The following is a 57,260-nucleotide window of genomic DNA, read 5'->3' as shown; positions in this document are numbered from 1 at the left end:
GCGCAGTGCCTCTCGAACAAAGTCGATAGTGATAGGACGGCCAGTAAAGTTCGCGTTGGCGATAACACGGTTAAGTGCCCCTTCCAACTCTCGAACATTAGAACGTAAACGCTTAGCAATAAAGAACGCCACCTCATCAGCAAGGTGAATTTGATGATCTTCTGCTTTCTTCATCAAAATTGCTACGCGGGTTTCAAGCTCTGGTGGCTCGATCGCAACCGTCAACCCCCAACCAAAACGGGATTTTAGACGATCCTCTACCCCATTTATCTCTTTAGGGTAGCGATCAGAGGTAAGGATGATCTGTTGGTTACCTTCTAATAGAGCATTAAAGGTATGGAAGAATTCTTCTTGAGAACGTTCTTTATTTGCAAAGAACTGAATATCATCGATAAGCAATGCATCAACGCTACGATAGTAACGTTTAAATTCTTCAATCGCATTGTTTTGTAGTGCTTTTACCATGTCTTGAACAAAACGTTCAGAGTGCATGTAAACCACTTTCGCGTTTGGCTTGTTATCAACAATCGCATTGCCTACCGCATGCAACAAGTGGGTTTTACCCAGACCAGTACCGCCGTACAAAAACAGCGGGTTGTATGCCGCACCAGGGTTATCCGCAACTTGACGCGCAGCGGCTAAGCCAAGTTGGTTCGACTTACCTTCAACGAAATTATTGAATTTATGTTTGATATTAACGTTCGAACGATGATTGATATCTGAGACTTCAGCCTCATCGTCCCACGTTTTATGCACAGGCTGACGTGCCTGCAGCTGTGCTGGTGCTGAAGATTCTGCCGCTACATCAGCGGCCGTCTTAACAGGCTTAGGCGCTGGTGGCGCAGAAACTGGTTTACTACCCACTTCAAAACGTAAGTTAGGTACGTCATTACCGCAATACTCTTTGAGTAAACGGTTGATGCTGTTTAAGTATCTGTCACGTACCCAATCTAATACAAAGCGATTAGGCGCAAATAGAGTTAGGGTGTTGTCATTAAGTTCAGCTTGTAATGGTCTGACCCACATGCTGAATTCGGTAGCGGGTAGCTCTTCTTGTAGTCGTTGCGAACATTGCAACCAAAGCGAAGATGACACGGTGCTCTCACTCTATTTATTTGAATTGGAAAAGATTGGTAATTTTACCTGTTGATAACCAAGATCGCCAGTAAATGATCAGTGATCCAGTGAATAAGATCTAAGTTATTCACAATTTTTTCGGTTGAATTCGCTTGATCCACACAATTTGCCCTAATTTTACTCACAAATGAATGCACAAAACACAGATCTACCCACAAAAGCAGTATGTTGATCTAACTTGTGCATAGATCAACGCTCAAGCTGTCATTATCTTTTTGTTTGATATTGATAGAGTGATGAAAAAGCCAGCATTCAACCCCGAGTTTGTTATGGTTAATAACAACTAGTTATTTAACTTATCGACATGTTTACCAGTAACATCCTCTCCATAAATATAAGGAGTAGTAAAATGAAAAACTGGATTAAAGGCCTTCTAACCGCTTTAGCGCTTTCTGCAACCGTATCTCAAGCAGCATATGCTGCGACACAACAAGAAGTGAAAGTCGGCATGTCTGGTCGCTACTTCCCATTTACGTTTGTTAAACAAGACAAGTTACAAGGGTTTGAAGTCGACCTTTGGGACGAAATTGGTCGTCGCAATGACTACAAAGTAGAGTACGTGACGGCAAACTTCTCAGGTTTGTTTGGTTTGCTTGAGACCGGTCGTATCGACACGATTTCTAACCAAATCACTATGACAGATGCTCGTAAAGCGAAGTATCTGTTCGCAGACCCATATGTTGTTGATGGTGCTCAAATTACCGTTCGAAAAGGTAATGACAGCATTCAAGGTATTGATGATTTAGCAGGTAAAACAGTCGCAGTGAACCTTGGTTCAAACTTCGAACAACTGCTACGTAGCTACGATAAAGACGGCAAAATCACCATCAAAACTTACGATACAGGTATTGAACATGACGTCGCACTAGGCCGTGCTGATGCTTTTGTTATGGATCGCCTTTCTGCACTTGAACTAATCAAGAAAACAGGCCTGCCACTGCAACTTGCAGGTCAACCTTTTGAAACCATCGAGAATGCTTGGCCATTCGTAAACAACGAAAAAGGTCAAAAGCTGCAACAAGAAGTAAATAGCGCACTGGCAGACATGCGAGCTGATGGTACGCTAGCAAAAATCTCTGAGAAGTGGTTTGGTGCTGATATCACTAAAAAGTAAGTGATTACTATTGATACGCCCACTACTCTTGGTAGTGGGCGTTTGTTTTTCTAAGAGTTTGGTACTGTTATGGGATTTGATTTTCAATACATGCTTGAGTTAATGCCGATACTGTTGAAGTATCTTGGTACAACCATGGAAATGGCGGTATGGGGACTGCTGTTCTCATTGATTCTATCGGTTATTTTAGCCAACATTCGCGTGTTTAAGATCCCGGTATTGGATCAGCTCAGTCAGCTCTATATAAGCTTTTTCCGTGGTACTCCATTATTGGTTCAGCTGTTTCTGCTTTATTATGGCTTACCACAAATTTTTCCTTGGATGGTTGGGCTCAACGCCTTCAGTGCCGCAGTAATAGGCCTGACTCTGCACTTTGCCGCTTATATGGCAGAGAGTATTCGTGCCGCCATTATCGGCATTGACCGCAGTCAGATGGAAGCAAGTCTTTCTGTAGGTATGACAACTAGCCAAGCCATGCGTCGTATCATTTTGCCGCAAGCAACTCGCGTAGCCCTACCATCATTGATGAACTACTTCATTGATATGATTAAGTCGACGTCGTTAGCGTTCACACTTGGTGTGGCAGAGATTATGGCGAAAGCCCAAATGGAAGCATCATCCAGCTTCCGATTTTTTGAAGCATTTCTTGCCGTCGCGCTCATATACTGGGGTGTTGTGTTAGTACTTACTCGCGTACAAATTGTCGCAGAGCAAAAACTGAATAAGGCTTATCAACGATGATTACATTAAAAAATATCCACAAGCGATTCGGTGACACCGAAGTGCTCAAAGGCATCGATATTGATATCAAACAAGGCGAAATTATCGTCATTATTGGTTCTAGTGGTACCGGTAAGTCTACCTTATTACGTTGCGTCAATTTCCTGGAACAAGCAGATGAAGGCCAAATCTCTATTGACGATGTCTCGGTAAACTGCCAAAGCCATACTAAAGCAGAAGTATTGGCACTAAGACGCAAGACTGGCTTTGTGTTTCAGAACTACGCTCTATTCGCGCACATGACTGCGCGTCAGAATATTGCGGAAGGTTTGATCACAGTAAAGGGCTGGAAAAAAGAGCAAGCTCTTGAGAAAGCACAACAAATTCTCGATGACATCGGTCTAGGAGACAAAGGGGATCAATACCCAGCTTCCCTTTCCGGTGGTCAACAGCAGCGTGTCGGTATTGGCCGAGCGATGGCATTACAACCTGAGCTACTGTTATTCGATGAACCAACTTCAGCACTCGATCCTGAGTGGGTAGGTGAAGTACTTAACCTTATGAAAAAGCTCGCAACACAGCATCAAACCATGCTTGTTGTGACCCACGAAATGCAGTTTGCCAAAGAAGTCGCCGACAGAGTGATCTTCATGGCTGATGGTCACATAGTGGAACAAGGTACACCAGAGCAAATTTTTAACGATCCACAAGATATCCAACTGAAGAAATTTCTAAATCAAGTTGGGATCGAATAGGATCCTTGCGCTCTGGCTCACAAAAAGTATAATTCGCCAACCGGAATTGAAGTTGAACTGATTATTGACTCTTGACGAGTCAGTGATTACAATTCCGCCTCTTTGTTGAGAGGCGTCGGATTTCCTCTCTATATATAGAGTAGGGAAATATGTCCCACGCCGGGTTCAACGAGAACCTAAAACTACTGATCAGTAAAGGTAATAACCATGTCTAAACGCACTTTTCAACCTTCAGTTCTAAAGCGCAAGCGTACTCACGGTTTCCGTGCTCGCATGGCGACTAAGAACGGTCGTAAAGTAATCAATGCACGTCGTGCTAAAGGCCGTGCACGCCTATCAAAATAATTTTCTATTTTGAATAAGCACGCCTTTATTCGGGAGTTACGTTTGTTAACTCCCGAGCATTATCAAAACGTATTTAAGCAAGCTCATCGAGCTGGCTCCCCTCATTTCACCATCATTGCTCGTAAAAACTCTCTCTCACACCCTCGTCTTGGTCTTGCGGTTCCTAAAAAACAGATAAAAACAGCTGTTGCTAGAAATCACTTCAAGCGTCTGGTACGTGAAAGTTTTCGTAACAAACAACATGAACTTCCAAGCAAAGATTTTGTTGTAATTGCAAAGAAGAGTGCGCAAACTCTAAGCAATGAAGAAATGTTCAAACTTCTAGATAAGTTATGGCATCGCCTGTCTCGCCCTTCGCGTGGTTAGCTATCGGACTCGTCTACCTATATAGGTGGATTATCAGTCCTCTTATCGGACCTCGTTGTCGGTTCACCCCAACCTGTTCTCTTTACGCTATAGAAGCCTTGAAAGCTCACGGTTTTGTAAAAGGATGTTGGTTATCAGGCAAACGTCTATTAAAATGCCATCCTTTGAATGAAGGGGGATTTGACCCCGTTCCACCAGTCCAAAAACAAGACAGAGATAAATAACGATGGATTCTCAACGTAATATTCTGTTAATCGGTTTGGCTTTAGTTTCTTTTTTGCTGTTCCAACAATGGCAATCGTATAAGAATCCAGCGCCAGTTCCGACCCAACAGACGCAAAGCAGTACTCTACCTGCGCCATCTTTCGCTGATGAGCATGATCCTGCACCTGGTCAAAGCCAAACTGCTGCAGAAAAAATCATCACAGTGAAAACTGACGTACTAACGCTAGGTATTAATACCGTTGGCGGTGATGTAGTAACAGCAAAATTAAACGAGTACGCAACTGAGTTAGAATCTAGCGAACCGTTTGAACTTCTAAAAGACGATCAAGGTCACCAGTTTATCGCTCAAAGTGGTCTGGTAGGTCCTCAGGGTATTGACCTAAGCAGCACAAGCCGTCCAGCTTATACCGTGTCAGCAGACAGCTTTACCATTGCTGACGGTCAAGATGAACTGCGTGTTCCAATGACATTCGAAGCGAATGGCATCTCTTACACCAAAACCTTCATTCTAAAACGTGGCAACTACGCAATTGATGTTGAATACGATGTAGACAACAACTCTGGCCAAAATGCAACGTTCGGCATGTACGCTCACCTTCGTCAAAATCTACAAGACAAAGGCGGCAGCATCACAATGCCAACATACAATGGCGGCGCATACTCAACTCAAGACGTTCGCTATAAAAAATACAGCTTCGAAGATATGCAAGATCGCAACCTGTCTCTTAACCTGACAGACGGTCAAGGTTGGGCAGCGATGATCCAACACTACTTCGCAGCAGCATGGATTCCTCGTGAAGCACCAGGTACTAACCTTTACACTCGTGTAATCGGTAACCTAGGTGATATCGGTGTTCGTATGCCAAACGCAACAATTGCAGATGGCCAATCAGCAACACTGAAAGCTACACTTTGGGCTGGTCCTAAACTTCAGAAGCAAATGGCTGAAACTGCGCCAAACCTAGATCTAGTAGTAGACTACGGCTGGTTATGGTTCATTGCAAAACCACTTCACACGCTACTATCGTTCATTCAAGGTATCGTTGTTAACTGGGGTCTAGCTATCATCTGTTTGACCTTCATTGTTCGTGGTGCCATGTACCCACTAACAAAAGCGCAATACACCTCGATGGCGAAAATGCGTATGCTTCAGCCTAAGCTGCAAGCAATGCGTGAGCGTATCGGCGATGACCGCCAACGCATGAGCCAAGAAATGATGGAACTGTACAAGAAAGAGAAAGTAAATCCTCTAGGTGGCTGTCTACCAATCTTGCTACAGATGCCAATCTTCATTGCACTTTACTGGGCACTAATGGAGTCGGTTGAGCTGCGTCATTCACCGTTCTTTGGTTGGATTCATGACCTTTCAGCTCAAGACCCATACTACATTCTGCCTCTACTAATGGGTGCAAGTATGTTCTTGATCCAGAAAATGAGCCCGACAACAGTAACCGATCCAATGCAGCAGAAGATCATGACCTTTATGCCGGTTATGTTTACCTTCTTCTTCCTATGGTTCCCATCAGGTCTAGTTCTTTACTGGTTGGTATCGAACATCGTTACTCTGATTCAGCAAACCTTGATTTATCGAGCGCTGGAGAAGAAAGGATTACACTCTAAGTAGTCCTGCTGATTGGTTAACAATACGCGAATAGAATAAAAGGCGGCCTAAATGGTCGCCTTTTTCATTTACCATGATTACAATTTGGCTAAAGTACTGCGATTAGGCAACACAATGACAACAGACACTATTGTGGCACAAGCCACAGCCCCAGGCCGCGGTGGCGTGGGCATTATACGAGTATCAGGCCCTCTCGCTGCTGAGGTTGCCTTACAAGTGACAGGGAAAACGCTTAAACCGCGCTACGCCGACTATCTGCCATTTAAAGCACAAGATGGCAGCGAGCTTGATCAAGGGATCGCTCTATACTTCCCTAACCCACATTCGTTTACTGGTGAGGACGTTCTTGAACTACAAGGACACGGCGGCCCTGTTGTTATGGACATGCTGATTAAGCGCATCCTGCTCATTCCGGGCGTTCGTCCAGCAAGACCTGGCGAATTTAGTGAGCGCGCATTCCTCAACGATAAAATGGACTTAACCCAAGCAGAAGCCATTGCCGATTTAATTGATGCCAGTTCAGAAGAGGCTGCTAAATCGGCACTGCAATCTCTTCAAGGGCAATTCTCTAAACGCATTCAGGTGCTGGTGGAATCGCTAATCCATTTACGTATTTATGTAGAAGCGGCTATCGACTTCCCAGAAGAAGAAATCGATTTTCTAGCGGATGGCAAAGTCGCTGGTGACCTGCAACATATCATTGATAACTTAGAGTCCGTTCGTAAGGAAGCCAACCAAGGTGCCATTATGCGCGAAGGGATGAAAGTGGTTATTGCTGGTCGCCCAAATGCAGGTAAATCTAGCCTGCTCAACGCTCTATCAGGGAAAGAGTCGGCTATCGTTACCGATATCGCAGGCACGACTCGAGATGTCCTGAGAGAGCACATCCATATAGACGGAATGCCACTGCATATCATTGATACTGCAGGTCTACGTGACGCTTCCGATGAGGTAGAGCGTATTGGTATTGAGCGAGCTTGGGAAGAGATTGAGCAGGCTGATCGCGTTCTCTTCATGGTAGATGGCACCACAACAGATGCTACGGATCCAAAAGAAATCTGGCCCGACTTTATCGATCGCCTACCAAGTTCGATCGGCATTACCGTGATCCGCAATAAGGTTGACGAAACAGGCGAAACGCTAGGGATCTGCCATGTTAATGATCCAACCCTAATTCGACTTTCTGCACGCACTGGTGAGGGTGTGCCAGCTTTACGAGAACACCTAAAAGCCATTATGGGCTTCTCTGGTGCCAATGAAGGTGGCTTTATGGCAAGACGTCGACACCTTGATGCGTTAGAGCGAACTGCTGAGCATCTCGATATCGGACAGCAGCAACTAGAAGGTTATATGGCGGGCGAAATTCTGGCTGAAGAACTTCGTATTGCTCAGCAACATCTGAATGAGATTACTGGAGAGTTTAGCTCCGACGATCTGCTTGGTCGTATCTTCTCTTCATTCTGTATTGGTAAATAAGGAACATTAATGATTCATATCATCACAGGTAGCACACTTGGCGGTGCGGAATATGTCGGTGACCACTTGAGTGACCTACTTATAGAACAAGGGCTAGAAACCACAATCCACAATCAGCCTGAGTTGAGTGACATTGAGGCCGAAGGGATTTGGCTTTTAATCACCTCAACGCATGGAGCTGGAGATTACCCAGATAATATCCAGCCTTTCATCTCAGCTCTGCAAGATACACCACCTCGCATGTCGAACGTGAAATACGCTGTCGTTGGCATAGGTGACTCTAGCTATGATACGTTTTGTGCAGCCGGTAAACACGCTTACGAGTTACTTGAAGACATCGGCGCGACACCACTGACAGACTGCCTGCAAATCGATGTTCTCAATGATCCCGTGCCAGAAGACGCTGCGGAAGTTTGGCTCAATGAACACATAAGCAAGTTTCGCTAGAAGCAAACACTTAATAATAAGCGGCTTCGGCCGCTTTTTTTATACCTGTGAGTAACTCTTCAACTTCAATTCACTCATAACGAGTAATTTCTGACCAATCAATCTGTGGATAAAATATGATCTTTTCGGTGAAAAACCTATATTTATCCAAAGAACAACTTTCAAGCTCTCCTTTCCCTGTGTATAACTAGCCTTTTTGATCCCAGCTAATACAGTGCCAGATCAAAACTAGATCACAACAAGCGATCACAAAAAGATCCATGGATTTGTTGATCATTTTCGACTTATCCACAGAGAACGAGGATCCTAATAATAGATCTAATAAAAGATCATATATATAGATCTTATCTTTATATTACTTATTTCTTGGATCCAAAAAATGTGAAAACCGTTTTTCTCACTTCAAGAAAAGCGGTAGAATACTGCTCCTTTTGGTTTGTCTAAATTTCTCGATTGAATACTGAGGTCGGTTCATGCTTTATCACGAAACATTTGATGTCATCGTAGTTGGTGGCGGACATGCAGGAACGGAAGCCGCACTCGCATCTGCTCGTACAGGGCAAAAGACACTACTGCTAACTCATAATATTGATACGTTAGGTCAAATGTCATGTAATCCTGCCATTGGTGGTATTGGTAAAGGACATTTGGTTAAAGAAGTGGATGCTATGGGTGGTTTGATGGCAGAGGCCATTGATCATGCAGGTATTCAATTTCGTACGCTGAATGCGTCAAAGGGTCCAGCCGTTCGTGCTACACGCGCTCAAGCAGATCGTGCGTTATACAAGGCTTATGTGCGTAACGCCCTAGAAAACACACCAAACTTAACACTATTCCAACAGTCGGTGGATGACTTGATCGTGGAACAAGATCAAGTACGCGGTGTAGTAACTGAGATGGGATTAAAATTCCATTCGAGATCCGTTGTATTAACGGTTGGTACTTTCTTAGGTGGTAAGATCCATATCGGTATGGAGAGCTCTTCTGGCGGTCGTATGGGCGATCAACCATCCATTGCACTCGCGGCTCGTTTGCGAGAGTTACCATTTCGCGTAGATCGTTTAAAAACAGGTACACCTCCACGTATTGATGCTCGAAGCGTCGACTTTTCTGCACTAGAAGTGCAGCATGGTGATAACCCTACGCCTGTTTTTTCTTTCATGGGTAACCGCAACCAACATCCAACGCAGATTCCGTGTTTCATTACGCACACGAATGAGTCCACGCATGAGGTGATTCGCAATAACCTCGATCGAAGCCCAATGTATGCCGGCGTGATCGAAGGTATTGGACCGCGCTATTGCCCTTCTATTGAAGATAAGGTCATGCGTTTTGCGGACAAAAATAGCCATCAGATCTTTATCGAACCTGAAGGTTTAACCACGCATGAGCTGTATCCAAACGGTATCTCAACCAGTTTACCGTTTGATGTACAGGTACAAATCGTTCGTTCAATGAAAGGTTTTGAGAACGCGCATATTGTTCGCCCTGGTTATGCTATCGAATACGATTTCTTTGACCCTCGTGATCTAAAACAGACTTACGAAACCAAGTTTATTTCTGGTTTGTTCTTTGCTGGCCAGATTAATGGCACCACCGGTTACGAAGAAGCGGCGGCACAAGGTCTAATGGCAGGTCTAAACGCTAGCCTCTACTCGCAAGGCAAAGAAGGCTGGAGCCCACGTCGTGATCAGGCTTATATGGGCGTACTGATTGACGATTTATCAACCATGGGTACCAAAGAGCCTTATCGCATGTTTACATCTCGTGCGGAATATCGTCTATTGCTGCGTGAAGACAATGCGGATATTCGTTTGACTGAACATGCGCATAATCTCGGTTTAATTGACGAGAAACGCTGGTCGCGATTCAACGAAAAACTGAATAACATGGCGACTGAGCGTCAGCGCCTAAAAGAAACATGGGTTAATCCAAAATCCGAGGGTATCGAAGCACTTAATGTGCTACTGAAGACCCCTATTTCTCGCGAAGCAAGCGGTGAAGATCTACTACGTCGTCCGGAATTGAACTATTCACAATTGACGTCATTAGACGCATTCGCACCCGCGATGGAAGATCAACAAGCCAGTGAGCAAGTTGAGATCCAGGTGAAATATGAAGGTTATATTCAGCGCCAACAAGATGAGATAGCTAAGTCGCTTCGTCATGAAAACACCAAGATCCCAGCCGATCTTGATTACAGCGATGTGAAAGGGCTGTCTAACGAGGTCGTTGCCAAGCTGACAGAAGCAAAACCTGAAACGGTTGGAATTGCTTCCCGTATTTCTGGTATTACACCTGCAGCGATTTCCATCCTGTTGGTTTACTTGAAGAAACAAGGAATGCTTAAAAAAGGTGAAGCCGCGTGAGCAACAACTTAACCGTAAAACTTGAACAATTATTATCAGAGACCTCATTAGAGGTCTCTGAACTTCAAAAGCAGCAACTTGTAGGCTATGTCCAATTACTTGATAAATGGAATAAGGCTTACAACTTGACTTCGGTGCGTCGACCTGAAGATATGTTAGTGAAACATATCCTTGATAGCATCATTGTTGGTGAGCACCTCGAAGGTGAGCGTTTTATTGATGTTGGAACGGGACCGGGACTGCCAGGGATTCCTTTGGCGATCATGCATCCAAACCGTTCATTCACTTTGCTTGATAGCTTAGGTAAGCGTATTCGTTTTATCAAACAGGTGGTTCACGAGCTTAAACTGTCTAATGTGACTGCGGTTCAATCTCGAGTCGAAGAGTTTGATCCTGAAGGTGGCTTTGATGGTGTTCTGAGTCGAGCCTTTGCCTCTATGACCGATATGGTGAATTGGTGTGAACATTTACCAAAATCACAGAGTGGTCGCTTCTATGCATTAAAAGGTCAACTTCATGAACAGGAAGTCTCAGAGCTACCGGAGTGGTGTTCTGTGATCGATATCAAACCTTTGCAAGTTCCTGAGTTGGAAGGTGACCGTCATCTTGTAATCTTATCCAAGAAGGGATAATGGAGAAGTTGTCGTGGGAAAAATTGTCGCTATTGCGAACCAAAAAGGTGGCGTTGGTAAAACTACCACGTGTGTAAATTTAGCGGCATCAATGGCTGCCACTAAACGTAAGGTATTAGTGATAGATCTTGATCCGCAGGGAAATGCGACGATGGCCAGTGGCGTCGATAAGTATCAAGTTGAAACAACTGCTTACGATTTGCTGGTTGATGAGCTTCCTTTTGAACAGGTAGTTTGTCAGGACACTTCTGGTCAGTTTGACCTCATCGCTGCTAATGGAGATGTTACGGCAGCTGAAATTAAACTCATGGAAGTGTTTGCTAGAGAAGTGCGTTTAAAACATGCACTTGCGCCAATCCGCGATAACTATGATTTCATCTTTATCGATTGTCCTCCCTCTTTGAACCTACTTACAATAAACGCAATGGCTGCTGCTGACTCTGTGTTAGTGCCAATGCAATGTGAATACTTTGCCTTAGAGGGACTGACGGCATTGATGGATACCATCAGTAAGTTGGCAGCGGTAGTCAATGAAAACCTGAAGATCGAAGGGCTACTACGTACCATGTACGACCCTCGAAATCGTCTTGCTAACGAAGTGTCTGAACAATTGAAAAAACACTTCGGAGACAAGGTTTATCGAACCGTTATCCCTAGGAATGTACGCCTCGCAGAAGCGCCAAGTCATGGTAAACCAGCGATGTACTACGACAAGTATTCCGCCGGTGCCAAAGCTTATCTTGCCCTTGCTGGTGAGATGCTACGACGCGAAGAAGTATTGGCTTAACGCTCTTAAGGAAAATAGATTCAATGTCTAAACGTGGTTTAGGCAAAGGGCTCGACGCGCTTTTGTCGACGAGTTCTATTGCCAGAGAAAAACAACAAGTCGCAACGCAAAGCCAAAGCCTATCTACCGATGGTGATCTGGCTGAACTTTCAATCAATAGTCTGCGCCCTGGTATTTACCAGCCGCGTAAAGATATGGCTCCTGAAGCACTCGAAGAGCTCGCAGCTTCCATTCAATCGCAAGGTATTATTCAACCTATTGTGGTCAGAAGTGTTGGCCATGAGCAATTTGAAATTATTGCTGGTGAAAGACGCTGGCGAGCGGCAAGACAAGCTGGCCTGAAAATGGTGCCTTGTCTGGTGAAGAACGTTCAGGATCGTGCTGCAGTTGCGATGGCGCTAATTGAGAACATTCAACGTGAAGACCTAAACGCCATTGAAGAAGCTCAGGCTCTGGAAAGGCTACAAGACGAATTTGAATTGACCCACCAGCAAGTGGCCGATGTGATTGGTAAATCACGTACTGCGGTTAGTAACTTGCTGCGTTTGAATCAACTAGAGCCATCTGTGAAGAAGCTAGTTGAAGCGAAACAGATAGATATGGGTCACGCTCGCGCACTATTAGCATTGGAAGGTGAAGTTCAATGTGAGGTTGCGGACACTGTTGCTAAGAAACAGCTGACGGTTCGTCAAACCGAAGATTTAGTGAAAAAGTGCTTAAAACCGAACTCTTCAGAGAAAAAACAGTCAGAAGACCGTGATGCTAAAGAAATTTCACATCGTTTAAGTGAAATTCTGGGTGCAAAAGTGTCTCTTGTACGAAATGCAAGCGGAAAAGCAAAAGTAACGATAAGTCTTGATGAACCTCACAAATTGGAGCAACTTATTGCCAAGCTTGAGAGCTAAATGAGATAATTGATGTAGGTCAATTATTTATAAATTGAAATTTTGTGCGAAAGTTATGGTTTTGTGAACGAAATAGCACCTTTTTGGTGCTGTTTGATTGCAATAACTTTGTCGGAAAGTATAATTTTCGCGAATCTCCCAGCACAGTAGTAATTTAGGTGCATTGTGGAAAAAACTATAGGTAAGAATACATGGTAGCTGTGCTAGCTAGACCAGGACGAGAGCTTGCAAAGCGATTGTTACTGATTCAAGCCAGCGCGGTTACATTGGTAGCTGTTGGAATGGCAGTAGCTGTAAATGCTGAGTGGGGAATTTCAGCGCTCATTGGTGGTGGCAGTTTTGTTATCGCTAATGCGGTTTTTGCATTGTGTGCATTTTTGTTTAGTGGGGCTCGAGCAGCGAAAAAGGTTGCCGCGTCTTTCTACGCAGGAGTGACTCTGAAAATCCTCATTACGGTTGCTCTATTCTCGATTGCTTACATGTATATTCAGGTGGAAGTGATTCCCTTGAATCTCACTTTTTTACTGGCCGTCTTAATTAACCTTATGGCACCAGTAATATTCGTCAACAACAAAAAATAGGATGAGTTATGGCTGCGCCAGGTGAAGCGCTAACATCGGCCGGATATATCACTCACCACTTGACCAACCTTTCTTTAGGAAGTCTCGGTCTAGTGGAGGAGACGAGTTTCTGGAACGTACATATCGATAGCCTGTTTTTTTCTGTGTTTACTGGTCTGATATTCCTAGGAGTGTTTCGTTCAGTAGCTAAGAAAGCAACAGCTGGTGTGCCGGGCAAGCTGCAGTGTTTTGTTGAAATGATCGTGGAATTCGTTGACGACAACGTCAAAGAAACGTTTCATGGACGCAACGCGCTAATCGCGCCTTTAGCACTAACTATCTTCTGTTGGGTATTTTTAATGAACGTCATGGACCTTGTTCCAATTGACTTCTTACCTTACCCTGCAGAGCAGATGGGCATCCCTTATCTCAAAGTGGTTCCTTCTGCTGATGTCAATATCACCATGGCTATGGCGCTAGGTGTTTTTGCTCTGATGATTTACTACAGCATCAAAGTAAAAGGTCTAGTTGGCTTTACAAAAGAATTGACGCTACACCCATTTAACAATCCAATCATGATTCCTTTCAACATGCTGATCGAAGTCGTGTCTTTGCTTTCAAAGCCACTGTCTCTCGGTATGCGTCTGTTCGGTAACATGTTTGCGGGTGAGGTGGTCTTCATTCTTTGTGCTGCAATGCTACCATGGTATTTACAATGGATGGGCTCACTACCATGGGCGATATTCCATATTCTGGTTATTACGATTCAAGCCTTCGTGTTTATGATGCTAACGATTGTTTATCTATCAATGGCACACGAAGACAGCGATCACTAACTTTATTAACGCTTTTTATTTGGGCAAATTTAAGCCAACAACTATAAATTGGAGATAGTAATGGAAACTTTACTGAGCTTTTCTGCAATCGCCGTAGGTATCATTATCGGTATGGCAGCATTTGGTACGGCGATCGGTTTTGGTCTTCTAGGTGGTAAATTCCTTGAAGGCGCGGCTCGTCAACCTGAAATGGCTCCGATGCTTCAAGTTAAGATGTTCATCATCGCAGGTCTACTTGATGCGGTTCCTATGATCGGTGTTGTTATCGCACTGCTATTCACATTCGCGAACCCATTCGTTGGTCAGCTAGGTTAATCAGCTTTTTCTCAGACAAGTTTCGGACTTGTCACCTGATTAAACTTTAGCTCGTCAATGAACCATTAGAGGGGTAGCTGTTGTGAATATGAACGCAACTCTGCTAGGTCAAGCAATCTCATTCGCACTATTTGTGTGGTTCTGCATGAAGTATGTATGGCCACCAATCATGAATGCGATTGAAGAACGTCAGAAAAAAATTGCTGACGGTCTAGTAGCCGCTGAGCGCGCTGCTAAAGACTTGGATCTAGCACAAGCCAACGCTTCTGACCAAATGAAGGAAGCGAAGCGCACTGCAACAGAGGTCATTGAACAGGCAAACAAGCGTAAAGCACAAATTGTTGATGAAGCTCGTGAAGAAGCTTTGGCAGAACGCCAGAAGATTCTTGCTCAAGCTGAAGCAGAAATTGAAGCTGAACGTAACCGTGCCCGTGATGAGCTGCGCAAACAAGTTGCAACTCTGGCTGTAGCTGGTGCTGAGAAGATTCTTGAGCGTAGTATCGATAAGGATGCGCAAAAAGATATTCTCGACAATATTACTGCGAAACTTTAAGGCGAGGGGCGCATATGTCTGAATTGACTACAATCGCACGCCCCTATGCTAAAGCAGCATTTGACTTTGCGGTAGAAAAGCAAGCATTAGACCAATGGGTTGAAATGTTAACTTTTGCCGCTGAAATTACCAAGAATGAAGACATTGCAGACCTGTTATCAGGTTCTGTAACGGCGAAAAAAGTCGCTGATATCTTCATTGCCGTTGGTGGTGAACAGTTTGATGAATTCGGTCAAAACTTGATTAAAGTTATGGCTGAAAATGGTCGACTAGCAGCCTTGCCGTATGTGTTAGAAGAGTTTGTAGCTTTCAAAAAAGAGCTAGAAAAACAAATTGATGTTGAAGTGATTTCAGCGTCAGCTCTAAACGACGAGCAACTTGCAGCGATCAGCGACAAACTTGAGAAGCGTCTAGAACGCAAAGTTAAGCTGAATTGCAGTGTAGATGAGACCCTACTTGGTGGGGTTATTATTCGAGCCGGAGATCTTGTAATTGACAACTCAGCACGTGGTCGTTTGAACCGCCTGAGTGAAGCAATGCAGTCTTGATGGGGATTGGAGCATGCAACTTAATTCCACAGAAATTAGCGACCTAATCAAGCAGCGTATCGAATCTTTCGATGTTGTGAGTGAAGCTCGTAATGAAGGTACTATCGTATCGGTAAGCGATGGTATCATTCGCATTCACGGCCTAGCGGACGTGATGCAAGGTGAAATGATTGAATTACCGGGTGGCCGTTATGCACTAGCACTTAACCTTGAGCGTGACTCGGTTGGTGCGGTAGTAATGGGCCCATATGCTGACCTTAAGGAAGGCATGAAAGTAACAGGTACTGGTCGTATTCTTGAAGTACCAGTTGGTCCAGAATTGCTTGGTCGTGTTGTAAACACGCTAGGTGAGCCAATTGATGGTAAAGGTCCAATTGAAGCTAAACTTACGTCACCAGTTGAAGTGATTGCACCGGGTGTAATCGACCGTAAATCGGTTGATCAGCCAGTACAAACTGGTTATAAGTCAGTTGACTCAATGATCCCAATCGGTCGTGGTCAGCGTGAGCTTATCATCGGTGACCGTCAGATCGGTAAAACCGCTATGGCGATCGATGCAATCATCAACCAGAAAGACTCTGGTATCTTCTCTATCTACGTAGCGATTGGCCAGAAGGCATCTACAATCGCAAACGTTGTGCGTAAACTGGAAGAGCACGGTGCACTACAAAACACTATCGTTGTTGTAGCATCTGCATCTGAATCTGCTGCACTGCAATATCTTGCGCCATACTCTGGTTGTGCAATGGGTGAGTACTTCCGTGACCGCGGTGAAGACGCTCTGATTGTTTATGATGATCTATCTAAGCAAGCGGTAGCTTACCGTCAGATCTCTCTACTACTTAAACGTCCACCAGGCCGTGAGGCATTCCCAGGTGACGTATTCTACCTCCACTCACGTCTACTAGAGCGTGCAGCTCGTGTAAACGAAGAGTACGTAGAGCGTTTCACTAACGGTGAAGTGAAAGGTAAGACTGGTTCTTTGACTGCTCTTCCTATCATTGAAACTCAAGCAGGTGACGTTTCTGCATTCGTACCGACAAACGTAATCTCGATTACCGATGGTCAGATCTTCCTACAAACTGAAGCCTTCAACGCGGGTGTTCGCCCAGCGGTTGACCCAGGTATCTCAGTATCTCGTGTAGGTGGTTCAGCACAGACTAAGATCATTAAGAAGCTATCTGGCGGTATCCGTACTGCACTAGCTGCTTATCGTGAACTAGCGGCATTCGCACAGTTCTCATCTGATCTAGATGAAGCAACTAAGCGTCAGCTAAGCCACGGTCAAAAAGTTACAGAACTAATGAAGCAGAAGCAATATGCTCCAATGTCTGTATTTGACCAAGCACTAGTTATCTTTGCTGTTGAGCGCGGCTACCTAGATGATGTTGAAATCAACAAGATTCTAGACTTCGAAGCAGCGCTTCTATCGTATGCTCACAGTCAATATGCTGATCTTGCAAAAGAGATCAACACTACGGGTGCTTACAACGATGATATCGAAGCTCAGCTTAAGAAACTGACTGACGATTTCAAAGCAACTCAGACTTGGTAATTGGTGGGTGACCTTTTGGTCACCACTTATGGAGAGTAACGATGGCCGGCGCAAAAGAGATACGTAATAAAATCGGTAGTGTTAAAAGCACTCAGAAAATTACGAAAGCGATGGAAATGGTAGCAGCTTCAAAAATGCGTCGTTCGCAAGATGCGCGTGAAGCTTCTCGTCCATACGCTGAAACTATGCGTAAAGTGATCGGTCATTTGGCAAACGCAAACCTAGAGTACCAACATCCGTACCTAGAAGAGCGTGAAGCCAAGCGTGTTGGTTATGTCATTATTTCTACTGACCGTGGTCTTTGTGGTGGCTTGAACATTAACTTGTTTAAAAAAGCCATTGTAGAGATGCAAGGTTGGAAAGATAAAGGTGCTGAAATCGAGTTAGCTATTATTGGCTCAAAGGCGACAGCATTCTTTAACAACAGCGGCGCAAAAGTAGCGGCACAGGTATCTGGTCTGGGTGATGAGCCAAGTCTAGAAGACCTAATCGGTACGGTAGGCGTTATGCTGAAGAAGTATGACGAAGGCGAATTGGATCGCCTGTACGTAGTGTATAACCACTTTGTGAACACTATGATTCAGGAACCAACGATCGATCAATTGCTACCTCTGCCTAAATCTGACAGTGAAGAGATGCAGCGCGAACATTCATGGGGCTACATTTATGAGCCTGAGCCAAAACCACTACTAGACGCACTATTGCTTCGTTATATCGAATCTCAAGTGTATCAAGGTGTGGTAGAGAACCTTGCTTGTGAGCAAGCGGCTCGAATGATTGCAATGAAAGCTGCAACGGACAATGCGACCAACTTGATTGATGATCTAGAGCTTGTGTACAACAAGGCGCGTCAAGCGGCTATCACACAAGAACTATCAGAAATCGTTGGCGGCGCAGCTGCGGTTTAAGCTTAGGTAAAACGAAATAGATTAGAGGATTAACGATGGCTACAGGTAAGATCGTACAGATCATCGGTGCGGTAGTCGACGTAGAGTTCCCACAGAGTGACGTACCAAGTGTATACGACGCTCTAAACGTAACGGACTCTAAAGAGCGTCTTGTTCTTGAAGTTCAACAACAGCTAGGCGGTGGCGTAGTTCGTTGTATCGTAATGGGTAGCTCTGATGGTTTACGTCGTGGCGTAACAGTAGAGAACACAGGCGCGCCAATCTCAGTACCAGTAGGTACTAAGACTCTTGGTCGTATCATGAACGTACTTGGTGATGCGATTGACGAGTGTGGTGAGATCGGTGCAGAAGAAAGCTATGCGATTCACCGTGAAGCGCCAAGCTACGAAGAGCAATCTAACGAAGTCGCTCTTCTAGAAACGGGTGTTAAAGTAATCGACTTGGTTTGTCCATTCGCTAAGGGTGGTAAAATCGGTCTATTCGGTGGTGCAGGTGTAGGTAAGACCGTTAACATGATGGAGCTTATCAACAACATCGCATTACAACACTCAGGCCTATCCGTATTTGCGGGTGTAGGTGAGCGTACTCGTGAAGGTAACGACTTCTACTTTGAGATGCAGGAAGCGGGCGTTGTAAACGTTGAGAAGCCTGAAGAATCAAAAGTAGCAATGGTTTACGGTCAGATGAACGAGCCTCCAGGTAACCGTCTACGTGTTGCTCTGACTGGTCTAACAATGGCAGAGAAGTTCCGTGACGAAGGTCGTGACGTACTGCTGTTCGTTGATAACATCTACCGTTACACACTTGCAGGTACAGAGGTATCGGCACTTCTAGGTCGTATGCCATCTGCGGTAGGTTACCAGCCAACTCTTGCAGAAGAGATGGGTGTACTACAGGAGCGTATCACGTCAACAAAAACTGGTTCTATCACGTCTGTACAGGCGGTATACGTACCAGCGGATGACTTGACTGACCCGTCTCCAGCAACAACGTTCGCGCACTTGGATGCAACGGTTGTACTTAACCGTAACATCGCTGCTATGGGTCTATACCCAGCGATTGACCCACTAGATTCAACATCTCGTATGCTTGATCCACTAGTCGTTGGTCAAGAGCACTACGAGGTAGCTCGTGGTGTGCAGCAAACACTGCAGCGTTATAAAGAGCTGAAAGACATCATCGCGATCCTAGGTATGGACGAGCTATCTGAAGAAGATAAGCAAGTTGTATCTCGTGCTCGTAAGATTGAGCGTTTCCTAACTCAGCCTTACCACGTAGCGGAAGTATTTACTGGCGACCCAGGCATCTACGTACCTCTTAAAGAGACTCTACGTGGCTTCAAAGGTCTACTAGCTGGTGACTACGATGACATTCCAGAGCAAGCGTTCATGTACTGCGGTACTATCGACGATGCTATCGAGAATGCTAAGAAGCTATAAGGCTAAATAGGAGGCGATATGGCAGCAATAACCTTTCACCTAGACGTAGTAAGCGCTGAGAAAAAGCTTTTCTCTGGTCGCGTAGAAACGTTCCAGGTGTCCGGTAGCGAAGGTGAACTTGGTATTTTCCATGGTCACACACCGCTGCTGACCGCTATCAAGCCTGGTATGGTGCGTATCGTTAAACAGCACGGCCATGAAGAGTTCATTTATGTCTCTGGTGGTATTGTTGAAGTTCAGCCAGGCACAGCGACTGTGTTGGCTGATACAGCAATTCGTGGTGAAGAACTAGACGCAGCGAAGGCGGAAGAAGCCAAGCGCAAAGCTGAGGAACATATCCAGAATCAGCATGGCGACATGGACTTCGCGCAAGCGGCCAGTGAACTGGCTAAAGCCATTGCTCAGCTTCGAGTAATCGAGCTGACAAAAAAACGTCGTTAATTCAGTTAAACTGAACTAACCGCGATGAAAAAGGCGACCTATGGGTCGCCTTTTTGCTTAATTTTTATTAGAAATTTACCCAATCCATTTAACACTATTGTCATTCATAGCTAGAATGACGTTAGCTTAATTAACGTCAATGGTTTGATAATAATGAAATTCAGTGCAGTTGTTCTTGCTGCGGGGAAAGGAACCCGCATGTATTCCAATAAGCCTAAAGTGTTGCATACACTTGCTGGCAAACCAATGGTAAAACATGTCATCGATACTTGTGAAAGCTTAGGTTCTCAGAATATCCACCTTGTTTATGGTCATGGCGGTGAAATGATGCAATCGGCTTTGCAACAAGAAAAAGTAAACTGGGTTCTACAAGCCGATCAGTTAGGGACAGGTCATGCTGTTGATCAGGCATCTCCTTATTTGGCGGATGATGAAAAAGTGCTGGTCCTCTACGGTGATGTACCTCTTATCTCCGAAGAGACTATTGAAAACCTATTAGATGCTCAGCCTACAGGTGGTATCGCTTTGCTTACTGTCGTTCTTGATAACCCTATGGGTTATGGTCGTATCGTGCGTAAGAATGGTCCTGTTGTTGCGATCGTTGAGCAAAAAGACGCCACAGAAGAACAAAAGCTGATTAAAGAGATCAATACGGGTGTGATGGTGGCAACCGGTGGAGACCTTAAACGTTGGTTGTCCGGCTTAAGCAATGATAACGCGCAAGGTGAGTATTACCTGACAGACGTGATTGCAGCTGCTCATAATGAAGGTCGTGCAGTAGAAGCCGTTCACCCGGTAAACCCTATTGAAGTTGAAGGTGTGAACGACCGTGCTCAGCTTGCTCGTCTAGAGCGTGCATTCCAATCTATGCAGGCGCAGAAATTATTAGAGCAGGGAGTTATGCTACGTGACCCTGCACGTTTTGACCTTCGTGGTCAGTTACAGTGTGGCATGGACGTAGAAATCGATACCAATGTCATCATCGAGGGTAGTGTAACTCTTGGCGATAATGTAGTTATTGGTGCAGGTTGCGTACTGAAAGACTGTGAAATCGATGATAACACACTTGTACGCCCCTATAGCGTAATCGAAGGTGCGACAGTTGGCGAGGAGTGTACTGTTGGCCCATTTACACGTTTACGCCCTGGAGCTGATTTACGTAATGATTCGCACGTTGGCAATTTCGTTGAAGTGAAGAATGCGCGTCTAGGTGAAGGTTCGAAAGCTAATCACTTAACTTACCTGGGTGATGCCGAAATTGGCCAGCGCACTAACGTTGGTGCTGGTGTTATTACTTGCAACTACGACGGTGCAAATAAGTTTAAGACAGTTATCGGCAATGACGTTTTTGTCGGTTCTGACAGTCAACTGATTGCTCCAGTGATTATCGCTGATGGGGCAACGATTGGTGCGGGCACCACATTAACCAAAGATGTAGCTGAAGGTGAGTTAGTGATTACTCGCGCAAAAGAGCGCAAAATTACAGGATGGCAGCGTCCAACCAAACAGAAGTAAACTCTTCCATTAGAAAGGGCCTCATTGAGGCCCTTTTTTGTCTCTTGATACTTATGGTTAGTGGCTTGGAATAGCAATACGCTTTTCCAGCCAGCGTACAGCTTGTGAGACCAATAGTATTAATATTAAGTATTCGAGTACCAAAAACGTATAGATTTCTAAAGGTAAGTACTCATTTACAACCAGCTCATTGGCGCGTCTAGTTAGGTCACTTAGCCCGATAACGCTTACTAATGATGACATTTTGAGGATATAGACAAACTGGTTACCGAGTGGTGGCAGTATCTGACGAAAGGCTTGCGGTAAGATAACCAGTCGCATCTTCTGCCAATAATTGAGGCCGAGTGACTCAGCAGCTTCATGCTGACCACGAGTCACTGCCTGAATACCGCCACGGAACACTTCTGCCATAAAGGCACTTTCCGCGATAGTAAGTGCTATCACTCCTGCCCAAAAATGGTTGAGGGAAATGTCTAATAACGTGGGCATGCCGTAGTACACCCACAGTAACAAAACTAGAACGGGTATGGAGCGAATAACTTCGACATAGACTCGATTAATGGCGCGCAGCCAGGGCTTATCTGACAAGGCTGGAAAGGCAACAAGCAGACCTATAAGCATGGCAAACATCATACTTAGTAAGGAGACATAGATAGTGTCTTTAAAGCCCGCCAATAGAAAGCCGAGGTTAGTTTTTCCTTGTTCAGTTGAGGGATCAAGTACATACCAACCCCACTCATAGTCAGAACAGCCACTTAGAAGTGGTAGGCACAAAACAACAGTAAGTAATCGATAGCTCACAATCGTCCCTAATTATTCCTGAAAAATCCATCTGTTACTGCTATGTTATCAAGGATGTACCACTAATGTTTAATAATTTTAGGGACTATTCAATGAAGAAGTGGATTCTGGGTTTTATTATTACTTTTCTTTCTATCGGTCAGGTAGCGGCTGAAACCAGTCGTCTGCAGAAGATCTTGGATTCAGGTGTATTGCGTGTAGGCACTACGGGTGACTGGAACCCGATGACCATGAAAGATCCTGCGACCAATTCGTATCGTGGTTTCGATATTGACGTGACGACAGAACTTGCCAAAGATCTTGGTGTTAAAGTGGAGTACGTGGCAACGGATTGGAAAACGTTAGTAAACGGTATTACTGCTAACAAATACGATATGACGGGCAGTGCGTCGCTTAATATGTCTCGCGCTAAAGTGGCGGGATATAGCCAGCCCTATTTTTATCTGGCATTTGTCCCCGTGGTTCAAAAGAAAGACCTGGAGAAATTTTCTGATTGGGCCGATTTTAACAAACCTGATGTAAAAGTGGCTGCCACGCTCGGTACCGTGCAAGAGAAAATGGTGAAAGACTTTTTCCCAGATGCTGAGCACATTGTTATTGAAGCACCAGCTCGTGACTTCCAAGAATTACTCGCGCGTCGTGCCGATGTGTCAGTGACGTCAAATGTGGAAGCGGCAACGTTAGTAACCAAGTTCAAGCAACTTGCCATTGTACCTGTTAAGAAGCCTCGCAAGCCGACACCGATTTCGATGCTGTTACCACAAAGTGACCAAGTTTGGATTAACTATGTGAATCATTGGGTAGAGCTGAAAAAAACGCAGGGTTTCTTTGAAGAAACTGCGAAAAAGTGGGGGCTGAAAAGTCTTTAATATTTAGAAAAATGGGTGACTCAGTCACCCATTTTTGATTACTCGTCGCTCACGACTCGTGAGTTATCCGGTATTGTCAGTTCTTCGGTTAGTGCTGGTGTTGCGATCAGGTAACCGACCCACATTAATGCTAAACAACCAAGAATCACATAGCCTACCGCTGATTGAGCGACAACGGCAAATGCTGCAACTAGCGCACTGGCTAGACTACTAATACCAATCTGTAAGCTATTTTGCAGACCTGCCGCAGTTGCTGAACAATGTGGTGCGCTTGATAGTGCACGGTTAACAACAATTGGATACAGTGCCCCATTAGCGACTGCAAGTAAGCAGAATGGCGCTAGAATTGGCCATACGCTGGTTAGCTCCCACTGACACGCAGCAAATACTAACAGTATAGCGACCGTCTCTAGTCCTAGCAGCTGTTTCAGTACCGCGTCATCACCTAATTTAGCCACCAATTTCTTGCCCATATAGCCACCGAGCATAAATGCGATGGTTTGTGGAATGAAGCTCAAACCAATGTCTTTTGCCGAATAGCCCAGTTGGCTCATAATCTCTGGCATACCAGTTAGGTAGGCGAAGAACGCTGCAGAAGCGACTGAGAACAACATCACGTTGCCCACATACTCACGTGACCCCAATAGACTCTTAAGATCAGCACCAACAGATGATTGTTTATGCTCTGCTTTTTTATGATCTTTCATCGATAAGGTGATCATGGCTAGTAGAGCGCCAGTGATCGCCAGTACGACAAAGATACTATGCCATCCCCATAATTCAGTTAATAACACGCCAAGTTGAGGTGCTAGTGCCGGAGACAGGGCGACGAGAGGCATAATAGTGGCAAATATCTGCTGGCTTGTTTTTTTATCGAATTTGTCGATCACCATAGACTGCCAAATCACAGCTGGCGCACAGACACCAATAGCTTGTAGCATGCGCAGTGCTAGCAGTTGCCATACTTCTTGGCTCCAAGCTAAGCCTACCGAGGCAATCGTAAAGATAACGAGTCCTGCAAATAGGGTTTTACGGTGTCCAAAACGGTCACTGGCTAGTCCCCATAGGAACTGACCCAGCCCCATACCGACTAAAAAGACCGTCAATGACAGAGCAATCTGTTCTGGTCCAGTCGCAAAATCTTGCTCAATGAGTTTAAACGCAGGCAAATACATGTCGGTAGCTATGAAGCCCAACATGGATAAGGTCGCAAGATAGATGAGTTGTAGTTTAGTTATTTTCATTGTTATTCCTTGAAATATTTTCACAGGAATGAATTGGCGCCAGCCCATACTGCTGATGGTGTGTATTCTATTTTTGGATCTTAGAAAAATAAAACGCTATATTTTGTAGTTATCTATCAAAAAATTTGAAAGCTAAAGTATGTATTCTCGCTCATCATTAGAAATGCTAGATGTGGTTGCTCGATTAGGAAGCTTTAGCGCTGCCGCCGAGGTATTGCATAAAGTGCCTTCTGCGATTAGCTACAGTGTGCGACAGATTGAACAAGAACTTGGGGTAAAACTGTTTACTCGGCTACCAAGAAAGGTTGAGTTAACCTCGGCCGGTGAAGTCTTCATGGTGGAAGCTCGGCAAATGCTGCGCAAAATGGATGAACTTACTCACCAGACACGACGTACAGCTCTAGGGTGGCAAAGTAGCTTAAAGCTGACCTTAGATAATGTGGTTAGAGTAGATAAGCTGTCTGACCTGATTGAAGATTTCTATCAAGAGTTTGAGTTTGCTGAGCTGCAGATCAATATGGAGGTCTATAACGGCTCTTGGGAAGCTATTTCCCAGCAACGAGCGGACATTGTGATTGGCGCGACGAGTGCGATTCCTGTCAGTGGTGAATACGGCGTTAAGAAAATAGGCAGCCTAGACTGGGCTTTGGTTATGTCGCCCTCGCATCCATGTGCTCATCAGGCGCAATTGGATGAAGATTTTGTCAGTCAATTTACCGCCATTTGTATTGATGACACGTCGCGAGTATTACCTAAGCGTCACAATGAGCACTACCCGCAACAGCGGCGCTTATTGCTACCCAATTGGTTTACTGCCATCGAGTGTTTGAAAAAGAACGTAGGCATTGGTTACATGCCTAGACACATTGCTCAGCCACTTATCGACTACGGCATGCTGGTGGAGCGAACTCTCGAAGATGCTCAAGCACCAAGTGAGTGTTGCTTGGTGTGGAGAAAGCACGATAATCATAATCTATTGGATTGGATGGTAGAGTACTTAGGGGATGAAGCTCAGCTGTATCGCGATTGGTTAAAATAAAAATGGGAAGCAGCCACTTCCCATTTTCTGATTAAGATAAAAAGAACTTATAAGATGGATTATCGGTCTCGTCTTTGCACTGGTAGCCCAGTTCTCTCAGATGAGCCGAGAACTCATTCAAATCACTATCTTCCAATTCAAAACCACATAAAACTCGACCGTAATCTGCGCCTTGGTTACGATAATTGAATAAGCTGATATTCCAATGCGTCCCTAACGTGCTTAAGAACTTAAGTAGCGCTCCTGGATACTCTGGGAATTCAAAACTATATAGGCGTTCTTTAAGCTGTTTTGACGGTCTGCCGCCAATCATATAGCGAATGTGCAGTTTTGCCATTTCATCATCAGAGAGGTCAACCACAGGGTAGCCACTCGCTCTGAGATCACTAATGATGCCATCCAATTCTTCTTGACCACCTACGAGACGCACACCGACGAAAATGTTGGCCAATTTGTCATCGTTGTATCGGTAGTTAAACTCAGTAACCGCTCGGCCACCAATAATATTGCAGAACTCGAAGAAGGCGCCTTGGCGCTCTGGAATGGTCACCGCTAGTATACCTTCACGCTTTTCACCGAGTTCACAACGTTCAGAGACATAACGTAAGCCATGGAAATTAGTATTAGCACCCGAAAGCACTGTGCCTAGATGCTTACCTTGCAAGTGATTTTGCTCAGCAAACTTTTTCAGACCAGCAAGTGCCAGTGCACCTGATGGCTCGGCAATAGCGCGAGTATCTTCAAAGATGTCTTTCACTGCGGCACAGATTTCATCGCTAGAAACCGTAATGTGGCCATCAATATATTTCTGGCACAGTCGGAAGGTTTCATTACCAATGATTTTAACCGCAACACCGTCTGCAAACATACTGACCTGATCGAGTACTACAGGCTCCCCAGCATCCATCGCAGCTTTAAGACAGGCAGAATCTTCCGGTTCAACAGCAATGACTTTTATCTCAGGCATCAGTTGTTTGACCAAGACTGCAACACCCGCAGCTAGACCACCACCGCCAACAGGAACGAAAATATAGTCGAGGTGACCATTTTGCTGCAGCATTTCCATACCAATGGTGCCTTGCCCTGCAATCACCAATGGATGATCGAAAGGCGGCACAAAGGTGTAGCCATGTTCTTCTGACAGACGCTGTGCTTCGGCTTTAGCTTCATCAAAATTGCTACCATGCAGAACGACGTTACCACCAAAGCCACGAACCGCTTCAACCTTGATATCAGGGGTGGTTTTAGGCATCACAATGGTGGTATTGATGCCCAGTTTCGTGCCAGATAGTGCCATGCCTTGAGCATGGTTACCCGCTGAGGCGGCAATCACACCTGCACGTTTTTGCTCATCAGTCAGATTGGCCACCATGTTGTAGGCGCCGCGCAACTTGAACGAGTGCACAGGCTGGCGATCTTCACGCTTGATTTGAACCTGGTTGCCGATGCGTGCTGCCAATCTTGGCATTTCTTGAAGTGGCGTTACGGTCGCCACTTCATAAACCGGTGCTCTGAGTATCTGGCGCAGATAATCTGCGCCAGACTCAGGATGATTATCTGCTGCACTCATTGTTGTTAGCCCTCGAGTTTCGACTTATCGCGCACCGCACCTTTGTCTGCACTGGTTGCAAGGTTAGCGTAAGCTTTAAGTGCTAAAGAGACCGTACGTTCGCGATCAGCAGGTTTCCAGCCCAACTTGTCTTGCTCTGCGCGTCGAGTAGCAAGCTCAGATTCAGCGACATCCAATGTGATGCTACGTGACGGGATATCAATGCTAATAGTGTCGCCGTCTTTGACAAGGCCAATAGTACCGCCATTTGCCGCTTCTGGAGAGGCGTGACCGATAGATAGGCCAGAAGTACCGCCAGAGAATCGACCATCAGTAAGAAGTGCACACTCTTTACCAAGGCCCATCGATTTTAGGTATGTGGTTGGGTACAACATTTCTTGCATACCCGGACCGCCTTTTGGTCCTTCATAGCGAATAACCACAACATCGCCTGCTTTTACTTTACCACCCAAAATGCCATCAACCGCATCTTCTTGGCTTTCAAAAACAACAGCAGGGCCTTGGAATACCAGGCTGCCTTCATCTACACCTGCTGTTTTAACAATACAGCCATCTAGAGCAATATTACCTTTCAGCACTGCGAGACCACCATCTTGGCTATAGGCGTTGTCTTTTGTGCGAATACAGCCATTCTCACGATCATCATCTAAGGTATCCCAGCGACAATCTTGAGAGAATGCTTGAGTGGTGCGAATACCAGCAGGACCTGCGCGGTAGAACGACTTAATTTCCTCGGAATCCGTCAACATGATGTCGTATTGATTGAGTTGTTCTTCCATCGTAAGGCCAAGAACAGTCTTAGTTTGGCTATTAAGCAAGCCTGCACGATTTAGTTCACCCAGAATACCGATAACCCCACCAGCACGGTGTACATCTTCCATGTGATACTTAGGTGTGGAAGGTGCCACTTTACACAGGTTAGGGACGCGGCGAGACATTTGGTCGATATCTTCCATATCGAAATCCACTTCACCTTCTTGAGCAGCTGCTAATAGGTGAAGCACTGTATTGGTTGAGCCCCCCATAGCGATATCAAGCGCCATTGCATTCTCAAAAGCATCTTTGGTGGCGATGTTGCGTGGAAGGGCTGTCGCGTCATCTTGTTCGTAGTAGCGCTTAGTTAGGTCAACGATACGTTTACCAGCATTCTTGAATAACACCTCACGGTCTGCGTGAGTCGCAAGTAGTGAACCATTACCTGGTTGAGAAAGACCTAAAGCTTCTGTTAGACAGTTCATCGAGTTGGCAGTGAACATGCCTGAGCAAGAACCACAAGTTGGACATGCTGAACGTTCAACTTGCTCGCTTTGTTCGTCAGAAACCGTAGGATCGGCACCTTGGATCATGGCATCAACCAGATCGAGTTTGATGATCTGATCAGAAAGCTTAGTTTTACCAGCCTCCATTGGGCCACCAGAAACGAAGATCACTGGAATATTTAGGCGCATTGAAGCCATCAGCATTCCCGGAGTGATCTTATCGCAGTTGGAGATACACACCATGGCGTCGGCACAGTGAGCGTTGACCATATACTCTACAGAGTCGGCAATGAGCTCACGTGAAGGCAGTGAGTACAACATACCGCCGTGACCCATTGCGATGCCATCATCAACAGCAATGGTATTGAATTCTTTGGCAATACCGCCCGCTTCTTCAATTTCTTTGGCGACTAGTTGGCCAAGGTCTTTAAGGTGAACGTGTCCCGGTACAAATTGAGTAAACGAGTTTACAACAGCAATAATTGGCTTACCGAAATCTTCTTCTTTGACTCCAGTTGCACGCCAAAGTGCACGAGCACCAGCCATGTTGCGACCATGAGTTGTGGTGGCTGATCTGTATTTAGGCATTGTACTTCTTCCTTATTTTGCTGATGCTGGTTTCTGTTCTGGGTATACGTAATCTAGCCAGCCCCACTTATCTTCAGTGGTGCCATTGAATAGGCCAAAATACGCATCTTGCATAACTTTGGTAATTGGACCGCGTTTACCTGTACCAACATCGATTTTATCAATGCTGCGTACCGGAACGATTTCAGCAGCGGTACCGGTCATAAATACTTCGTCTGCTAGGTAAAGTGCTTCACGAGCAATGTTAGCTTCACGAACGTCGTAGCCCATATCTTTCGCAATCGTCATTATTGAGTCGCGAGTGATACCTGGTAGGATAGCGCTGGTTGCTGGTGGTGTCGTGATGACGCCATCTTTGACTACGAAAATGTTTTCACCAGCGCCTTCTGATAGATAACCATCGACACTGAGAGCAATACCTTCGTCATAACCGTGACGACGTGCTTCACCGCCAACAAGCAATGAAGAAAGATAGTTACCACCAGCTTTTGCTGCAGTTGGAATGGTATTTGGCGCGGCGCGGTTCCAACTTGATATCATTGCGTCTACACCGTTTGCTAGTGCTTCTTCACCTAGGTAAGAACCCCAAGGGAAAGCAGCAATGATGAGCTCCATTTGCGTGCCTTCTGGAGGGCAAACACCTAGACCAACGTTACCGACAAAACCTAATGGACGAATATAAGCGGATTCAAGCTTATTTTGGCGTAGTGTCTCACGGGTTGCTTCCATGATTTCTTCCTCTGTGTAAGGAATTGGGAAGCGATAAATCTTAGCGGAATCTTTAAGGCGCTTGGCGTGCTCAGGGTGACGGAAAACCACAGGGCCGTTAGGTGTGTTATAACAACGAACCCCTTCAAAAACAGAAGTACCATAATGCATTGCGTGAGTTAAGACGTGAACGTTCGCTTCAGCCCATGGAACCATCTCACCATTAAACCAAATAAAATCTGCTGTACTTTTAGCCATTTAGCATTCCTTCCTTATGCACTTTGTTCTTGTAAGTTGTGATTGGTCAGTTCGTTGTGTTTAAGCTCTGTCACCTCGATGGTACGAATATCCCAAAGCTTCTCAATCTGATTGATCAAGGTCGTGATAGGGCGATCGCTATCAACAATGATCTCAACACTGGCAATCTTACTTTCATGGTTTTGTGTTGCAGCCACTTGTTTAATGATAAAGCCACGGTGGCGAATAACGCGTAATACGCGCTCTAGCAAGACAGGTTTGTCATCGGCTTTGATGTCTAATAAGTATCTGTCCATTAGGTATTCTCCAACATGTCACTATTCGAGGCGCCTGGCGGAACCAAAGGCCATACATTTTCTTCTTCATCTATCAACACGTGAAGCATGTACGAGGTCTTGCTCTCTAGCATTTCTTTGAGAGCAGGCTCAACTTCTTCTTTACGAGTAATGGTTTTACCTGGGATATCGAATGCCTTAGCAAGCATGACAAAGTCAGGGTTATCATCCAAAATCGTTTCGCTGTGTCGACCATCAAAAAACAGTGATTGCCACTGTCTAACCATACCAAGACGTTGGTTATTTAACAGCACAATTTTGACGGGTATTTGACGGCGCTTCAGTGTGCCTAGTTCTTGAACATTCATCATGAATGAACCGTCACCAGTAATTAGAATTGATTGGTCGTCAGGGCGACCAACTGCTGCTCCCATTGCTGCTGGAAGACCAAAGCCCATAGTGCCGAGACCAGCCGAAGTAATAAAATTCTCAGGCAATCTAGGCTGGATATGTTGTGCTGCCCACATCTGGTGTTGGCCAACGTCCGTTGAGATAATCGAAGACTCAGGCATCATGTCTGATAGCTGTTTAAGGAGCAGTGGAGCAAAAATTAAATCTCCTGGATGGTCATAGCGCCATTTAAAACCACTGCGTAAGCTCTCGCTGTGATGTACCCAAGGAGCAATATCTTTTGACAGTTCAAGCTGTGGCAAGATGACGTTTATGTCACCACGTAATGCAGCATGAGCGTGTCTGAGCTTGTTAAATTCCGCAGCATCAATATCGATATGAATCACTTTTGCATGAGGAGCAAAGGTATCCAGTTTTCCGGTCACGCGGTCATCAAAACGAGCACCAACCACGATTAAAAGGTCACATTCTTGAACGACTAAGTTTGCGGCCTTGGTACCGTGCATGCCCAACATTCCCAAGTAGTGTGGGTCATGTCTCTCAATAGTACCTAAGCCTTTTAGTGTGCTGACACTTGGCATAGGGTTGAGGCGTAAAAACTCACGTACAGACTCTGTGGCATCGGCAAGTTGCACACCACCACCTACATACAAAACTGGGCGAGAGCTTTGATCAAGCAGTTGCTGTGCTAACTGGACTTGCTCTGACGAAGCAACAGGGATCGCTGGTGGCGTAAACGGGGGAAGGACATCAACCGGAGCATTAGCAAGTTGGACATCTTTAGCAATATCGACAATAACAGGGCCAGGTCTGCCTGTTTTAGCAACTTCAAATGCCTCGGCAAGAATTGGAGCTAACTCTTCAATATCCGTGACCAGATAGCTATGTTTCGTGCATGAGAGAGACATACCAATCACATCCATTTCTTGGAATGCATCAGTACCGATATGGGAGCTGGCAACTTGACCAGTGATAGCTACGAGAGGGATCGAATCGAGAAAAGCGTCGGCGAGGCCGGTTACGAGATTGGTGGCGCCGGGGCCGGAGGTGGCCATACAAACAGCAACGTCTTTGGTGGCTCTTGCCAGTCCAATGGCAGCCATTGCAGCGCCTTGCTCGTGTCGGCAGAGGATATGTTCTACACCACCATCATACAGAGCATCGTAGATTGGCATGATGGCTCCACCAGGATAGCCAAATACCGTTTCAATGCCTTGCTGTCTCAATGCGGCTACAACTAATTCAGCACCTGTCATTATAGCCTCCTTGGGTGTCACGCTTGCTGTCGTGACTGTTTGTCGTTCGATTGCACATTGTGTGCTCCATTTCTTCCTGTCATATCCACCGAGAGGGTTTCTATGAGTGATCACTATCAAATTTATATTTTGAGTTTGTAAAAAAACCCCCGGACTTTTCAGTGCGGGGGTTTTTTGAATCTCGTGGTTATTTTCCGCCCACATGCCCCCGTGCGGTACCAATCAGGACCACAATAATCAAGCTAATCAGAGTGTGAGAGTGAGCGTTAAAAGTCATTATCTTGTTTCTAAATCGTTGTGTTGTTTCTAACGAAAATGTTTGCGTCACTAGTGGTATCACAAATTTCTGTTACCTGACAAGCAAAAAATCATACTTTTTTCACATTTACTCAGCATTAAATATGGCTGTATAACATGGGGTATATATAAAACTCTGACTTTTAACCATTTAAGTGAGAGAAATTGGAAGGAAAAAGGGATTTCATGGGATTATCGATTATTTATAGTCGAGCGAGCGTTGGTGTTGAAGCACCTTTGGTTACGGTTGAAGTCCACATCAGTAATGGTATGCCCGGTTTTACACTGGTAGGACTTCCAGAGACGACAGTTAAGGAATCTAAAGACCGAGTACGTAGTGCCATCATCAATTCACGATTTGAGTTTCCGGCGAAGAGAATCACGGTGAATCTCGCTCCTGCGGATCTGCCTAAAGAGGGGGGGCGATTTGATCTTCCTATTGCGTTAGGTATTTTGGCGGCGTCTGATCAGTTACCTCACGATAAGCTACTCTCACATGAATTTGTTGGCGAGCTAGCGCTTTCTGGAGAGCTAAGAGTCGTCAAAGGTGTTTTACCTGCTGCACTCGCCGCTAACAAAAGCCGTCGATGCTTAGTGGTGCCAGAAGGCAATGGTAATCAGGCGGCGTTGGTTGGCCGAGAGCACCATAAATCAGCATCAGGTCTACTCGATGTCTGTGCGTATTTGATGGGCCAACAAGCTTTATCCCTATATACCGACACTAAACAGATAAAGATGGTGCCGAAAACACGCGACTTACAGGATATCATCGGCCAACAACAGGGAAAGCGAGCTTTAGAGATTGCCGCAGCCGGAAATCACAACCTACTCTTTCTCGGTCCTCCTGGAACCGGAAAAACCATGTTGGCCTCACGGCTTTGCGACCTATTACCTGAAATGAGCGAACAAGAAGCGATGGAAACTGCCTCGGTCGCGTCGTTGACGCAGCAAGAAATCAATGAAGACAATTGGAAAACGCGGCCTTTTCGTGCCCCTCATCATTCGAGTTCTATGGCTGCATTAGTTGGCGGAGGTTCGATACCAAGACCAGGAGAAATTTCTCTGGCACATAATGGATTACTATTCCTCGACGAAATGCCCGAATTTGAAAGAAAAGTCTTGGACTCACTTCGAGAGCCGCTTGAGTCAGGCGAAATTATTATTTCCCGAGCCCAAGGGAAAACCCGTTTTCCAGCTCGATTCCAACTCGTCGGCGCATTGAACCCGAGTCCTACTGGGTACTATGAAGGCAATCAGTCACGTACCAACCCTCAGCTAATTCTACGCTACCTCAGTCGATTATCGGGGCCTTTGCTCGACCGATTTGATATGTCGATTGAAATACCTTCATTACCCAAAGGAACATTGTCTGAAGGGGGAGAGCGAGGGGAGTCAACTCAAGTCGTGCGTCAGCGTGTTCATCGAGCGCGTGATGTGATGTTAAGTCGCAATGGTAAGGTGAATGCACTCCTTCACAGCGGTGAAATCGAGGACTATTGTCGCTTAAAGAAAACAGATGCAGAGTTTCTTGAGAATGCTCTACACCGTTTAGGGCTCTCTGTTCGCGCCTATCATCGAATTATCAAAGTAGCACGTACTATTGCTGATCTTGGCGGTGAGGATGATATTCAAAGAGAACATTTAGCTGAAGCGTTAGGATATCGCGCTATGGATAGGTTGCTAAAACAATTGACTGCGCAAGCGGTTTAGAAGGCGAAGTTCATACCGACGGAGGTTATCCAATCGGCGGACTCATAAAAGGCGATGGAAGAATCTGTCGCGTTGTATCCTGATAGGGATATTAAAGATAATGCATCAATATTCCATAAAGAGAGGTATTCATAAGCCAGAAATGCACAGTATTTTTCATCGATACGATGATTCTGATCGAAAATGACATTCTCGCCACGATATTCATGATTCATATAGCTCATGGTCGCGGCAATGCTGTGTTGCTGGTAGGTGAATAGGGCAGTAAGTTCACTGCCAACCCCTTGGTTTCTGACGGCTTGACCTTTAGCATCATCAACCACATAAATCACCGATGGAAACAACAGCCAGTGATTATTAACCGCTAACGTGTAGGAGCCTTTCGCATAGTAGAGATGGCTATTCCTATCATAATCTGAGTCAAGATTAAGGTTTTTTGCCGAAAACTCTTCATCAACAACTCGGGTACCGTATGCCAAATCTAGGGTAAACAGTGAGCCTGCGATGTTCTCCATTTGAAAACGATAAGCATCGCCTGTTGCTTCCGCTGCTTGCAGTTGTTCGGCGCCGACGTATGGATTGTTCCAAATCGGTTCTCCGAGGACGGTCGGTAAGTAAGAAATACTCCATATAGAACCATCGTTTTGTTGTTGTCTATAACCGCCTTCTAATACAAAGGTTCCGACGGCAATATCGTTACGGGAAGTTCCAATGAACCATTGTTTATAGCTTTGCGATCCAAAAGTGTAATTGACTACACCTAATGGCATCCAAAACTCATCGTATGTTTCTTGAGAGGCGCTGATTTTGGGATCGGTACTGGCGACCAAATTGGATTTTTCTCCTACCAGTGTATTACTGATTGATATTTCACCACTAAAGCCTTTACTCTGAGCTAGTGAAGCGACAGATAGAGAGCTGTAGGTCGCAGTAAATGCTATAAGCGAAAGCAAGAAGTATCGAATAGCCATGACATATCCATAAATCAGTAGGTTGTGGGTAAAGAGGTTATTTCCTTATAAACTTGGCGGGTACTGTAGCGATAAAAAATGGCTTAGCAAAATGCTTCGCTAAGCCACGTATAACGGAAGGTAATGGGTGTGCCTATGACCTATTAGAATTTCCAGTTTAGGCCAACTGCGGTGATCCAGTCTTTTTCATCGTAGAAGTCGATGTTGGAATCGCTATTAGTCGCACCGGCAAAGGCAACAAGCGATAAGTTATCGGAGTAGAAAATTCCCGGATACTCATATGCTAGGAAAGCCTTCCATTCATCATCGCCACGAGTTTTGTCATAGATTGGATTTGCTGCATCGTAATCACGTTTTAAATAGCCTAACGTCAGTGCTAATTTGTGATTTCCAAACGACATGAAAGAGGATAACTCTGCACCATAAGTATTGTGTTTCATTGCATTGCCATCCGCATCCTGCTGGGTGTAAATCAGAGCGGGATAGAGTAATACTTGTTGGCTCACAGGTAACATCATTTTGAACTTACCATAGAGGATATCAGCGTTACGACTTAGGAGTTGTGCTTCCTGTGGAGATAAGGCAGGTACTCCTGTACCAGAGCGCTCCTCATCCAGTTCACGTTTGCCATAGGCAAGGTCCAAGCTGAATAACGATCCGGCAATATTGTCTAGTTGTAGACGATACGCGTTGCCTTTTTCTTTGGTAGTATTGCGAGTATCTGTCGTATAGGGATCTTGCCAGACTTCACCCTCTAGAATGGTTGGCAAGAAAGAAACACTCACTTTGGTTTTATCGCGAAATAGGTATTTGTAACCCGCCTCAAGTGCTACCGTACCAACGGCAATATCGGCTCGTGATGTACCTAAAAACAATTGATGGTTTGATTGCGCTCCAAAGGTATATTGAAGACTACCGAGGGGAAGTACTAATGCGCCGCTGTCTTCTTGTTGACTACCAGTGTAGTTGCGAAATTCATCGTCGGTATTAGTAAGATTCGATGTTTTGCTTGCGTAAGCCGCGTTTAATGCAATTTCACCGCTAAAACCATTGCTTTCTCCCAACTTAGCCATTGCTACCTGCGAGACAAGACCAAGGGACACTGCCAAGACACTCCATGCCTGTTTCATAACTGATCCTTATCATGTTCTGATTATTTTGGTAACGATTGTAATTATATGTTTATGCTATGTTATTAGTTCAGAATAAGCTCGTTTTTTTTGAGTTACAACACAAATCAGACCAATGATAAAATCATTGCACAAGGCAGTACGCCTTGTACAATTAACCGCCATAAAATTGTCACAAACGAATCATAGATAGTTGGTTATGCTTGGATACCTACTTTTTATTATTAGTGCCTCTCTGGTCATCATTAATACGGCATTTTGTTCGATTCCTATACTTGGGTTTGGATTGATCAAATTTCTAATTCCGATCAAGTCTCTACAGCGATTGTGTACGTCTTTAGCTAATCGCTTTATGTGGTTATGGGCGACGGTGAATCACGGTATTCTTCATTTGGTCAATCCCAAGGTGGTATGGGACATTGAAGGGCTAGAATCACTGCGAAAAGATGGTTGGTATTTGATGATCAGTAACCACCTAAGCTGGACTGACATTGTTGTGCTCTGCAGCGTGTTTAAAGATCGCATTCCAATGCCTAAGTTTTTTCTGAAACAACAGCTTTTGTATGTCCCTTTTGTCGGCATGGCTTGTTGGGCGCTAGATATGCCGTTTATGAAGCGTTATTCACGTGAGTATTTGCTTCGTCACCCAGAAAAGCGAGGACAAGATCTCGCGACGACTCGCCGTTCATGTGCAAAGTTTAAAGATACCCCAACGACAGTGGTGAATTATGTAGAAGGAACGCGCTTTACTGCCGATAAGCAGAAGAAAAGTAGCGCGGGTTACAACTATCTATTACAACCTAAATCCGGTGGCATTGCTTATACATTGGCTGCGATGGGTGACCAGTTTGAAAATATTATTGATGTCACTCTGGCGTATCCGGAAAATACGGATGAGCCTTTTAAAGCGGTATTAAAGGGTGATATGAAAAAAATCGTTGTAAAGGTTCGTATTTTGCCTGTAGATGAGAAAATTCTGGGTGATTACTTCAACGATAAGCCTTACAAGCGAGAGTTCCAAAAGTGGTTAGGTGAGGTTTGGAAGGACAAGGACCAAGTACTCGATGATATCCACACCAAATAAAAAAACCGAGCTCATATGGGCTCGGTTTTTACATTTTAGAGCGGCTTATTTCTTCAATAGGAAGTTTACCAGCTCAAAGTACTCATCCAATGACTGAATGCCACCAGCTTCGACTAGGTACTTGTTATTGACGATGACAGCAGGGACACCAGAAAGTCCGCTGTCTTTAAACTGCTTATCAAAACGACGCACCATAGAGTCAACAGCAAAGCCGTTAAATGCGGCATCAAATTTCTTCGCGTCCACACCTTCATCTAAGAAGATTTGACGTAGTTCTTCGTCATTGCGAGGCGGTTTGTTCATGTTATGGATACGGTTAAACATCACAGGAACCATCTTGTCTTCAATCTTTAACGCCACCATAGTCGCGTAGGCTTTGCTCATTGAAAGGCCCATGTTGCCACCCATAAAAGAAACGTGGTTCTTCTGGAACTTAGCGTCTGCTGGAATCTTTTTCTTAAGCTGTGCAATTATAGGCTCGAAACTGTTGCAGTGTGGGCAGTAGAACGAGAAGAACTCTGTTACCACAGGCTTAGAGGATTTTTCTAAGTCTAGAACTTTATAGTGAGTACCTTCTTGAAATTGTGCTGCACTTACTCCCAGGCTGACTAGAAGCGTCGCAAATAATGCGATGATTTTTTTCATTATTTTCTCCATGTGTAAAACCAAATCCTTATCAGGAATGGGGATAGTTTGTCACCACTGCGGTTGTAATGAAAGTGGCTTTTCATTCAGCGCGGCAATCTGTTCTTTAAAACCGAGCACTTGTCCTTCCCAGTATTTGGCATCATTGAACCAAGGAAAGGCTTGTGGGAATGCAGGATCATGCCAGCGTTTTGCCAACCAGGCCATGTAGTGCACCATACGTAGACCACGTAAAGGCTCAATTAGTTTCAATTGATCGTTAGGCAGGTCACCAAATTCTTGATATCCTTCCAACAGAACATCAAGTTGCATCATTTTGTCTTGTCGATCGCCATTGAGCAACATCCATAAATCCTGAATAGCAGGCCCATTACGAGCATCGTCTAGGTCCACAAACATCGGACCGTCACGCCAAAGAATGTTGCCCGGGTGGCAGTCGCCATGCAGACGAATGGTTTCACTCGGTTGCCAATGCGCTTCAATTTGCGAGATCAGTAAATCTAAGTCGCTGAAAAATGCATTTTCTAAGTGCGCAGGGATGAATGTAGATGACTGCAGCAGCTTTCTTGGCTGATATACGTACTCTTCCAGACCAATTGTCGGACGATGGATGAAGTTCTTTTGAGCTCCTACCTGATGGATACGGCCCATAAATCGACCCACCCATTCTAGTTGCTCTAGATTATCAACCTCGAACTGGCGGCCACCTTCACTATTAAACAGAGTGAACAGATAACCTTGATACTCATGAATAGTCTCTCCGTTAATCGATAGAGGCGCTGCAATAGGTACTTCGTTTTCCACCAATTCATTGGAAAAGTCGTGCTCTTCTTGGATTTGCTCACGGCTCCAACGTTGCGGTCTATAGAACTTGACCACAAAGCGTTTTCTATCTTCATCAGTAAATTGATAGACGCGGTTTTCGTAACTGTTAAGAGCAAGCAAGCCGGATTCTGCTCGAACACCGATGCTTTCTAAGGCATACCACATGAAATCAGGAGTGAGGGCATCAAAGTTAAAGGCTTTATCTGTCATGTATAAAATAAAAGGGCTCATTGCTGAGCCCTTTTCCTATAATAGGTAGCTAACACGTCGGTTAGAGCTTCTTAATAAATCGACTTTCTACTTCTGTTGAGAAGTCATTACTGTCGCTCAGTATAAACTGAATTGTCGATACAGGTGAACTGAGTTGCTCTGGATCAGCACCTAAACTGATCGGCAAGTTATAGACTTCACCTGGTTCAACGGAAATGGTTTGTCGTCCATACCAAGTTGCATTTTCTAGTCCGGAAACACTGAGCGTATATTGTTGCTCTTGTTGTGTTTTATTGATGACCTTCAAGGTGTAGGTATTCTCCACCAGACCATCACTGTTAACTCGGAACAGTTGGTTACGATCCCTAAGAACACTCAGCCCCGCGGGGTCGACGGCCGAAATCTGCACAAAGAACAGGGCAATCATCACTAGTAATACCGAGCCATAACCTAGCAGCTTTGGTCGCATGACTTTGGTGTGTTTACCTGAGAGGCGGTGCTCCGTGGTGTAGCTGATGAGACCTTTCTCATAGCCCATTCTGTCCATAGTCTTGTCACACGCATCAATACAAGCGCCGCAGTTGATGCATTCGTACTGCAAGCCATCTCGGATATCAATGCCTGTCGGGCATACTTGTACACAAAGGTCACAGTCAATGCAGTCACCTAAGCCCAGTTTTTTCGGGTCTGCTTTACGAGAGCGAGGGCCGCGAGTTTCACCTCGTTGACTGTTGTAACCAACAATAAAGGTGTCCTTATCAAACATGGCTGACTGGAAGCGAGCGTAAGGGCACATATGGATACACATGATGGAGCGCATCCACCCTGCATTCGCGTATGTACAACCGGCAAAAAACAACACCCAGAATACGGGCCAGAAACTGGCATTAAAGGTGAAAAAATCACTAACGAGCGCGCCAATTGGCACAAAATAACCGGTAAAGGTAAAGCCAGTCGCTAACGCGATAGCTAACCAAGCGACATGTTTGAGACCTTTACGCATAATGAGGTTTGGACTGAGTTTTCCACTGTCTTGCTTGCGTCGTTTGTTGGCGCTGCCTTCTAGTTTTTCTTCAAACCAAATGTACATAAAGGTCCAGACGGTTTGTGGGCATAAGTAGCCACACCATACTCGACCTAAAAACGTGGTGATAAAAAACAGGCCAAATGCGGCCACCATAAATAGTAACGCGAGTAGGGTGAGATCTTGCGGATAAAGTGTGGTGCCAAAAAAGTTAAATTGCTGATTACCAATATCAAGCAATACCGCTTGTCTCTCGCCATAAGGTATCCAAGGTACCAGTGCGAACAATAGGAGTAAAAACCAGCCGCCGTAGCGTCTAAGCTTTTGAAAGGTTCCTTTACTTTCACGAACGTAGATGCGATTGCTTGGGTTAAATCGATCTCCGTTGCCTTTGTGGGTTTTGGGGTTGAACGTTTTGGGTGTTACATCCTTTACGTCAATTTTATCCTGACTCATGCTGAGGCTGTCCTTCTTGGGCTGACGGTGCGTTTTGACGCACTCTATCTATTCCGACATTGCTACGACTGGTAAGTCACTTACTAATCAGTACGCAGTATTAAAACCCAGCGATTATAACCTTGATAACAATTTCATTTCTTTAAGGCTATCAACCTTTAACAACAAAATTAGCGTCGGCTCATATAAAAAACGACCCTTAGAGGGTCGTTTTTATAACATTTGGTTATTTGATGATGCCGCGAGCCTTTAAGAGTGCGGTTTTGAAGTCATCCTCTTGGTCTTTCGCCAATCCTGGAATCATTTCGTCTTTCTGGCTATTACGCATTTTTAGATGGTAGATAAGAACATCATCAGTGAGATCTTCAAGCTTACCTTCGTATCCAGCTTCATTGGACAGTTTTATAATAAATTCCAGTAAGTTAAGGTCAGGTTCTTTCTGCCATTCTGGATGTATCAACTCAATGAGTTCGTTAACGCGGTGACACTTCATAACTTTCTCCACAATTTTTATAAGTATTTTTGAGTAAAAGTACCAAAAATCGAGGCTAATACCAATAAGTGAAGGAATTGGACACAAAAAAAAGCGCAGGATAACTGCGCTTTTTATTATGCCGCTTTAACAACTCTGGTTGGAGCTGGTGCCATACGAACACTTTGTTCAACGAGCGTCATTGAAGGAGCGACTTTTTTTGCGATAGGCGCAGAAACAAAACCACTGCGACGACGCGACGCACCACGATTTGAGTACGAAAACCTGACGGGTGTTGGGCGCATTGTTTTACCTAACAAGTCAGGCAATTCCATTGCCAATCTAATGGCCTGATTACTTATGAGAACACCGAAATAACACTCAATGTCACTCTTTTTTGACTTATGCCACTCCAAATAAGTAATCAGGAATAATGATATGCATGCATATCACGCATAGAATACCACCAAGTTTGTGTGGATACGATAGTTTGCAGTGAATTATTGGTTGTTTTTTCCACAATAGATTTGTGCGTTGGATATTTGTTTTCTCGATCATTTTGCGATAAAACGGTAGCACTATCTTGGGATATAAATGGATGTGCGTATGTCTTTTTTTAAGAAAACCTTAGCAAGTTTTGGTATCGGCGCCGCGCGAGTGGATTCTGTTCTTCACCAAGAATATCTCTATCCCGGCGAGACAGCGAAAGTTACGATTCACGTCTACGGTGGTAACACTGCCCAGACTGTGGATAACATCAATATGAGGCTTTGTTGTCGCTATATTGATGAGGTAGCACGTAGTAACCACGACAATAGCAATCAACCGGGCGCACCGAAAAAAAGAGTATCGAAAACCTTTGAGCTGCAAACATGGAAGCTGCCTTACGCATTTACCATTGAGCCAGGAGAAACACGAGACTTTGAGGTTGAGCTTGACGTGCCTTGGAATACTCCAGTGACAATTGGTGATTCTAAAGTATGGTTGGAAACTGGATTGGATATCGCGCTAGCAGCTGATCCAACAGATAAAGATATGCTGACAGTGAGGCCAGACCCATTAGTGGACGGCATATTCTCTGCTTTGGAAGAGCAAGGGTTACGTATTCGTCAGGTTGAGTGCGAAGCGGCAAAGGGCTTTGTTATGCCGTTTGTTCAAGAGTTTGAGTTTGTTCCAACCACAGGGCCTTACCATGGTCGCTGGCGTGAGCTTGAGATCATTGCTTACCGTAGTGAAGATGAACTCAAGTTATGGTTTGAAATCGATAGAAATAAAGAGGGAGTAAAAGGCATGCTCTCAAGTCTCATTGGTTTAGGGCAACTGAAACGAGAAATGCAGATCCCAAGTTCACTGCCTGGTGAAGAAGCGGGTCAGCAAGTTCTGGCTTACTTAGAGCAAACAACCTAATTTCAGCTAACGCATGTTAGCTGAATATGGCATACTCTTTAATCACTATCCTTTTAGAGTATGCCTTAATGTCCTCAGCAACTACTTCCAATTACAGCGCTCGTGAAGAGTGGGCGAACAGCATCTCTCATGGTATTGGAGTGCTGCTGTCCATTGTAGGCTTGATACTACTGCTGCAAAAAGCGCTTGGTGCGAATGCCGATGTTCTCACGATTACTAGTATGAGTCTTTATGGCGCTAGCATGATCACGCTATTTCTGGCCTCAACCTTGTATCACTCTATTGCTAACCCTAACAGTAAACGCTGGCTGAAAACTTTCGACCATTGCGCTATTTTTTTGTTAATAGCGGGTAGCTATACACCGTTTATGCTGGTGAGTCTGAGAACACCACTAGCAATTGGCTTAATGGTTGTTATTTGGGCGCTGGCTGTTATTGGCATCATTATGAAGTTGTTCTTCGTTTATCGCTTTAAACGTGCTTCATTGATTACCTATCTTGTCATGGGGTGGTTATCGGTGATAGTCATCTATCAATTGGCTAAGCATTTAGAGCCTTCAGGCTTAATACTATTGGCATTGGGTGGTGCGATTTACACCTTGGGTGTTGTGTTCTATGCCAATAAGCGGATACCCTATAACCATGCTATTTGGCATCTTTTTGTGCTTGCAGGAGCAGCTTGTCACTTTTTTGCCGTGTACTGGTATGTAGCGCCGGTTTAGCGGCGCCAAAATGCAGGGAAGAAGAGTACTAACAGGGTCAGGATTTCCAAACGGCCCATTAACATACCAAAGCTAAGCAGCCACTTAGCGGCGTCGGGAAGTGGCGCAAAGTTACCTGTTGGGCCAATGATATCGCCCATCCCAGGCCCTACGTTCGCGACTGCGGTGATAGAGCCGGAGATACTGGTAACGGGGTCCAACCCCATAGCACTCAATCCTGCGGCGATAATGATAATAGTCACGAAGAACATCAATACAAATGCGACAACTGAGCGCACGATATCGTCATTGACTGGACGGTTATTGTAGCGTTGAACAAAAACGCCTGACGGATGAATAAGCTTCATCATTTGCTTATTAAGCAAGGTAACAGCTATCTGAAAGCGGAATATTTTGATGCCGCCCGAGGTTGAACCTGAACACGCTCCTACCATCATCATAAACGCAAAAATAACCGAAGGTAGCGGCCCCCAAGCCGTAAAGTCTTCCAGTCCAAAGCCCGTTGTTGTTACAACAGATACGATGTTGAACATGGATACTCGGAATGCATCATTTAGTGCATAGCCATCTTCCCAAAATAGCCACAACGCCACAACGGTGCTCGATACTAAAAACAGATACCCAAAGCCTCGAACCTGAGCGTCCCTAAGCAATATTCTCGGATCGCGTTTTGTTAACGCAGCAACAAACAGTAGGAAAGGTAGCCCGCCTAAGAACATAAAGATGGTACCGACCCAGTGTGCGCCTTCCGAGAAATGGTTCATAGAGCCATCGGAAGTGGAATAGCCGCCCGTTGAAAGTGTAGTGAATGAGTGATTAATTGCATCGAACAGATCCATTCCTGTCACTATATAGCCCAGTAGACAAAGCCCAGTTAATACTAGATAAACCAGTACAATGTTTTTGGCGACCGTTTTGGCTCTCGGGCTGCTTTTATCTGACCAATCTGAAGATTCAGTCTGGAATAGACGCATACCTCCGACATTAAGCATTGGCAGAACGGCAACCGCCATAACAATAAATCCGATACCACCTAACCATTGCAAAATAGAACGCCACAGTAAAATACTGGGAGCCATGTTGTCTAATCCGCTAAGTACCGTCGACCCTGTTGTCGTAATGCCAGACATGGTCTCGAAGTAAGCATCGGTGAAGCTGATATGGTTGATAAAAACAAAAGGGAGCGCGGCAAAGGCACTGGCAATAGTCCAAACCAAGCTAGTGATTAGGAACATATCACGCACACTGAGTTTGAAGTTTTTTGTGCGTCCAAGTGAGAGGCAAACAAAGGCGGCAAAATGGGTAATGACAACCGCTAAGCCAAAATCAAGGAAACCATCGGTACCAGTAAAGAAAGCAACCAATGTTGGGACGTACATAAATAGGGCTAGCTTAGAGAGCACTAACCCTATAACAAAGGAAACAGGACGGGCGTTAACCATTGGAGTGCCTTACAGGAAGAATGCACTTGGTTGGAACAATGCCTCAACGTCAGGCACGTATTTTTTGTCCACGAGGAACATCACTACGTGATCATCTTGCTCAATCACGGTGCGATCATGGGCAATAAGTACTTCTTCACCACGTACAATAGCGCCAATTGTGGTACCTGGTGGTAGTTTTATGTCACCAATGGCTTTGCCAACCACTTTAGATGTGGTTTCGTCACCATGAGCAACTGCTTCGATCGCCTCTGCGGCTCCGCGGCGCAGTGATGAGACGTTTACAATATCGGCACGACGAACGTGGGTAAGTAGAGCGGAAATAGTCGCTTGCTGAGGTGAAATCGCCACGTCTATGGTACCACCCTGCACAAGGTCAACATAAGCCCCACGCTGAATCAGTACCATGACTTTTTTTGCGCCCATTTTCTTCGCCAACATCGCTGACATGATGTTGGTTTCATCTTCATTGGTGAGCGCAATAAATACGTCTACTTGGTCGATGTTCTCTTCGGTTAACAGCTCTTGATCCGCAGCATCACCACAAAAGACGATGGTGTTCTCTAACTCTTCCGACAGCTTTTCGGCACGCTTATAACTGCGCTCGATAAGCTTCACGCTGTAAGTTTGCTCTAGACGCTTAGCAAGACTAGCACCGATATTACCACCACCAACAATCATGATGCGGCGGTATGGCTTTTCGAGTCGTTGTAATTCACTCATTACAGAACGAATGTGATTACTTGCTGCTACGAAGAAGACTTCGTCATCCGCTTCGATAATAGTGGTGCCTTGTGGTCGAATCGGACGCCCTTGACGGAAAATAGCCGCTACTCGAGTATCAATGTGAGGCATATGCTCACGCAAAGTCGACAGTGCATTCCCTACGAGCGGACCACCATAATAGGCTTTGACCGCGACTAAACTTACGCGTTCATCCGCAAAGCTGACGACTTGCAATGCCCCGGGGTATTGGATCAATCGTTCGATATAACTGGTCACCAACTCTTCTGGAGCGATCAGGTGGTCAACAGGGATGGCACCTGAGTTGAACAGACTTTCTTTTTCAATCAGGTATTCACGAGAACGAATTCGAGCGACACGGTTTGGCGTATTGAATAAAGAGAACGCAACTTGGCATGCAGCCATGTTGGTTTCGTCCATATTGGTCACCGCCACTAGCATGTCTGCATCTTGTGCGCCAGCTTCGCGCAATACATCGGGATGGCTAGCGTAGCCATTGACGACTCGCAAATCGTATTTATCTTGCAGCTCCCTTAGACGGTCACCGTTGCGATCGACGATGGTGATATCGTTGTTTTCACCCACAAGGTTCTCTGCGAGTGTGCCACCAACTTGACCTGCTCCAAGAATGATGATTTTCATAACATTGCGCTCTTTTGATAAATTCGACTTAACGAGTCACTAGCATAGCTATCAATAAGTTAGCATTCTACGCCTTTTTTAGCACAGCGTAATAGAAACCATCCATATCTTCTTCTCCAGGAAGAATCTGACGTCCTGGGTTATCGATGTCTGAATCAATAAGCTGTGCGTTATCTGTGCGAGCAAGGAATGCTTTTACCTGCTCTTTGTTTTCTTGTGGTGTGATTGAACAAGTGGCGTACACCAGTGTTCCACCTACTTTTAATTGCTGCCACATAGCGTCGAAGATCTCACGTTGTAGCTCTGCGAGTGCTTCAATGTCATCGGCGCGGCGCAACCATTTGATATCAGGGTGTCTACGAATCACCCCGGTTGCAGAACATGGTGCATCTAATAGAATGCGGTCAAATTGTTCACCTTGCCACCACTCACTTGGTGTTCTTGCATCGCCACATACTACTTTAGCCTGTAGCTGTAGGCGCTTAAGGTTGTCATGAACACGCTTCAATCTGGTTTCATCACAATCAATAGCTACCACTTGGCTGTCTTTAGTACGCTCCAGGATATGTGCAGTCTTGCCTCCGGGAGCGGCGCAACAATCCAAAATCAACTCACCATCTTTAGGCTCTAAGTAGTTGATAGAAAGTTGTGCTGCGGCATCTTGTACCGATACCCAACCTTTATCGAAACCGGGAAGGTTGTTGACATCGCAAGGGGCGGCCAATTTTAGAGCATCCAAGGCTTCAGAGTGAGCGGTGGAATCTATGCCTTCATTTTTGAGTAGTGCTTGATAATCGTCACGATTGAGGTGCTGGTGGTTCACGCGCAGCCACATAGGTGCTTTGGTGTTATTAGCCTCTACAATCGTTTCCCATTGTTGTGGGTAGCTTTCTTGCAGTAGCTTCAGTAACCAACTAGGGTGGCCGTATTTTCCAGCATTGTGGCTGACGGAAATCTCATCTAACTGCTCTTGGTTGCGTTGGTAGTTGCGTAGTACTGCATTGATAAGGCCGCGTAGTCTCGGGCCTTTCAGCGTTTTAGTTGCTTCTACGGTCTCCCCCACCGCTGCATGAGCAGGAATTCGCATGTGGCCAATTTGATAGATGCCGACCAAAATCAGGTGATGAAATACACGTTGTTTGCCTTTTAATGGCTTATCCATTAGCTCGGATGCAACGGACTCCAAACGAGGCAGTATGCGCAGCGCACCAAAGCAAATCTCTTGCAATAAGGCTTGATCTCTAGGTTTTACTTGTTGCTGGCCTAACGGAAGGGCGCTCGATAGAGATTGACCTTTATCAACCACTTGGAAAAGGATATTGGCCGCAGCAGCGCGAACATTCATGTTGGTTACCTAAATTTTTATCGACATTAAAAATAAAATAAGGCCCGCACTCAACGTGCTGGCCCTAACTATCATTGAGCATTTGCGTCTTTAGCTCAGAACGCTACTCACTTCAAACCAGCTGGCTTTAGAATTCAATACATCGCTCACTGGCATGGCTTTTTTGCCCGGTATTTGAATTTGTTCTAACACCAAAGTACCTTGACCGGTTGCGACGTAAATTCCTGTTTTATCAGCCTTAAGAATAGTCCCAGCTACTGATTCTGTCGCATTGTCTTCTACCCGCGATTGCCAAACTTTGATGTTGTTCTCTTCTACAGAGAAGAAGCTCATAGGCCATGGGTTGAAAGCACGAACGCAGCGTTCAATGAATTCTGCTGGCTGATTCCAATCGATCTTCGCTTCATCTTTGCTTAGCTTGCTGGCGTAGTTTGCTTCATCGTCATTTTGCTTTTCTGGCGCAGCATTGCCTGAGGCAATATCAGCAAGACATTCGACTAAGGCTTGTGGGCCAAGCTCTGCCAGCTTATCGTACATGGTCGCACTGGTATCGGTGGCTTCAATAGGTAGTGTGGCAATTTTCAGCATATCACCGGTATCTAGGCCAATATCCATCTGCATAATTGTCACACCGGTTTGTGCATCCCCAGCCCAAATAGAGCGTTGAATAGGTGCAGCACCACGCCAGCGAGGCAGGATTGAACCATGAACATTGATACAACCTAGCTTTGGTGTATCAAGAACTGCTTGTGGCAACAACAGGCCATAAGCGACAACCACCATGATATCGGCATTGAGGTCTTTGAGCTCTTGCTTAGCTTCGTCAGACTTGAAATTGATGGGTTGATAAACCGGAATATCATGCTCAAGGGCAATATTTTTGACCGGACTTGCCGTTAGCTTTTTGCCTCGGCCTGCTGGTCTGTCAGGCTGGGTGTAAACAGCGATAACCTCGTGCTCCGAAGACAATAACGCCGCCAAGTGACGGGCGGCGAAGTCTGGAGTACCGGCAAACACAATACGTAATGATTGGCTCACGGAAACCTCACTTAATATTATTGTTTAGCGTTGAAGCGCTTAATTTTCTCGAGTTTGTCTTTGATGCGTTTACGCTTTAGAGGAGAAAGGTAATCAACAAACAGTTTACCCTCTAAGTGGTCAAGCTCATGCTGTACACAGATAGCCAATAGGTCATCTGCATCAAACGTAAACTCTTCACCATCGCGGTTCAGCGCTTTGACACTCACTTCAGCGGCGCGTGGCACTAGTGCGCGAGCACCAGGGACCGAAAGGCAGCCTTCTTCAATACCATCTTCACCGCGCTTTTCGGTAATTTCTGGGTTGATAAGTACCATCGGTTGGTCGCGAGTATCTGAAATATCAATCACAACAATTCGCTGATGAAAGTCAACTTGCGTTGCTGCAAGGCCAATTCCTTCTTCGTCGTACATGGTTTCAATCATGTCATCGACGACTTTTTGGATTTCCGGCGTTACGGCTTCAACGGGCTTAGCTACCGTTCTTAGGCGATCATCCGGGAAAGTTAATACTTGTAATACAGACATATACACTCAAAATGTTGAACTGTGCCGAATAGGCATGGACTTCGTTGGTTCAATTCTAGACATTTTCGCACCTAAATGACAGCATCCCTTGAAACAAAGCGAAGGATTGCGGTGTATGAAGCAGGGAATATGTCTGTTATTGACTCTTTCATCTCTTTTTTCTATCACCTTATGGGCGTTTCAATCTCACGCTAGCGTAAGCGACTTCCTCAAACCAGATGCGCCTCGACATTATGTTGTTAAGTCTGGCGATACTTTATGGGCAGTTTCAGGGCGATACTTATCCTCTCCTTGGCGCTGGCCAGAGCTTTGGCTACACAACTCTCATATAGCTAATCCTCATAAAATTTACCCGGGAGATACGCTGTTATTAGTCTGGGTAGCAGGGCAACCGCAATTGATAAGGAAAGCGCTAAGGCGCCTTTCTCCAGTGACGGACGTTACGCTAAAACAGCCGTCAAGTTGGTTAAATCCTCGTGCCATTGCTCGTTATAGAGAACAAGAGAGATTGATACTTGCGAGTGAGTTAGCCACTTATCCTAAGATAGTAGGCTCTAGTCGTGGCTTGGATTACATTTCCAATCAAGATGAGGTTTACATTGATTATCAAGGCCATGAGAAAAACTGGGTCATTTATCGAGTGGGGAAGCTTTATCGCAACGATGATGAGCACTTTACTATGAGAGAAATTAAACGACTGGCGACAGCCCGTTTGATGAAACAGGTAAATGATATTGCTGTTTTGCAGTTGACGGATTTTAATCATGAGCTCAAGCGAGGAGACATTGCTATTCCTATCTCCGAGCTAGATCGGGATGAATCATCAACGCTTATTGAGCCAAAAGTAGGACCTAATGTAGAAGATCTTCGCATCGTAGGAATGCTCAATTCTCTGCATTTTGCGGTTCAAGGACATACGGTAGTGTTGAATGCAGGGCAAGACGCTTCTGTTGTTGAAGGCAGCAGCTACATACTAAAAAGGCCCAGTGAAACATTTGTTTATTCCGATGGTCAGCATGGCTTAAGTGGTCGTGACGAGTCTCATGTAGCTATGTCTCAGTTTCCATTAATAGACATAGGGCGCTTGATGGTGATTCACAGTTATCAACGTTTCAGTGTCGCACTGGTTACTGAGTCTCCAGAGCCCATCACCAAGCAAACCATTATTGTGCCACCAAGCAGCGATAGGGCGTATCGTGAGTGACGCTCGCACTCTAGCTTGGTTGCGGCTTTCTCTGTGCCCCGGCATCGGTGCTGTCACGTTCGAAAAGTTACGAGCAATAGATAGTCCGCTCAACATTGTTAGCTATACACCACAGGAACTGGCCTCTATTGGTTTGAAGCCGCATCAAGTGGCGTTTATCCATCATCAATCGATAGCGCTTGCTGAACAGGCCCTCGCTTGGGCGTCGGGAGAGCGTCGCTACATTGTGATTAGTGGCGATAAGGCGTATCCGCCGCTATTGAGCGAAACCAATGGAGCGCCGCCGGTTTTATTTGTTGAGGGGCAGTTATCCTTACTTGCGGCACCTCAAATTGCCATGGTGGGAAGTCGTAATGCTACTTTGGAAGGGCTAGAGATTGCTCGCAGCTATGCCAGTACATTTACAAAGCATGATTACTGCGTGACGAGTGGCTTAGCTTTGGGCATTGACGGTCACGCTCATCAAGGAGCACTGGATGCACAAGGTCCTACTATTGCAGTATTGGGTTCTGGTTTATCGCAAATCTATCCGGCACGTCATAAGTCATTGGCCTCTCGCATTGCGGAGCATGGTGCGTTAGTCAGTGAACATTTACCTTCGGTAAAACCTAGGGCTGAGCACTTCCCGCGTCGTAACCGAATCGTAAGTGGACTGTCTTTAGCTGTATTGGTGGTTGAAGCGACAGAGAAAAGTGGTTCGTTGATTACTGCTAAATACGCGGCTGAGCAAGGGCGAGATGTTTTTGCCATTCCAGGTTCAATTCGCCACCCTTTTCATAGTGGTTGTCACTCGCTGATCAAATTGGGAGCTTGTTTGGTGCAGTCTCCTAATGACCTTCTTAGTGAAATAGAATCTCTCACCAACTGGTCTAAAAAAGTACAACCGACACTTTTTGACCAAGTTATTGATAAAGAAGAATTGCCATTTCCCGATCTGTTGGCTAACGTAGGAATAGAGGCAACACCAGTTGATATTTTAGCGCAAAAGACCCATATTCCTGTGCAAGAGGTCATGCAACAGCTACTAGAGCTCGAGTTATTAGGGCATGTTGTTGCAGTTAACGGTGGTTATATTCTTAAGGGGAGAGGCTAGCTATGATGATGGACATACTGATGTACCTGTTCGAAACCTACGTGCATAGTGATGCAGATCTGCAGGTAGACCAAGACGAACTTGAGGATGAACTGCTACGAGCAGGCTTTAAGCAAAAAGATATTTATAAAGCGTTAGAATGGCTAGAGGATTTAGCCGAATTGCAAAATGCGGATAATCAATCTGCTATTGCTACCAGCGCAGCGACATCGACACGTATTTATACGGCGCAAGAAATGTCACGTATGGATGTGAAAAGCCGTGGCTTGCTGTTGTTCTTGGAGCAGATTGGTGTGTTGACAGCTGAAACTCGTGAAATGGTTATTGATCGTGTTATGGGACTGGAAACCAATGATTTTGAATTGGATGACCTAAAATGGATCATTTTGATGGTTTTGTTCAATGTTCCTGGCAATGAAAACGCGTACACTCTCATGGAAGAACTGATCTACACCGCAGAGAGGGGTGTAGTCCACTAAGCTAAGCCAAATTTGGCGATAAGTTAAGAGACACCCATGAGTGGTAAAATCGATAACCAACTTTTCTCGGCTCATGAACATGCGTTGGATCATGAGCCCTGTCCACAGTGTCATTCAGGCAAGTTGCTACTCAAGAATGGCAAACACGGTCCGTTTCTGGGCTGTGACCAATATCCAAGCTGCGATTATATTAAACCTCTGCATCAAAATGATGGGCATATTATCAAAGAACTTGGTGTCGCTTGTCCCGATTGCGGTTCAGAATTGCTGTTACGTCAAGGACGCTTCGGTATGTTTATTGGGTGCAGCAATTACCCAGATTGCCATTTCATTCAGTCGCCAAATAAACAAGATGAGCCAGAGCAAGAAGCAAAAGATTCCGTTAGCTGTCCTGAGTGCAGCAAAGGGGTGCTAAAAGAGCGTAAATCACGTTTTGGAAAAGTGTTTTTTGCGTGCGATAGTTATCCTAAGTGCAAGTTTGCCGTGAATCATGTTCCGGTTCCCGGAGTGTGTCAACATTGTGGCTACACGTTGCTGGTTGAGAAAAAACGCGCAGCAGGAACGGTGTTGGAATGTGCATCGAGACGATGCCAGAAAGTACAAGAATAAAAAACGGCTCCTAATTGGAGCCGTTTTTTTGTATTTAGGCTAGCTAATACTTACAGCGCAAGCGCTGCGGGTTTGAGAGCAGGGTAGGCTGACTCATCCAGTAAGTCTGCAAGCTGAACGAGTGTTGCTTTTAGCTCGCGTTGACTCGTTGCCGACACATTAATATGCCCCATTTTGCGTCCAGCACGTTTTTCTTTGCCATACCAATGAACATGACATCCAGCCAGAGCGTAAACAGCATCAGGAACGGAGTCTTCACCAAGGATATTAACCATAGAGGTGGCTCTAACGGCTTCCGTGGAACCAAGAGGCATATCGCAAACTGCACGTAGGTGGTTTTCGAACTGACACGTATCGGCACCTTGCTGAGTCCAGTGTCCTGAGTTGTGTACGCGCGGCGCAATTTCATTGACGAGAAGTTGGCCGTTTACATCGAAAAACTCCAGTGCCAATACTCCGACATATTCGAGAGACTCGGCGACAGCGGTAAACATTTGCGCAGCTTGTGCTTGTAGCTCAGGCTCATCGATAGCAGTAGACAGAGTAAGTACTCCGTCAGTGTGTACATTTTCTGCCAGTGGATAAATCGCAATATCACCGTGTTGGTTGCGAGCACCCACAAGCGATACTTCACGTTGGAACGGCACAAACTCTTCAGCCACGATGGCTTGATTATCTGAATCCGCAATACACTGAGCCATTTCAGTCCAGATTTGCTCTATATTTTCTAATGTTTTGAGTCGCCATTGTCCTTTGCCGTCATAGCCGCCTAACGCACTCTTAAGTACCATAGGCAAACCTACGGTGGCGATAGCGGTATCAAGATCGCTACGTTCGGTAATAACCGCATAGGTCGCGTTCTTAACCCCAGCATTATCAAGCAGCGCTTTTTCAATTCGTCTATCACCACCGGCTTTAATCGCTTCTGTTGATGGCAAAAACTTCCCACTTGCTTCACAGGTAGCTAGGACATCGAGGGGAATATGTTCAAATTCTGCAGTAATAACGTCAGCTTGCGATATGGCTTGCTGTAGACCTTGCCCAAGCACTTCCAGAGTTAAGGGGTGCACAATGTTTTCGCTGCGCACATCAAAGGCAGAGATCTTGATATTGAGAGGCGCGCCAGCCAGCGACATCATTCGTGCTAACTGACCTGCACCAAGTACCAATACGTGTTTCATTATTAGTCCTCAGACGGATCTGGGTTAGCAAGAACGGTTTCGGTCTGTTGGCTGCGGAATGCTTCGACTTTCTCCATCACGGCATCATTATGAACACCAATGATTTGCGCTGCTAAGATTCCCGCATTTGCTGCGCCGGCTTCACCAATAGCGAGTGTGCCAACAGCAATGCCTTTTGGCATTTGCACAATAGACAGCAAAGAATCCATGCCTTTTAGTGCTCGGCTCTGTACAGGAACTCCGAGGACAGGAACACTGGTAAATGCTGCCGCCATGCCCGGAAGGTGCGCCGCACCGCCTGCTCCCGCAATAATAACTTTGATGCCACGCTCTTTTGCAGTCGTTGCATAGTCTGCTAATAGTTGAGGCGTACGGTGCGCAGAAACAACCTTGGTTTCATAATCTACACCAAACTGATCAAGCATCTCTGCTGCTAGTTTCATGGTTGGCCAATCTGATTTTGAACCCATAATAATGCCGACTTTCATCCGAAGCTCCTTCAAGGCGTGTGCAAATGGACTAATTTGCGCGCATTATACGAGGATTTTTTTCTAAGGAAAACGTTTGCGTGAGTGATTTTTGTGTTTTTTTCTGGATTCTCATGTCGCTTTTCCGCATAGTGCCGTTGAAATGTAAATTAATTGTTTAGGTTTTAATAAAAGGAAGGCTCGGTGGATAATTTTCAAAGTACAGTTGCCGCACTTAAATCTGGTGAAGTGATTGCTTATCCGACTGAAGGAGTATTTGGTGTCGGTTGTGATCCTGATGATGTCAGTGCCATTGAAAAACTACTGGCAGTGAAACAACGTCCAGTAGAGAAAGGACTGATCCTAATCGCTGCCAACTATGAACAGCTTCGACCTTATGTTGACGAGACTAAGTTGACAGCGACGCAGCTCGAAAGTGTACAAAATACTTGGCCAGGACCTTATACCTGGATTATGCCAGCGAGTGACAGAGTCTCATCATGGCTTAGTGGTGCATTCGATACGATTGCGGTTCGAGTTACCGATCACGAGTTAGTGCAGCTACTTTGCCTTTCTTATGGTAAGCCGATTACCTCGACCAGTGCCAACTTGTCAGGAATGCCTTCCTGCATGACAACCGAAGAAGTCAAATCGCAGCTAGGTGATCGATTGGCGGAAATTCTTGATGGTGAAACTGGCGGTCGTAATAAACCGAGTGAAATTCGAGATGCAAGAACGTTAAAAGTATTGAGACAAGGCTGAGGGTAATTAGATGCAACAAGTGGATAAACATCAGGTCAAAGCTTTTTTATTACAGCTCCAGGATGATATTTGCCAAAAGCTTGAACATGAAGATGATGGTGCAACATTTCAGCAGGATGAATGGCTGCGCGAGCAAGGTGGCGGTGGTCGTAGTCGAGTATTAAAAGATGGTGTGGTCTTCGAGCAAGGTGGTGTTAACTTTTCTCATGTCTTTGGAGACAAAATGCCAGCTTCCGCGACAGCTCACCGACCTGAATTAGCGGGTCGAAAATTTGAAGCAATGGGCGTGTCTTTAGTTATTCATCCTAAAAACCCTTACATTCCAACATCCCATGCCAACGTACGTTTCTTTATTGCTGAAAAAGAGGGTGAGGCACCTATTTGGTGGTTTGGTGGTGGCTTTGACCTTACGCCGTTTTATCCATTTGAAGAAGATTGCCAACACTGGCACCAAGTGGCCAAGGATATTTGTGCGCCATTTGGAGAGCAGGTCTATAACGAACATAAGAAATGGTGTGACGAGTACTTCTTCCTTCCTCATCGTAACGAAACTCGTGGTGTGGGTGGTTTGTTTTTTGACGACCTCAACCAATGGGGTTTCGAGCGCAGCTTTGCCTATATGAAAGCCGTTGGTTCTAGTTATACCGATGCGTATTTACCGATAGTACAGAAACGAAAGCATACAGAATTCGGAGAGAGAGAGCGTCAGTTCCAACTTTATCGACGTGGTCGCTATGTCGAATTTAACTTGGTCTATGACCGAGGTACATTGTTTGGTTTGCAAAGTGGTGGTCGCACGGAGTCTATTTTAATGTCGATGCCACCACTAGCTCGCTGGGAATATAGTTATCAACCAGAAGAAGGCTCACCAGAAAACGAGCTTTACGCGCACTACCTTCAGCCGCGAGACTGGTAAAGCGACAGGCATAGCTTGGCGAATGAGTGTCGAAGTGATAGTGTCGAACTATTCACTTTGGCACGCAGCAGGCAAGGACATGAGCAAGCCCGATCAGTACGTCGTTTTTGGAAACCCCATTTCACAAAGCAAATCTCCTTACATACATACACTCTTCGCACGTCAAACTTCTCAACATATTGAATATGGGCGCTTGCAGCCAGAGGAGGGAGAGTTCACTCAAGCTGCTAGTCAGTTTTTTGCTGATGGTGGTCGAGGCTGCAATATTACTGCGCCATTTAAAGAAGATGCCTTCCAGTTCGCTAGTCGATTAACCGAGCGTGCTGAACTAGCCGGAGCGGTCAACACACTCAAGAAACTGGATGATGGTGAAATCATTGGTGATAACACTGACGGAGAAGGGTTGGTTCAAGACTTGTTGCAGCATCAAGTGCAATTAGCGGGCGCTTCAATTTTAGTTATAGGGGCTGGCGGCGCAGCTCGAGGTGTACTTAAGCCGTTACTTGATCAACAGCCAAGCTCCATAACTATTACTAATCGTACCTATGAAAAAGCTCAACAACTGGCCGAATTGTTTTCGCCTTTTGGAACTATACAAGCAGCGGAAATAAACAGTGTTGGCTGTGCCTATGATGTGGTAATCAATTCGACATCTGCTAGTTTATATAAACAAGTACCAGATATTAGTGATGCGATCTTCGGTGCCAATACTGTCAGCTATGATATGGCTTATGGTCAGGGACTGACGACATTTAACCAGTGGGCAAAAACGTCCGGTGCTCGATGTGTTTATGATGGATTAGGTATGCTGGTGGGACAAGCTGCAGAAAGCTTTTTGTTATGGCGTGGACTAAGACCAGGGACGAAACAAATTCTTAGAGAGCTAAGAAAGAACCTCGAGGCTTAAGTAATGAATCAATCTATTCTATTCTCCGACCAAGTGACGTGGGATGAAGCAACTGGAATGGTTGAGTTTCATGCACACCAGTCGGGTATGCTTATTGTTTGTTTGGTGAGTTTAGAAAAGCTAGCTCAACTCGCCTACCAGAAAGAGGTCTCTAAACAAGAGGCTATACCAATGTTTGACTCTGTTCGCTTTGATATAGAAGAAATAGCAGAAGCTCTCATAGAAGATGAGAGCTTTGATGAGCAAGGTAAGATAGTCATTCGTTAACGAATGGAATGCACCTTGTGCATATAGTCGTTCTTATTCTGAACATAGTTATCAGCTGATTTCTGTAAAAAAGCACGTTCCTTATCCGTAAGAGGTCGTGCTTGTTTTACCGGGCTCCCTACATATAGATAACCACTTTCGAGTCTCTTATTTGGTGGTACCAAACTTCCGGCACCAATCATTACCTCAGACTCAACGATTGCACCATCGAGAATAATGGACCCCATACCGACCAAAACTCGATCTTCAATAATACAGCCATGAAGCATTACTTTATGACCAATGGTTACATCATTACCTATAAGTAACGGATAACCCTCTGGGTTATCGCTGTTCTTGTGAGTAACATGAAGAACACTGTTATCTTGGATATTGGTGCGCTCGCCAATAACGATATGATTCACATCACCCCTAGCAGAAACTAAAGGCCAGATACTGGCGTCTTTTCCTAAACGTACATCTCCAACAATCACGCTCGTCTTATCTATATAGACCGAGTCATCAAGTTGAGGAGAGATGCCTTTATAGCTGCGTATTGAAGTCATAGTGTTCCCTAAGTCGATATTTGTTAGTTAGTTTGGCGCTAATTTAAGGCTATTTATAGGGCTAAAGAGCAAAAAATAATCATCCAAACAAAAAAACAGAAAAAAATGCATTTTGGGTATTGCCAAGAAGATTTCGATCTCTATAATGCCCCCTCGCTGACACGGGAACGCAGACGAAAGTTCGCACCCAGTCAGAAGGCCTCAAGGTTCTAAGAAGCTTAGCAAAATAAGTTGAAAAAAGTGGTTGACACGACAACTTATCTCGCTAAAATGGCCGTCCGTTTTGAGCGAA

Annotated in this window: 60 protein-coding genes (1 of these 60 running past the window's edge); 37 read left to right on the top strand and 23 right to left on the bottom strand. The window is 45.2% G+C overall.

The window, feature by feature from the left end:
- On the bottom strand, positions 1–1,095 hold the 5' portion of the coding sequence (dnaA, locus tag OH456_RS24165) for a chromosomal replication initiator protein DnaA (protein ID WP_038224178.1). The gene continues 312 nt to the left of window position 1, outside the view; 1,095 of the gene's 1,407 nt are visible here — the first part of the coding sequence; the start codon lies at positions 1,093–1,095; its stop codon lies off the left edge, out of view.
- 391 nt (positions 1,096–1,486) lie between these two features.
- Between dnaA and OH456_RS24160 the strand changes: the two genes are divergently transcribed.
- From OH456_RS24160 to glmU, 23 genes are all read left to right on the top strand, one after another.
- A complete protein-coding gene (locus tag OH456_RS24160; protein ID WP_031493906.1) occupies positions 1,487–2,251 on the top strand; it encodes an amino acid ABC transporter substrate-binding protein in 765 nt (254 codons plus the stop codon).
- A gap of 69 nt (positions 2,252–2,320) precedes the next feature.
- Positions 2,321–2,992, top strand: a complete 672-nt coding sequence (locus OH456_RS24155) for an amino acid ABC transporter permease (RefSeq protein WP_038224176.1) — start codon at positions 2,321–2,323, stop codon at positions 2,990–2,992.
- Positions 2,989–3,726: an amino acid ABC transporter ATP-binding protein gene (locus tag OH456_RS24150; protein ID WP_062463369.1), complete on the top strand. Its 738-nt coding sequence runs from the start codon at positions 2,989–2,991 to the stop codon at positions 3,724–3,726. Before OH456_RS24155 ends, OH456_RS24150 begins: the two co-directional genes overlap by 4 nt.
- 207 nt (positions 3,727–3,933) lie before the next feature.
- A complete protein-coding gene (gene rpmH / locus OH456_RS24145) occupies positions 3,934–4,071 on the top strand; it encodes a 50S ribosomal protein L34 (RefSeq protein WP_004400210.1) in 138 nt (45 codons plus the stop codon).
- 9 nt (positions 4,072–4,080) lie between these two features.
- Positions 4,081–4,437 (top strand): ribonuclease P protein component, encoded by a 357-nt coding sequence (gene rnpA / locus OH456_RS24140; protein WP_081836356.1) that lies wholly within the window; start codon positions 4,081–4,083, stop codon positions 4,435–4,437.
- Positions 4,404–4,661, top strand: coding sequence for a membrane protein insertion efficiency factor YidD (gene yidD / locus OH456_RS24135; RefSeq protein WP_081836355.1), 258 nt, complete (start codon positions 4,404–4,406; stop codon positions 4,659–4,661). The genes rnpA and yidD overlap by 34 nt, the downstream gene beginning before the upstream one ends.
- 2 nt (positions 4,662–4,663) lie before the next feature.
- Positions 4,664–6,286, top strand: coding sequence for a membrane protein insertase YidC (gene yidC / locus OH456_RS24130; RefSeq protein ID WP_006073083.1), 1,623 nt, complete (start codon positions 4,664–4,666; stop codon positions 6,284–6,286).
- A 111-nt stretch (positions 6,287–6,397) separates the two neighbouring features.
- Positions 6,398–7,759: a tRNA uridine-5-carboxymethylaminomethyl(34) synthesis GTPase MnmE gene (mnmE, locus tag OH456_RS24125; protein WP_252038590.1), complete on the top strand. Its 1,362-nt coding sequence runs from the start codon at positions 6,398–6,400 to the stop codon at positions 7,757–7,759.
- A 9-nt stretch (positions 7,760–7,768) separates the two neighbouring features.
- Positions 7,769–8,206 carry an FMN-binding protein MioC gene (gene mioC / locus OH456_RS24120; RefSeq protein ID WP_270034368.1) on the top strand — a complete coding sequence of 146 codons (438 nt, stop codon included), beginning with the start codon at positions 7,769–7,771 and terminating at the stop codon, positions 8,204–8,206.
- Positions 8,207–8,679: 473 nt separating this feature from the next.
- The gene (gene mnmG, locus OH456_RS24115; protein ID WP_088876468.1) at positions 8,680–10,575 is read left to right on the top strand and encodes a tRNA uridine-5-carboxymethylaminomethyl(34) synthesis enzyme MnmG; all 1,896 of its coding nucleotides are present in this window, start codon (positions 8,680–8,682) and stop codon (positions 10,573–10,575) included.
- The gene (gene rsmG, locus OH456_RS24110) at positions 10,572–11,207 is read left to right on the top strand and encodes a 16S rRNA (guanine(527)-N(7))-methyltransferase RsmG (protein ID WP_006073075.1); all 636 of its coding nucleotides are present in this window, start codon (positions 10,572–10,574) and stop codon (positions 11,205–11,207) included. The genes mnmG and rsmG overlap by 4 nt, the downstream gene beginning before the upstream one ends.
- A gap of 13 nt (positions 11,208–11,220) precedes the next feature.
- A complete protein-coding gene (locus OH456_RS24105; protein ID WP_038224165.1) occupies positions 11,221–11,994 on the top strand; it encodes a ParA family protein in 774 nt (257 codons plus the stop codon).
- Between the two features lie 23 nt (positions 11,995–12,017).
- Complete coding sequence (locus OH456_RS24100; protein ID WP_006073071.1) at positions 12,018–12,899, top strand: ParB/RepB/Spo0J family partition protein; 882 nt, start codon at positions 12,018–12,020, stop codon at positions 12,897–12,899.
- Between the two features lie 191 nt (positions 12,900–13,090).
- Complete coding sequence (locus OH456_RS24095; RefSeq protein ID WP_006073069.1) at positions 13,091–13,480, top strand: F0F1 ATP synthase subunit I; 390 nt, start codon at positions 13,091–13,093, stop codon at positions 13,478–13,480.
- An 8-nt stretch (positions 13,481–13,488) separates the two neighbouring features.
- Positions 13,489–14,295, top strand: coding sequence for a F0F1 ATP synthase subunit A (gene atpB, locus OH456_RS24090; RefSeq protein ID WP_006073067.1), 807 nt, complete (start codon positions 13,489–13,491; stop codon positions 14,293–14,295).
- Between the two features lie 60 nt (positions 14,296–14,355).
- Positions 14,356–14,610, top strand: coding sequence for a F0F1 ATP synthase subunit C (gene atpE, locus OH456_RS24085; protein WP_006073065.1), 255 nt, complete (start codon positions 14,356–14,358; stop codon positions 14,608–14,610).
- Between the two features lie 82 nt (positions 14,611–14,692).
- A complete protein-coding gene (atpF, locus tag OH456_RS24080) occupies positions 14,693–15,163 on the top strand; it encodes a F0F1 ATP synthase subunit B (protein WP_006073063.1) in 471 nt (156 codons plus the stop codon).
- Between the two features lie 14 nt (positions 15,164–15,177).
- On the top strand, positions 15,178–15,711 hold the full coding sequence (gene atpH / locus OH456_RS24075; RefSeq protein ID WP_031493873.1) for a F0F1 ATP synthase subunit delta: 534 nt from the start codon (positions 15,178–15,180) through the stop codon (positions 15,709–15,711).
- A gap of 13 nt (positions 15,712–15,724) precedes the next feature.
- Positions 15,725–17,266 carry a F0F1 ATP synthase subunit alpha gene (atpA, locus tag OH456_RS24070; protein ID WP_006073059.1) on the top strand — a complete coding sequence of 514 codons (1,542 nt, stop codon included), beginning with the start codon at positions 15,725–15,727 and terminating at the stop codon, positions 17,264–17,266.
- A 41-nt stretch (positions 17,267–17,307) separates the two neighbouring features.
- Positions 17,308–18,174 (top strand): F0F1 ATP synthase subunit gamma, encoded by an 867-nt coding sequence (gene atpG / locus OH456_RS24065; protein WP_006073057.1) that lies wholly within the window; start codon positions 17,308–17,310, stop codon positions 18,172–18,174.
- A 35-nt stretch (positions 18,175–18,209) separates the two neighbouring features.
- On the top strand, positions 18,210–19,613 hold the full coding sequence (gene atpD, locus OH456_RS24060) for a F0F1 ATP synthase subunit beta (RefSeq protein WP_006073055.1): 1,404 nt from the start codon (positions 18,210–18,212) through the stop codon (positions 19,611–19,613).
- A gap of 18 nt (positions 19,614–19,631) precedes the next feature.
- Complete coding sequence (locus OH456_RS24055) at positions 19,632–20,054, top strand: F0F1 ATP synthase subunit epsilon (RefSeq protein WP_006073053.1); 423 nt, start codon at positions 19,632–19,634, stop codon at positions 20,052–20,054.
- Between the two features lie 153 nt (positions 20,055–20,207).
- The gene (gene glmU / locus OH456_RS24050) at positions 20,208–21,569 is read left to right on the top strand and encodes a bifunctional UDP-N-acetylglucosamine diphosphorylase/glucosamine-1-phosphate N-acetyltransferase GlmU (RefSeq protein WP_038222699.1); all 1,362 of its coding nucleotides are present in this window, start codon (positions 20,208–20,210) and stop codon (positions 21,567–21,569) included.
- 57 nt (positions 21,570–21,626) lie between these two features.
- Here the strand turns inward: glmU and OH456_RS24045 are convergent, their stop codons facing one another.
- Positions 21,627–22,370: an amino acid ABC transporter permease gene (locus tag OH456_RS24045; RefSeq protein ID WP_252038587.1), complete on the bottom strand. Its 744-nt coding sequence runs from the start codon at positions 22,368–22,370 to the stop codon at positions 21,627–21,629.
- 92 nt (positions 22,371–22,462) lie between these two features.
- On the opposite strand from OH456_RS24045, the gene OH456_RS24040 reads away from it, so the two are divergent.
- Positions 22,463–23,239 (top strand): transporter substrate-binding domain-containing protein, encoded by a 777-nt coding sequence (locus tag OH456_RS24040; protein ID WP_124940465.1) that lies wholly within the window; start codon positions 22,463–22,465, stop codon positions 23,237–23,239.
- Positions 23,240–23,277: 38 nt separating this feature from the next.
- Here the strand turns inward: OH456_RS24040 and punC are convergent, their stop codons facing one another.
- The gene (gene punC / locus OH456_RS24035; RefSeq protein WP_124940464.1) at positions 23,278–24,483 is read right to left on the bottom strand and encodes a purine nucleoside transporter PunC; all 1,206 of its coding nucleotides are present in this window, start codon (positions 24,481–24,483) and stop codon (positions 23,278–23,280) included.
- Between the two features lie 139 nt (positions 24,484–24,622).
- Here punC and punR point away from each other — a divergent pair, with 139 nt between their 5' ends.
- Complete coding sequence (punR, locus tag OH456_RS24030; protein WP_088876462.1) at positions 24,623–25,522, top strand: DNA-binding transcriptional activator PunR; 900 nt, start codon at positions 24,623–24,625, stop codon at positions 25,520–25,522.
- A 31-nt stretch (positions 25,523–25,553) separates the two neighbouring features.
- Here the strand turns inward: punR and ilvA are convergent, their stop codons facing one another.
- From ilvA to ilvG, 5 genes are read right to left on the bottom strand one after another with little or no spacing between them, the layout of a single operon-like run.
- Entirely contained in the window at positions 25,554–27,092 is a 1,539-nt protein-coding gene (gene ilvA, locus OH456_RS24025; protein ID WP_006073044.1) for a threonine ammonia-lyase, biosynthetic, read from the bottom strand.
- A 5-nt stretch (positions 27,093–27,097) separates the two neighbouring features.
- Positions 27,098–28,939, bottom strand: a complete 1,842-nt coding sequence (gene ilvD / locus OH456_RS24020) for a dihydroxy-acid dehydratase (protein WP_006073042.1) — start codon at positions 28,937–28,939, stop codon at positions 27,098–27,100.
- A 12-nt stretch (positions 28,940–28,951) separates the two neighbouring features.
- Complete coding sequence (locus OH456_RS24015) at positions 28,952–29,905, bottom strand: branched-chain amino acid transaminase (RefSeq protein WP_006073040.1); 954 nt, start codon at positions 29,903–29,905, stop codon at positions 28,952–28,954.
- A gap of 14 nt (positions 29,906–29,919) precedes the next feature.
- Complete coding sequence (gene ilvM, locus OH456_RS24010) at positions 29,920–30,201, bottom strand: acetolactate synthase 2 small subunit (RefSeq protein WP_006073039.1); 282 nt, start codon at positions 30,199–30,201, stop codon at positions 29,920–29,922.
- Complete coding sequence (gene ilvG / locus OH456_RS24005; protein WP_270034366.1) at positions 30,201–31,847, bottom strand: acetolactate synthase 2 catalytic subunit; 1,647 nt, start codon at positions 31,845–31,847, stop codon at positions 30,201–30,203. Before ilvG ends, ilvM begins: the two co-directional genes overlap by 1 nt.
- Before the next feature lie 483 nt (positions 31,848–32,330).
- On the opposite strand from ilvG, the gene OH456_RS24000 reads away from it, so the two are divergent.
- Entirely contained in the window at positions 32,331–33,854 is a 1,524-nt protein-coding gene (locus tag OH456_RS24000; RefSeq protein WP_124940463.1) for a YifB family Mg chelatase-like AAA ATPase, read from the top strand.
- Here OH456_RS24000 and OH456_RS23995 read toward each other — a convergent pair.
- Complete coding sequence (locus OH456_RS23995; RefSeq protein ID WP_270034365.1) at positions 33,851–34,825, bottom strand: DUF2860 family protein; 975 nt, start codon at positions 34,823–34,825, stop codon at positions 33,851–33,853. The two genes, OH456_RS24000 and OH456_RS23995, sit on opposite strands and share 4 nt — an antisense overlap.
- A 143-nt stretch (positions 34,826–34,968) precedes the next feature.
- Positions 34,969–35,955: a DUF2860 domain-containing protein gene (locus OH456_RS23990; protein WP_270034363.1), complete on the bottom strand. Its 987-nt coding sequence runs from the start codon at positions 35,953–35,955 to the stop codon at positions 34,969–34,971.
- A gap of 199 nt (positions 35,956–36,154) precedes the next feature.
- On the opposite strand from OH456_RS23990, the gene OH456_RS23985 reads away from it, so the two are divergent.
- Positions 36,155–37,039 (top strand): acyltransferase, encoded by an 885-nt coding sequence (locus tag OH456_RS23985; protein ID WP_006073014.1) that lies wholly within the window; start codon positions 36,155–36,157, stop codon positions 37,037–37,039.
- 45 nt (positions 37,040–37,084) lie between these two features.
- Here the strand turns inward: OH456_RS23985 and OH456_RS23980 are convergent, their stop codons facing one another.
- The 5 genes from OH456_RS23980 to OH456_RS23960 all read right to left on the bottom strand — a co-directional run bounded on the left by OH456_RS23980 (position 37,085) and on the right by OH456_RS23960 (position 41,006).
- The gene (locus OH456_RS23980; protein WP_031493306.1) at positions 37,085–37,684 is read right to left on the bottom strand and encodes a thiol:disulfide interchange protein DsbA/DsbL; all 600 of its coding nucleotides are present in this window, start codon (positions 37,682–37,684) and stop codon (positions 37,085–37,087) included.
- A 51-nt stretch (positions 37,685–37,735) separates the two neighbouring features.
- Complete coding sequence (locus OH456_RS23975; protein WP_198558518.1) at positions 37,736–38,719, bottom strand: serine/threonine protein kinase; 984 nt, start codon at positions 38,717–38,719, stop codon at positions 37,736–37,738.
- 61 nt (positions 38,720–38,780) lie between these two features.
- Positions 38,781–40,199 carry a cytochrome c oxidase accessory protein CcoG gene (ccoG, locus tag OH456_RS23970; RefSeq protein ID WP_006073011.1) on the bottom strand — a complete coding sequence of 473 codons (1,419 nt, stop codon included), beginning with the start codon at positions 40,197–40,199 and terminating at the stop codon, positions 38,781–38,783.
- A gap of 226 nt (positions 40,200–40,425) precedes the next feature.
- On the bottom strand, positions 40,426–40,692 hold the full coding sequence (locus tag OH456_RS23965) for a YihD family protein (RefSeq protein ID WP_006073010.1): 267 nt from the start codon (positions 40,690–40,692) through the stop codon (positions 40,426–40,428).
- Positions 40,693–40,808: 116 nt separating this feature from the next.
- On the bottom strand, positions 40,809–41,006 hold the full coding sequence (locus OH456_RS23960; RefSeq protein ID WP_270034372.1) for a hypothetical protein: 198 nt from the start codon (positions 41,004–41,006) through the stop codon (positions 40,809–40,811).
- Positions 41,007–41,277: 271 nt separating this feature from the next.
- On the opposite strand from OH456_RS23960, the gene OH456_RS23955 reads away from it, so the two are divergent.
- Entirely contained in the window at positions 41,278–42,078 is an 801-nt protein-coding gene (locus tag OH456_RS23955) for a sporulation protein (protein WP_270034362.1), read from the top strand.
- 68 nt (positions 42,079–42,146) lie between these two features.
- A complete protein-coding gene (gene trhA / locus OH456_RS23950) occupies positions 42,147–42,800 on the top strand; it encodes a PAQR family membrane homeostasis protein TrhA (protein WP_124940459.1) in 654 nt (217 codons plus the stop codon).
- Here the strand turns inward: trhA and OH456_RS23945 are convergent.
- The 5 genes from OH456_RS23945 to def all read right to left on the bottom strand — a co-directional run bounded on the left by OH456_RS23945 (position 42,797) and on the right by def (position 48,538).
- Positions 42,797–44,242 (bottom strand): TrkH family potassium uptake protein, encoded by a 1,446-nt coding sequence (locus tag OH456_RS23945; protein WP_270034360.1) that lies wholly within the window; start codon positions 44,240–44,242, stop codon positions 42,797–42,799. The two genes, trhA and OH456_RS23945, sit on opposite strands and share 4 nt — an antisense overlap.
- A 9-nt stretch (positions 44,243–44,251) precedes the next feature.
- The gene (trkA, locus tag OH456_RS23940; protein WP_006073005.1) at positions 44,252–45,628 is read right to left on the bottom strand and encodes a Trk system potassium transporter TrkA; all 1,377 of its coding nucleotides are present in this window, start codon (positions 45,626–45,628) and stop codon (positions 44,252–44,254) included.
- Positions 45,629–45,695: 67 nt separating this feature from the next.
- Positions 45,696–46,973 (bottom strand): 16S rRNA (cytosine(967)-C(5))-methyltransferase RsmB, encoded by a 1,278-nt coding sequence (gene rsmB / locus OH456_RS23935; protein WP_062463686.1) that lies wholly within the window; start codon positions 46,971–46,973, stop codon positions 45,696–45,698.
- A gap of 90 nt (positions 46,974–47,063) precedes the next feature.
- Positions 47,064–48,011 carry a methionyl-tRNA formyltransferase gene (gene fmt / locus OH456_RS23930; protein ID WP_270034359.1) on the bottom strand — a complete coding sequence of 316 codons (948 nt, stop codon included), beginning with the start codon at positions 48,009–48,011 and terminating at the stop codon, positions 47,064–47,066.
- A gap of 17 nt (positions 48,012–48,028) precedes the next feature.
- Positions 48,029–48,538: a peptide deformylase gene (def, locus tag OH456_RS23925; protein ID WP_006073002.1), complete on the bottom strand. Its 510-nt coding sequence runs from the start codon at positions 48,536–48,538 to the stop codon at positions 48,029–48,031.
- Between the two features lie 115 nt (positions 48,539–48,653).
- Between def and OH456_RS23920 the strand changes: the two genes are divergently transcribed.
- The 4 genes from OH456_RS23920 to OH456_RS23905 are packed head-to-tail and all read left to right on the top strand — an operon-like array spanning position 48,654 to position 51,923.
- The gene (locus tag OH456_RS23920; protein ID WP_270034358.1) at positions 48,654–49,742 is read left to right on the top strand and encodes a LysM peptidoglycan-binding domain-containing protein; all 1,089 of its coding nucleotides are present in this window, start codon (positions 48,654–48,656) and stop codon (positions 49,740–49,742) included.
- A complete protein-coding gene (dprA, locus tag OH456_RS23915) occupies positions 49,735–50,835 on the top strand; it encodes a DNA-processing protein DprA (protein WP_270034357.1) in 1,101 nt (366 codons plus the stop codon). The genes OH456_RS23920 and dprA overlap by 8 nt, the downstream gene beginning before the upstream one ends.
- A gap of 2 nt (positions 50,836–50,837) precedes the next feature.
- Positions 50,838–51,314, top strand: coding sequence for a DUF494 family protein (locus OH456_RS23910; RefSeq protein WP_006072999.1), 477 nt, complete (start codon positions 50,838–50,840; stop codon positions 51,312–51,314).
- Between the two features lie 36 nt (positions 51,315–51,350).
- Positions 51,351–51,923 (top strand): DNA topoisomerase family protein, encoded by a 573-nt coding sequence (locus tag OH456_RS23905; RefSeq protein ID WP_062463693.1) that lies wholly within the window; start codon positions 51,351–51,353, stop codon positions 51,921–51,923.
- Positions 51,924–51,973: 50 nt separating this feature from the next.
- Here OH456_RS23905 and OH456_RS23900 read toward each other — a convergent pair whose 3' ends face one another.
- Together OH456_RS23900 and purE are read right to left on the bottom strand one after the other, a co-directional pair.
- Positions 51,974–53,104, bottom strand: a complete 1,131-nt coding sequence (locus OH456_RS23900; RefSeq protein WP_171390087.1) for a 5-(carboxyamino)imidazole ribonucleotide synthase — start codon at positions 53,102–53,104, stop codon at positions 51,974–51,976.
- A 2-nt stretch (positions 53,105–53,106) separates the two neighbouring features.
- A complete protein-coding gene (gene purE, locus OH456_RS23895; RefSeq protein ID WP_006072996.1) occupies positions 53,107–53,592 on the bottom strand; it encodes a 5-(carboxyamino)imidazole ribonucleotide mutase in 486 nt (161 codons plus the stop codon).
- Between the two features lie 183 nt (positions 53,593–53,775).
- Between purE and OH456_RS23890 the strand changes: the two genes are divergently transcribed.
- From OH456_RS23890 to OH456_RS23875, 4 genes are all read left to right on the top strand, one after another.
- Positions 53,776–54,333, top strand: a complete 558-nt coding sequence (locus OH456_RS23890) for an L-threonylcarbamoyladenylate synthase (RefSeq protein WP_171390088.1) — start codon at positions 53,776–53,778, stop codon at positions 54,331–54,333.
- Positions 54,334–54,343: 10 nt separating this feature from the next.
- A complete protein-coding gene (hemF, locus tag OH456_RS23885; RefSeq protein ID WP_270034356.1) occupies positions 54,344–55,249 on the top strand; it encodes an oxygen-dependent coproporphyrinogen oxidase in 906 nt (301 codons plus the stop codon).
- Positions 55,250–55,328: 79 nt separating this feature from the next.
- Positions 55,329–56,156: a shikimate dehydrogenase gene (gene aroE / locus OH456_RS23880; protein WP_038222701.1), complete on the top strand. Its 828-nt coding sequence runs from the start codon at positions 55,329–55,331 to the stop codon at positions 56,154–56,156.
- Between the two features lie 3 nt (positions 56,157–56,159).
- Positions 56,160–56,423, top strand: a complete 264-nt coding sequence (locus OH456_RS23875) for a DUF1488 domain-containing protein (protein ID WP_038224116.1) — start codon at positions 56,160–56,162, stop codon at positions 56,421–56,423.
- Here the strand turns inward: OH456_RS23875 and OH456_RS23870 are convergent.
- Positions 56,420–56,968, bottom strand: coding sequence for a gamma carbonic anhydrase family protein (locus OH456_RS23870; protein WP_006072990.1), 549 nt, complete (start codon positions 56,966–56,968; stop codon positions 56,420–56,422). The genes OH456_RS23875 and OH456_RS23870 overlap by 4 nt on opposite strands.
- Positions 56,969–57,260: the final 292 nt, after the last annotated feature.

It is taken from the genome of Vibrio sp. La 4.2.2, from assembly GCF_027586995.1.
Classification (GTDB): domain Bacteria; phylum Pseudomonadota; class Gammaproteobacteria; order Enterobacterales; family Vibrionaceae; genus Vibrio; species Vibrio mediterranei.
Note: the sequence above shows the minus strand (reverse complement) of the source record. Positions and strands in the feature narration are given on the sequence as shown.

Bases quoted from the DNA above. Each gene is read 5' to 3' on its own strand.
- mioC (WP_270034368.1), top strand. From the start codon at position 7,769: ATGATTCATATCATCACAGGTAGCACACTTGGCGGTGCGGAATATGTC.
- atpG (WP_006073057.1), top strand. From the start codon at position 17,308: ATGGCCGGCGCAAAAGAGATACGTAATAAAATCGGTAGTGTTAAAAGC.
- OH456_RS23955 (WP_270034362.1), top strand. From the start codon at position 41,278: ATGTCTTTTTTTAAGAAAACCTTAGCAAGTTTTGGTATCGGCGCCGCG.
- trhA (WP_124940459.1), top strand. From the start codon at position 42,147: ATGTCCTCAGCAACTACTTCCAATTACAGCGCTCGTGAAGAGTGGGCG.
- trkA (WP_006073005.1), bottom strand. From the start codon at position 45,628: ATGAAAATCATCATTCTTGGAGCAGGTCAAGTTGGTGGCACACTCGCA.
- atpE (WP_006073065.1), top strand. From the start codon at position 14,356: ATGGAAACTTTACTGAGCTTTTCTGCAATCGCCGTAGGTATCATTATC.
- yidD (WP_081836355.1), top strand. From the start codon at position 4,404: ATGGCATCGCCTGTCTCGCCCTTCGCGTGGTTAGCTATCGGACTCGTC.
- ilvG (WP_270034366.1), bottom strand. From the start codon at position 31,847: ATGACAGGTGCTGAATTAGTTGTAGCCGCATTGAGACAGCAAGGCATT.
- aroE (WP_038222701.1), top strand. From the start codon at position 55,329: ATGAGCAAGCCCGATCAGTACGTCGTTTTTGGAAACCCCATTTCACAA.
- OH456_RS24150 (WP_062463369.1), top strand. From the start codon at position 2,989: ATGATTACATTAAAAAATATCCACAAGCGATTCGGTGACACCGAAGTG.
- hemF (WP_270034356.1), top strand. From the start codon at position 54,344: ATGCAACAAGTGGATAAACATCAGGTCAAAGCTTTTTTATTACAGCTC.
- OH456_RS23960 (WP_270034372.1), bottom strand. From the start codon at position 41,006: ATGGAATTGCCTGACTTGTTAGGTAAAACAATGCGCCCAACACCCGTC.
- ccoG (WP_006073011.1), bottom strand. From the start codon at position 40,199: ATGAGTCAGGATAAAATTGACGTAAAGGATGTAACACCCAAAACGTTC.
- OH456_RS23920 (WP_270034358.1), top strand. From the start codon at position 48,654: ATGAAGCAGGGAATATGTCTGTTATTGACTCTTTCATCTCTTTTTTCT.
- mnmE (WP_252038590.1), top strand. From the start codon at position 6,398: ATGACAACAGACACTATTGTGGCACAAGCCACAGCCCCAGGCCGCGGT.
- OH456_RS24100 (WP_006073071.1), top strand. From the start codon at position 12,018: ATGTCTAAACGTGGTTTAGGCAAAGGGCTCGACGCGCTTTTGTCGACG.
- OH456_RS23945 (WP_270034360.1), bottom strand. From the start codon at position 44,242: ATGGTTAACGCCCGTCCTGTTTCCTTTGTTATAGGGTTAGTGCTCTCT.
- atpH (WP_031493873.1), top strand. From the start codon at position 15,178: ATGTCTGAATTGACTACAATCGCACGCCCCTATGCTAAAGCAGCATTT.
- OH456_RS24040 (WP_124940465.1), top strand. From the start codon at position 22,463: ATGAAGAAGTGGATTCTGGGTTTTATTATTACTTTTCTTTCTATCGGT.
- OH456_RS23995 (WP_270034365.1), bottom strand. From the start codon at position 34,825: ATGGCTATTCGATACTTCTTGCTTTCGCTTATAGCATTTACTGCGACC.
- OH456_RS23980 (WP_031493306.1), bottom strand. From the start codon at position 37,684: ATGAAAAAAATCATCGCATTATTTGCGACGCTTCTAGTCAGCCTGGGA.
- OH456_RS23990 (WP_270034363.1), bottom strand. From the start codon at position 35,955: ATGAAACAGGCATGGAGTGTCTTGGCAGTGTCCCTTGGTCTTGTCTCG.
- OH456_RS24055 (WP_006073053.1), top strand. From the start codon at position 19,632: ATGGCAGCAATAACCTTTCACCTAGACGTAGTAAGCGCTGAGAAAAAG.
- OH456_RS23870 (WP_006072990.1), bottom strand. From the start codon at position 56,968: ATGACTTCAATACGCAGCTATAAAGGCATCTCTCCTCAACTTGATGAC.
- mnmG (WP_088876468.1), top strand. From the start codon at position 8,680: ATGCTTTATCACGAAACATTTGATGTCATCGTAGTTGGTGGCGGACAT.
- OH456_RS23965 (WP_006073010.1), bottom strand. From the start codon at position 40,692: ATGAAGTGTCACCGCGTTAACGAACTCATTGAGTTGATACATCCAGAA.
- def (WP_006073002.1), bottom strand. From the start codon at position 48,538: ATGTCTGTATTACAAGTATTAACTTTCCCGGATGATCGCCTAAGAACG.
- ilvD (WP_006073042.1), bottom strand. From the start codon at position 28,939: ATGCCTAAATACAGATCAGCCACCACAACTCATGGTCGCAACATGGCT.
- atpB (WP_006073067.1), top strand. From the start codon at position 13,489: ATGGCTGCGCCAGGTGAAGCGCTAACATCGGCCGGATATATCACTCAC.
- OH456_RS23985 (WP_006073014.1), top strand. From the start codon at position 36,155: ATGCTTGGATACCTACTTTTTATTATTAGTGCCTCTCTGGTCATCATT.
- ilvM (WP_006073039.1), bottom strand. From the start codon at position 30,201: ATGGACAGATACTTATTAGACATCAAAGCCGATGACAAACCTGTCTTG.
- purE (WP_006072996.1), bottom strand. From the start codon at position 53,592: ATGAAAGTCGGCATTATTATGGGTTCAAAATCAGATTGGCCAACCATG.
- OH456_RS23975 (WP_198558518.1), bottom strand. From the start codon at position 38,719: ATGACAGATAAAGCCTTTAACTTTGATGCCCTCACTCCTGATTTCATG.
- OH456_RS24160 (WP_031493906.1), top strand. From the start codon at position 1,487: ATGAAAAACTGGATTAAAGGCCTTCTAACCGCTTTAGCGCTTTCTGCA.
- OH456_RS23900 (WP_171390087.1), bottom strand. From the start codon at position 53,104: ATGAAACACGTATTGGTACTTGGTGCAGGTCAGTTAGCACGAATGATG.
- yidC (WP_006073083.1), top strand. From the start codon at position 4,664: ATGGATTCTCAACGTAATATTCTGTTAATCGGTTTGGCTTTAGTTTCT.
- OH456_RS23905 (WP_062463693.1), top strand. From the start codon at position 51,351: ATGAGTGGTAAAATCGATAACCAACTTTTCTCGGCTCATGAACATGCG.
- punC (WP_124940464.1), bottom strand. From the start codon at position 24,483: ATGAAAATAACTAAACTACAACTCATCTATCTTGCGACCTTATCCATG.
- glmU (WP_038222699.1), top strand. From the start codon at position 20,208: ATGAAATTCAGTGCAGTTGTTCTTGCTGCGGGGAAAGGAACCCGCATG.
- rsmB (WP_062463686.1), bottom strand. From the start codon at position 46,973: ATGAATGTTCGCGCTGCTGCGGCCAATATCCTTTTCCAAGTGGTTGAT.
- OH456_RS24095 (WP_006073069.1), top strand. From the start codon at position 13,091: ATGGTAGCTGTGCTAGCTAGACCAGGACGAGAGCTTGCAAAGCGATTG.
- ilvA (WP_006073044.1), bottom strand. From the start codon at position 27,092: ATGAGTGCAGCAGATAATCATCCTGAGTCTGGCGCAGATTATCTGCGC.
- OH456_RS23910 (WP_006072999.1), top strand. From the start codon at position 50,838: ATGATGATGGACATACTGATGTACCTGTTCGAAACCTACGTGCATAGT.
- rpmH (WP_004400210.1), top strand. From the start codon at position 3,934: ATGTCTAAACGCACTTTTCAACCTTCAGTTCTAAAGCGCAAGCGTACT.
- atpA (WP_006073059.1), top strand. From the start codon at position 15,725: ATGCAACTTAATTCCACAGAAATTAGCGACCTAATCAAGCAGCGTATC.
- OH456_RS24155 (WP_038224176.1), top strand. From the start codon at position 2,321: ATGGGATTTGATTTTCAATACATGCTTGAGTTAATGCCGATACTGTTG.
- OH456_RS24015 (WP_006073040.1), bottom strand. From the start codon at position 29,905: ATGGCTAAAAGTACAGCAGATTTTATTTGGTTTAATGGTGAGATGGTT.
- punR (WP_088876462.1), top strand. From the start codon at position 24,623: ATGTATTCTCGCTCATCATTAGAAATGCTAGATGTGGTTGCTCGATTA.
- OH456_RS24000 (WP_124940463.1), top strand. From the start codon at position 32,331: ATGGGATTATCGATTATTTATAGTCGAGCGAGCGTTGGTGTTGAAGCA.
- atpD (WP_006073055.1), top strand. From the start codon at position 18,210: ATGGCTACAGGTAAGATCGTACAGATCATCGGTGCGGTAGTCGACGTA.
- OH456_RS23875 (WP_038224116.1), top strand. From the start codon at position 56,160: ATGAATCAATCTATTCTATTCTCCGACCAAGTGACGTGGGATGAAGCA.